We start from the raw sequence: 52,971 nt of genomic DNA, 5'->3' as shown, positions 1-52,971 counted from the left end.
CACAACGGTATGCTAAGAACAAAAATGCCGTTCACTCTTAAGTGAACGGCATTACAGCACTTGGCTGGGTTTTAAATTTGGACAGCAATATTGCACCTTAAAGTGGTGACACTAATTACTTTAATTTGTAGATGATGCCTGGATTACAGCGAACCATTTCAAAACGATCCGTTAAGCCGGTTAACGATTCAGACGCACCCAATAACAAGTAACCACCAGGATTCAGGCTATTTGCCATCTGGTTAAGTACTTTTGACTTCATATCTGGAGAGAAATAAATCAACACGTTACGACAAAAGATAATGTCGAATTTGCCTAACAGTGCATAGCTCTCCATCAAGTTCTGAGGACGGAAGTTTACCATTCGCTTAACGTTGTCTTTCACTTTCATACGACCATCGCCAGCATCTTCAAAGAAAGTGCGACGGCGCTCAGGAGAAAGTCCTCGGCCCAAGGCAAGGTTGTCATAAGCGCCGGTGCGGCACATATCCAACATACTTGCTGAAATATCAGTAGCGGTAATCGATACATTTGGCAACATACCCGGCTTACGTGCTTGGGTCTCAAGTATCGTCATAGCCATTGAGTATGGTTCTTGGCCTGAAGAGCTTGCCGCAGACCAAATCTTGATAGGACGTTTATTTGCCGCTATTTCCGGTAGAAGTTTATCCGCTAGTACAGCAAACGGATAAGTATCTCGGAACCAAAGTGTCTCGTTAGTCGTCATAGCATCCACTGCCGCCACTCTCAACTCACGGTTTCGACCTGTCACTACATCTCTTAGCAAATCAGACAATGAAGCAACATTAAACTTCGTTACTAATGGGCTTAGACGACTGCGCACTAAATACTGCTTACTGTCACCTAATACAATGCCACATTGAGATTCTAAGAAACGGCTGAAATCGCGATACTCTTGATCACTTATTGTTATAGCAGTCATTAATGTCTCTTTTAGTTAGTTAACGCAGCTTTAACCGCGCCACCAAGCTCATCAGGATTGAATTTCGCGATGAAGGAGTTAGCCCCTACACGCTCAACCATGGCTTGGTTAAATACACCACTCAATGATGAGTGCAAAATTACGTATAAATCTTTTAGTTCTGCGTGACGACGAATCTCAGCAGTCAGCGTGTATCCATCCATTTCAGGCATTTCGATATCTGAAATCACCAATGAAATTTGATCGTAAATACTGCCTTCCGATGCCATTTTCATCAGAGTCTCATAGGCTTCTTTACCATCTTTAACAGCAATGACCTCAAAACCAATAGATTCTATAGCACGTTGAACCTGCTTACGAGCAACCGTCGAGTCATCAGCAATCAAGATTCGGCGAACCAATTCTTTCTCTTGTTCAACTTCTGCAATTTCCTCTGCGATTCTGCTATCCATGGTTTCATCAACAGGCGAGATCTCAGCAAGAATCTTTTCAACATCCAGAATTTCAACCAATTCATTATCGATGTTGGTTACCGCTGTTAGGTAATTATCTTTACCTGAACCATCTGGTGGTGGAAGAATAGCTTCCCAGTGCATATTAACAATTCTATCTACAGAGCTTACGAGGAATGCTTGGATAGTACGGTTAAATTCAGCAATCACCACAAAGCACTTATCGATATCAGATGTAGGACGTCCGCCTACCGCTAGGCTCAAATCAATGACAGAAACTGTCTGACCACGAATATGAGCCACACCTTTTACGAGATGATGTAAATTTGGCATTAAAGTCAGACGAGGGCATTGTAAAACCTCTTTCACTTTAAATACATTAATACCGTAACGCTGACGCCCCATTAGGCGAAAGGTTAGTAATTCTAATCGGTTTTGACCGACGAGTTGCGTACGCTGATTCACTGAATCAAGAATACCCGTCATGAGCTCATCTCCATATCAAACTTTTTGGATAGAAAGTGTTAGTCTACTGCAGGCTACGAACCACTAGAGAAATAAAATGACATATCATAAAGCAAACATATATCTTTTTCCCATAGCTATGTGTAGAACTATTTTTAAAACTGTCGCTAAGTTTATCGGCATTCTAACAATATTGTTTAGTTTTTTTACACACGCGGCAACGCCGGAACAAATTGACATGATCCAATCAGCGGCTGAGCAACACATCCTTGACTCGGTGGAGCAACCGCGAGGCGGTGAACTTTTTGTTAATTCCGCTAATGTAGACTCTAGAATCAAAGCTACAAATTGTCCTATCCCCCTCGAGACAAGTGCCTCGACAACAACCAACACTCGCAGCAGCATTACTGTTTTAGTTCGTTGTGTTCCTGATGAATGGCGTGTTTACGTGCCAGTGCGCCTTTCAATGTCAGTACCACTTGTCACAACGACTCGCTCACTGGCGAGAGGCGAAATTGTCGGTCAATACGACGTCACGACTGCGATGATTTCTCTCAACAAATTTCGTCGCCAAGGCTTTACCACTCCACAACAAGTCATCGGTGCTAAGGTAAAAAAGAACCTAAGACCCGGTGATGTTGTCGAAAGAGGCGATATTTGTGTCGTATGCCGAAATGAGAAGGTTATCATACAGGCAGTAAAAGGTGGCATGACCATTACCACCAGAGGTACTGCACTTACCGATGGCTCAATGGGTGATCAAGTTAGGGTGAAAAATGACAAATCACAGCGTATAATCGAAGGTATTGTTACCAGCATGTCTGAAGTCACGGTTTACTTTTAACACTTCACTTTAAAGTGTCGGTATCGTTAGCGCTTTTATTCTCAACTCTAACATCCAATTATAACGGTTGAGGTGTTTGGTTCGTTTTCGACTATTGAGCTTAAAATTGCTAAAGTATTCTCACCCATGGTCGATATTGACTGTACAGGTTCCCATTTTGAAGAAAAAGGCTTAACTATGGCAGGTATTGATAATATTCGTTCAGGGCAAACCCTAGCGAGCACTAACCGCTCAGCAGTACGCTCTGATTCTAAGTCTGAGGCATCAAGATCTGATGCATCATCTAAATCACCAGCAAGCAAAGATGCGGTTTCACTAAGCCAACAAGGCAAGGCGATTGGTCAACTCCATCAAGAGATGGCAGCACAACCAAGTTTCGATTCAGTGAAAGTCGCGGCAATAAAAGAAGCGATCGCAAATGGTTCATACACTGTTGATCCAGAAAAGTTGGCCGACAACATGATGAAATTTGAAAACGAATTAAAAGGTCTTTAAGCAAACATTAGCTTTAAAATAAAGTTATTATCTTAAAGTACACGAGGTTATTAGTAGGTTACATTATGGCGGCACTAGCAGATTTAGTTAATTTCCAACTTCAAAATGCCAAAGCCTTATCTGAATTATTGAGTTCAGAGAAAATCGCTATTACAAGCCGACAATCAAGCGATATTGAGCGAATAGCCAAAGAGAAAGTGGTTCTTGTTGAACAACTAAGATCAACCGATCAACGAATCGCTGCCCATACTAATATATCTGAACTGACCGAGAACCCTGAACTTGCTCAGTTAGTCACAACCATCAAATCCATAGTGCACGACTGCCATCAAGCGAACTTGGTAAATGGCGAAGCCTTGAATCGAGCACACCTTAGCTTCAAAAAACTCAGCAATATGATGCAGCAAAGTCACGGCAAAATTGGCATGACCTACAATGCCGGAGGCCAAACGCATACAATTTCTACGCTAGGAACCAACGTTAAAGCCTAGTTAGGTAAACCACCTCCTTCTCATATCTGTATCTGTATCTGTATCTGTATCTGTATCTGTATCTGTATCTCAGCCTACCCTTCTCGTTACACCAGTCAAATCTCCCACTAAACCTGTGAATGTACTCCCCAAGCCGATAAACAAAAAAGCGGCAAGTACTTTAATACTTACCGCTTTCTTATTCATAACCGTTACTGGTTGCCGTTACGCCATCTGGAAAGCGAATAGCAGCCAATATAAAAGGAGAAACCTATAACTAGACGATCCTTAAACTAGAACAACGTTTGTTGTCTCTTCTCAGGCACTGGCTGAACTTCGCCATAATTACGCAGTTGTTCCATTTTTTGGATATCTAACCGCAGTTCAGTCACATAGCTGTCGCCAACAGGGTAACTGCGCACCACTTCGGCACCACGGATAACACCATCAACCGCGCCTGAAGTTCTCTCAGTACCAAGACGCTGATCTTCAAGCTCAGCTCGACCACTCACGCGCATACCATACACTTGCTCGGCAAGTTCACGATAAGCATCAATTTTAGAGGCTCTCATTGCTCGAATACGTTTCTCTTCGTCATTACGACCTTTCTGCTCGCTGACACTCGCGTAGCCAACCGCAACCAAAAAGTCATTAGGTCTCATGCTTTGTAATGGTTGACAGCCGACAAGCAATAAAGCGGCAACAACAAATATTAACTTCTTCATCACGAACTCCTAAGGGCGAAGAATAACAGTATGAGGCTGACTGATCGTTGGATCAGAACGAATAATAACCCCATCTTGAGTTCGAATACTGTTCAGAGTATCTAAGTCACGACCAATACGGTCTGCAGGTAAAAAGCCTTGTGCGGAAGCAACAACGATGCGAGTTTGCATTCCGACCACACGAGCATTTACTAGAACACCGCCTTCTTGACGAAGCATAGTTCCAGTCAAAACATACTGGACGTCTTGCTCTTGGGCTAAGTCTTTCCAATCGCGGCTAATAGCAAAATCCCCCTGGTGGGTCACTTGGATAGAGCCTGTGGTTTTAAAATCAACCACTTTAAAACCTCGACGCTGAAACTGATGAATGAAACCTTCTGATACCGAGTTTCCTAACCAACTGGTTGTGTCCATGTGTTGCAGATCGACAAACGAGGTAATGGCAATGGGTGTTCTGGCTGAAATACTCGTATTCGACAAGATCAAATCTTCGGTCATGCTTTCCACGAAAAAATCCATGGTATGACGCGGGCTATCCATCAACATAAACGGACTGCCTGAATACTCAGATTTACCGTTATAGATTGGCGAATAAGCGCATGATGTCATTAACATGACACTCATTACTACGAGCCATTTTTTCATTCTCTTATCTCCAGATATATTTAGTGCTTGCTGTTCCAATATGTTCTCGCCATGACTCTTTTCAATGGATTACAATGTTGGAACAATCTTTGCTTTTCATTAATGGTTCAGATTATGAAAAACGCACTTGAGTCAGCTTTAAGCTTATAGATATTTGTTAAGCAATATTTATACCCAACTGGTAACGAATAGATGAAAAAAATAATTTATTACTTATTTTCAATAAGTTTACTGACAACCATCAGCTTCAGTACTCATGCCTCTTGGTATGAAGTTACCGGTACTGCAACCATCGTATCGTCAGAGGATGCGGCAAGGGTTCATGCCCTAGAGGATGCCGTTTACAAAGCCATACAGTTCTCTGGCGCTGACATCGGCAGTATTGCAAACCTCACCCCCTACTTAGATGCAAAAAAGAAAGAATTTCAATTTACCAATCATGAAGTGCGCTACATCTTAGTAGAAAAAGAGAAGAAACGCGGTGGCAATATAATGGTCACTGCAAGGATAGACATCTACCCTTCGGCAAGTGCTTGCCATGAAAGCCAATATAAGAAGACGTTTTTGGTCGGTAATATTGATGTAAGCTCTCCACAACAAGCTGTGATGGGCCGAATCTATAACATTGGTGATGATTTTGGCCATGTCGTTAACCGACAACTGGCGCAAGAATCTCGCAGTTTTGTCTCTGTTGGTACAACAAATTACGACATAGACAAGCGTCGACCGGAAGTGATCAAAATGATCGCACAAGATACGGGGGCACAGTACATCATAGGTGGTGACATCACCGACTTAACCGCAACCATTGAATCGAAGCTTTTGAAAGACGACATTATCAATCGCCAATTTGCGTTAGAAATGCAGGTATTCGATGGTAAAACAGGTCATCAGGTTTACAACCGAAGCTATCGTGAAGTAGCAAAATGGCCATTTGCGAAGACCAGTGAAATCGACACCCGCAGTGCTCGTTTCTGGGCATCAACCTATGGCAGCATGATGCTTCGTGTCAGTCGTAATATTATGTTGGATTTAGAATCGGAAGTATCTTGTAAAATCACGCTTCCTGAAGTTGCTGCTGTGTTTGGGAATATGGTGACCATTGATTTAGGCCGAATACACGGTGTAGAACAAGGCGACAAACTTCAGCTTTGGCACACAGGTTCATTTATCGACCAAAGAGGCTTGCCACGCAATAAGGTCTCTCAAAGCGATATCACCCTGACGGTTTCTCGCGTTTATGAAAACGAAGCTGAACTCACCATTGATCAACCAAGCCTTGCGGGAAGCATTCAAATTGGTGATGTAATGCAGAAAATCATGTAGTTAGCAGCACCATCAACTCATGTTTTCTAATAAAGCCTTAGCAAAAGTACTAAGGCTTTATTTTTTTCATGAGGATTAGTTTCGGTTTCGCGGTATTTGTCGTAATCTTATTAATAATATAATCATCATTTAGCGAACTATGAGCCAGAATAATCTAATTGGTGCTACCGGTTACCGCTTTATCTCGAAAGGTAAGACCGCTTTTAAGATCCACATTCATACACCCGACGATACGGTATTACATCGTTCAGTTGGCTTTGTTCGTATGGGGGAAGACAAAGCACTCAAGAAAACCATCAAATTAAGAGATGAGCTAGGTAGACAGCTTTGGGGCAAGTTTTGGCCAAAGGTCCTCAAAGAACCCTATCTCATGACACGTCTGCCTCATAGTTTAGAGCCTAAAATTGTATTTAAGCCTAATCCAACGCAGAGTGACCCTGAACATCGCGACGAGTGCTACATAGCGAAATGGCGTGTTTTCTCTGAGAATGGTGATTACAAATATAGAACAAAAGTATGCTCTATACGAAAACACGGTCGACTCGCAGCCTACAGCCAAACCAAACGAGCACTGCTTGAAGCTCACAAAGATGTGATTGAGCTGCTTATCTTTATGGGACGATTGAACAGCATTGATCTGAAGTAGTATCAACCTCGATAACTTCGTTAGAAACTTTGGATTCTGACGTACTGGAGTTGGTACTCGAGCTGAGAGGCTGATTATCAGATACAAAAACAGCCGCGCATTGCGGCTGTTTTGATTTATGGCTAACCATAGTGACCATTTAGCATTCTATTTTATACTAAATAGACCATCTAGCTTCGGCATATCTCTGCCAGCGTCTTCAATCGACGTTTTGACTCGTTTACATAGGGGTTGCTTTGATCCCATGCGTAGCCCGCCAAAATCGAACATACCATTTGCTTTATCTTCGGGTTTGGTTCTTGATAGAAAATCACATCCTGAAGAGCCCCCGAGTACCACCCTTCAACATACGTTCTAAAAGTATTTACCCCAATCATCAATGGTTCAGCGTATTCACGATCCCAGTCGACTTTCTCGCCATTGAGTTGTTTTTCCACACACTCAACGACAAACTGAGCCGACTTCATCGCAATAGTCACTCCCGATGAAAATACAGGGTCAAGAAATTCCCCCGCATTACCCAGTAATGCATACTTATCGGTTGCAAGATGTTTAACGTTGACAGAATAGCCACCAATTTCGCCTGCGGGATTTGGATACTCCGCATTTGCCAAAATCTCGGCCAAGCCCGACTCTTCTGTTGCCAGCTGCTTAATCGCCGAAATCTTGTCTTCTGGGTATGATTCAAAGAATTTAGGTTCCCCTACCACACCGAATGAAGAGACTCCGTTACTGAAGGGAATCAACCAATACCAAACATCAGGATTGGTTGGATGTACCGAGACCAAAATTTTACTGCGATCGTATTCAAGATCACTATCCGTTGCTGAGATATGATCATTAATATGTGTGAAGATAGCTTTGCGCGGAGGAAGTCGTGATGGCTCTTCTAAATCGAGCATCTTGGGTAACACTCGACCAAAACCACTACCATCAAGGACGTATTGAGCCTCTAGCTGATAACGCTCTCCACCCTGTATTTGTACATCTAATATAGTACGGTCTTCAGCGAAGTTGATGCCTATCAGTTCATGTTGGTAATCAATGGTAACACCCTGCGCTTCAGCACAGTCTGCCATTACCTTATCAAAAGTACCTCGTTGAACCTGAAACGTCGTTCCCGGCCCAGAAGAGAACTTATCTTCAAAATTAAACGCCGTATAAACACCATTTTTACGAAAAGCCGCGCCATCTTTAAATTGGAAGTTAGCATTAGCCACAGCTTCGCTCATGCCCGCTTGTTCGATCACTTCCATGCACGCTGGTAACAGGCTTTCACCAATAGAAAAACGGGGGAAAAGGCTTTTTTCAATCACTCGAACATCGATGCCTTTTTTATGAAGCAAAGACGCCGCAATAGACCCTGATGGGCCAGCTCCGATGATCACTACTTGAGTTGACAGTTTTTTCATTAATTTAAGCCATGTTTACCATGATTATTTCGCGCTAGCTTTCAGCTCCAGAAGCGTATGCCCAAGACCGATATCGTCGGTACGAGTCACCACATCAAAGCCAGCCTCTTCCACTATCTCTAGGAAATCTTCACTGCGGTAAAAGCGGCTGTTGCCGTTGGCCAAGCAAGTGAAGTAGAGAGACGTCGCATTTAAGCTATAAGAAGCCGCATCGTATTTCTGTGCATCCCAAAACAGTTCAAGAATATAAACAGTCGCGTCTTCTGACATATGAGAGCGAACACGCTTTAATATGCTAAGAATTTCCATTGGCGAGAAGCAATCAAGGAACTGACTCATCCACCACACATCCGTACCTGTCGGCAGCGCTTGCTGTTTATCAAGCATGTTAGCGGGGAATGGAGTCACTCGGTCTTGATGACCGTGCTGTGTTGCGTTTGCCATTGCCATTTCTAATTGCTGCGGCAAATCGACAATCGTCACCTCGACATCAGAGTCGTAGTTACAACATTGCATTGCCCACTTACCTGTATTACCGCCAATATCCACCAGCGATTTAGGCTTCTTACTGAAAACTTTCTCAAGTAACACAGGGAACGAACGATCTGAATAGAAATGATCAAACTTAAACCAACTCTCTTTTGCTTTTTCTGGCAATTGAGACAAACCTTGGTAAATCGTTTCCCAGTCACCCAGCTCTTTCAAGCCCGCGGGTGTACCTTCTTCAATCGCTTCAGTTAAATGCATCATCGCGGCGTAACAGACATCAGCCGTGAAATCCATATTTGCGTTGGTCATGCCATCGTGCAATAGATAAAAACCTAGGTTAGCCATTTTATAATAAGGCTTATCCCAAGTAACGATGTGAGCACTCAACGCCATATCAAGCAGAACTTTGACACCGTATTCGGATACACCCGTTGCTTGAGAAATAGTTTCAGCGGGTAAACCATCATTGCCCGCGTCATCTAACGCTTTCAAAATACCTAAATCACGAAGTGTACGAGCTGTATGAAAAACAATAGGAGCAAAAGACAATTTTTGCGCTTCTGTTTTTGCTTCTAATGCGTTAAATGGATCTAATTTATATTCCGACACGAAAAACCTAACTTTAAAATAATAGAGAGCTACATAGCAGCCATTTGTGCAAGCTTGCGTTTAATATCAACGTTCAAGTTATTAACCCAACGGTTGTAATTACGGTGAATTTCACCATCGTCGTACTTCAAATTCTCGGATTCGACGTAAAGAATAGAGTAAAACTTATCATTATATGGAATATCAACCACAGCATGATGTGAACGGACATACAGTTCAGCACGGATTAGGCCTGGCTTAATTTCTGAAACCAACCAACCTCGGTTCTCAGCAGACTCATAAATCGCTGATTTCACCTGTTTACTTTGAAGATTCAAAGCAACTGGAGTATCCTCAACATTCATTACAGGTTGGACACGTCCACAGCCTGCAAGAACGAGTATAAATAACATTGAAACGGCTATTTTTAGTAATTTCATTTAAACTCCTTACCCGTGTTTATTTATAAGCATGCATAGTATTAGTTAGACCCAAAGTAAATCAATACTCTATGTCAAATCAATCCCAATTAATGTCGTTTAATATTGAAAAATGGTCAGCAAATTCGCCAGGCCTCTATTCCGTTGCCGAGTGGCAAACGTGGAGCACTCATTTAGATTGGCCACAAAATGGCTCAACCGAATTTAAAGCCATCCCTCCTATGATGCGCCGCCGAATGAGCCTGCAAAGCAAACTGGCCGTCCAAACCGCATTAACCCTATTAAAAGATACCTCGATTGATTATCTGGTTTTTGCCAGTCGGCATGGTGAGCTCCACCGAACAGCCACTTTAATTCAATCAATATTAGAAGGTGACGACGCCTCTCCAATGGCGTTTTCCCAATCGGTACACAACACCGCTGCAGGTCTAACAACGATTGCTGCAAAAGCACCGATTCCACTGACCTCTATCGCTGCTGGGCAAGATACCTTTCACAACGCCCTGATTGAAGCTTATCTTTACCTACATCAGTATCCGTCACATCGTGTACTCGTCATTGACTTCGACCAACCTCTGCCTGATGTATATCGAGAATACGAAAATCAGCACTATGCTGACTACGCTCTAGGTTTAGTACTCACGGCAGGCAGTGACTACTCGGTTTCGAGAGCAGTAACAAGTAAACCAATCGCTAGCCCCCCCAAAGTTAGAGACAGCTCAGCCGCTGATTTACCGCAAGGCCTACAAACGCTACAACATATCCTATTGGGAACACAGCATTGGACTATTGCTGGTAAGCACCAAAACTGGTTCTGGGTCAATAACGCCCAAGCAGGTGCACAGAAATGAGCAAAGTAGGCCAATGTTGGCGAGTATTCGCGACGGGGCTCTGCTTTACCATCTTTGGTTTGGGAGGCTTAGTCTTAAGCTTCTTAATCTTACCTTCGATCGCCCTAACGACTCGCAACGTCATAGAAAGAGAGCTCAAAGCACAACGATTAATCCGTTTCTCATTCAATGCATTCTGCCAAATAATGAAGTTCACAGGCGCGATTGATTACCGAATTGATGGCGCCGAACTGCTCCGCGAAGATCGCAACTGCATCATTGTCGCCAATCACCCTAGCTTGATTGACTATGTACTGATCGCCTCTCAACTTCCTCAATGTGATTGTCTTGTTAAAGCGGCAATATGGGAAAACCCGTTTATGAAGAGGATTGTCAAAGCAGCGGGATACATACCCAACCAAACCCCTGACGATCTTTTAGAACGCTGTGAAGAACGCTTTTCGCGTGGAAATGTATTGTTAGTTTTCCCTGAAGGAACTCGCACAACGCCAGGAATTGAACCATCCTTACAACGTGGTGCGGCACAAATTGCCACTCGAACACAAACCGACTTACGCGTGATTCATATTACAGTTTCTCCGACATTCTTAACAAAAGAGAAAAAATGGTATCAAGTTCCTGCCACTAAACCCTTTTTTCATATCGCAGTGAAAGGTAAAATAGACGTCGCACCCTTTATTGAGAATTCAAATAACTTAACTTCGGCAGCAAGGCGCCTCAATCAACACCTTGCACAGACTATTTTTCCTTCCGAAGAAAATATTTAGCTCATCAATAAAATAACTGGTGATATCAGCGTTTCGAAAATACATCACATAATGTAGAATCGCCCCCCTTGAAGTAGCATTTAGATAAAGTACTAAGTAGGCCTAAGTGGAAACATTACACAACGAACTAAAACAACTGATTATCGACGCACTGAATCTTGAAGATATGAGCATTGATGAAATTGAAACGGAAGCACCACTGTTTGGTGATGGACTTGGATTAGATTCTATCGATGCCCTTGAGCTCGGCCTTGCTATCAAGAAAAAGTACAACATTGTTATCGATGCCGACGATTCAAACACTCGCCAGCATTTTGCATCGGTTGAAAACCTAGCTAACTACATTTCATCTAAAACGAACAACTAGACAGATCTTTATGACACAAGCTAACCAACAAGAAGTATTCAACCAGGTTAAAGATGCGCTTATCGAGCTGTTTGAGCTTGATGCTGAAGATATCACTCCAGAAGCACACCTTTATCTCGACCTAGACCTCGACAGCATTGATGCCGTTGATTTGGTCGTTCATTTACAGAACGTTACAGGTAAGAAGATCAAGCCTGAAGAGTTCAAAGCAGTACGCACCGTTAATGACGTTGTCGAGTCTGTGGTTGAACTATTGAAGGACGCATAATGCGTCCTCTGCTGACTTTACTGTCGGCAATCATACTTTTCACTTATCCAATAGCGGTTTACTTTGGACTCAACAAGTTTGGCCTACAAACCGTTGGTATCGTCTTAGCCGCTATTTTTGCTGTCCGCATTTTCACCGGTGGTCAGGCTAAAATCAAAGAGCTAAAACACCTAGCTTGGATCAGCGGAAGTGCCGGAATTGTTCTGCTGGCATTAGGGTTAACCTTCAAAGAGCACGGCTGGCTAACTTATTACCCCGTCATCGTTAATGTTTGTATGCTGGTTGTGTTCGCCTCGAGCCTATGGCAACCGCAAACGATTATCGAGCGGCTTGCTCGCCTCCAAGAGCCAGAACTTCCACAAAGTGGCGTTGATTACACACGAACAGTCACCAAAGTTTGGTGTCTGTTTTTTGTTATCAATGGCTCTATCGCCCTTTACACCTGCTTCCAACCTCTTGAAATATGGACCCTATACAATGGCTTACTCAGCTATGTATTTGCAGGGTTGCTCTTTGCAGGAGAGTGGGTAGTAAGACAGCGCATTCGTCAGAGTTAAATTGTTATGACCCAAACCGTCTCTTACACTTCCTTGTCTGAACTTCTCAGTCAGAACAGATCGCCTGATTCTATTGTCTGCTTTGACGACAATAGCGAGATTTCGTGGCAAACATTTAACGACGACTTATCTCAACTCGTACAGCTTTTATCTTCATCCCCTTTTCAACGAGTTGCGATTTGCACCCAAGACAGCTACCTATTTTCAGTGGCCTTTTTAGCGTGCGCAGCCAGCAACAAACACATCATCTTGCCAGGTAACTATCAACCGTGTGCGCTTGCCGAGCTGAGTGAGCATTTTGACTGTCTGTTGGTCGATGATGCGATTGGTGCAGTGGAAATAAATGAAGTTCGCAATATCCAAACCTTATTAGACACCGAAATACGAGAACCTCTAACCGATAATCTTCCCGCCATTGAGTTAGCAGCAATCCAATTGACCTTGTTTACTTCAGGCTCAAGCGGTACACCAAAAGCAATCCATAAGACCTTAGAACACCTAGATATTGAAATCGCTCAGCTAGATAAAAACTGGGGCGCCTTGCTTAAAGACAACCAAGTCCACAGCACCGTCTCACACCAACATATCTATGGTCTGTTGTTTCGAATCTTATGGCCGCTTTGTTCTAGCGTTCCATTTTCTCGAAACAATCTCGAATACCCGGAACAGATCCTGTCTCACGCTAACAAGCAGAGCGTGCTGATCAGCAGCCCTGCGCTACTCAAACGATTAAAACACGAGACAAAGTCTACGCATCTAGCGGGGGTGTTCTCTTCTGGTGGCCCTTTACCTACCGAGTCGGCTCATCAATCACGAGATCTGCTTGGGCATTTACCTATCGAGGTGTTTGGCAGCACAGAAACCGGCGGCATCGCGTTTCGTCAGCAACAGAGCGTTCAAACACCTTGGCAGCTTTTTGACTGTATTAAGGCTAGTCTTAATAGTGAGAATTGCATTAAGTTATTGTCGCCGTACATCGACAAAAACAACTGGTATCAAACCGCAGATGAGTGCGAAATGGTCTCAGAGAATCAATTTATATTGAAAGGCCGAACCGACCGAGTGATCAAGATAGAAGAAAAACGAGTATCACTGGTTGAAGTTGAAAAGCGACTGGAGCAACTACCTTGGATAAGCGAGTGTGTGGTCATTCCCTTTGAAGAGCCTGAACGCTTAATTTTAGCATCGGTTTTGGTATTATCAGAGGAAGGCCAAGTGACTCTCGCAACCATGAGTAAAGGTAAATTCTGGTTAATGTTACGTTCAGAACTCAGAAAATGGTTAGAGCCAATCGCTATTCCAAGAAAGTATCGCATTGTTGCTGAGATTCCCCTCAACAGCCAAGGCAAGCGACTAACCTCTCACATAGAGCAGCTCGTAAAATCATAGAAACCGCTGATCGTATTTTACACTGAGATTATCTTTTTATATTTTTGTCAGAAGACCCATTTTAGCCCAAGGATTCTAAGCACACGCTATGGATAAGAGAAAACCAAACGTCATTGCTGTTGACACTGTAGAGAAAGAATCGACCCTGACACTCCATGTTACCGGAGACATCACCGATTTTAAGGGGCACTTTAAGAGCTTCCCTATTCTTCCCGGTGTGACACAAATTGACTGGGCACTTCACTATGCTGTCCAAGAGTTAAATGTCCCTGGTTACTTTAAAGGTATGGAGGTCATCAAATTCCAAGAGCCTATCCTTCCTGACGCCACAATCCAGTTATCACTCAAATGGGATGCTGACAAAGACAAGCTGAGCTTCAGCTACACCTCAAACAACGGTGAACAGACCCACTCTTCAGGAAAAATGAAGCTGGGAGAGAAAAGTGAATAGCGCTCCTGCTGAGGCTGCTTCTCAACACGTAACAAAAGAAAGCAACTACAAAGCTTGCTTCCTAATCCCGTGCTTTAACCACGGTGAAACCATGCCTGCAGTGGTGTCGTCACTCCATCATTTTGAGTTGCCGATCATCATCGTTGACGATGGCAGTGAACTCACCACGAAACAGTTTCTGGCTCCCCTAGTAGAGAATTCAAACGTAACCTTGGTGACGCTAGAGCAGAACCAAGGTAAAGGCGGTGCCGTAAAGGCTGGCATCAAACGAGCACAGGATCTCGGCTTTAGTCATGCCATTCAGATTGACGCTGACGGTCAACATGACCTAGACGCCCTACCCGCATTAATCGAAGCGTCACAAGCTAAGCCCCAGCGCCTGATCTCAGGTCAGCCTGTCTATGACGATAGCGTACCGAAGGCAAGGCTCTACGGGCGCTACGCGACACATATTTGGGTGTGGATAGAAACTCTATCTCTCTCGATTAAAGACAGCATGTGTGGCTTTAGAGCGTATCCAATCGATAAGACACAAACAGTACTGAATAAATACGATGTCGGTTCGAGAATGGACTTCGATATCGAGATTCTGGTTCGCTTATACTGGGAAGGTTGCGACATTGACTTCATTGAGACGCGAGTCATCTACCCTGAAAATGGTGTCTCTCATTTCGATGCGCTGTGGGACAACGTAAAAATCAGTTGGATGCATACTCGACTGTTCTTCGGCATGCTGCCAAGAGCCCCTAAGCTGATTGCTCGTCACTTCAAATCAAATTCTGAAGATCACCTAACAAGTTCGACACAATTTTCAGAAAGCAATCAGGCGCAGCAGACACCAAATAGCACTGAACAGCCTCATTGGTCCAGAACTCAAGAGCGCGGCACAGTTCTCGGTATCAAACTGTTGTTAGCTGTGTACTCACTATTAGGCCGAGGTGTATTCAACCTAATTTTGCGCGGTGTGATGCGTTACTACCATTTGACAGGCAAGCGCGCGCGAAACGCTTCTGAGCAATACCTATTCCAGCTTAAGACATACGCAGAGCAACAGAATATTGAGTTACCCGCTGAATTAACCAGTTATAACCACCTGCTTTCGTTTGGTCACACCATGCTAGACAAATTAGCCGCATGGAAAGGCGATTTTTCAGTCGATAACCTGACTATTCATGGTCAAGAGCAATTCGAAAGTATGGTGGAAAACCAGCAAGGTGTGCTAATCCTAGGTTCTCACCTTGGTAATATCGAGTTGTGCCGCGCTTTGGGACGTCGACACTCACACATCAAAATCAATGCGCTGGTCTTCACGGAACACGCCGAACGCTTTAATTCGGTGATGAAAGCGGTAAACCCACAGTCTGATTTAAACCTGATTCAGGTGACATCGATGGGCCCTGATACCGCCATCTTGTTGCAACAAAAATTGGAGCAAGGTGAATGGATTGTGATCGTTGGCGATAGAACCTCCACCAGCAAAGAGAGTCGCTCAGTATGGGCAGAGTTCTTGGGTAAAGAAGCTCCCTTCCCTCAAGGGCCATTTATGTTAGCCTCTGTTCTCAAAGCGCCAGTATTCTTACTGTTTGGCCTACGAGATGACCCACAAACCAAACCGCATTTTAATGTCTATTTTGAGCATTTCAGCGACAAAATAGAGCTACCAAGGAAGACTCGCGAACAATCTTTACAGCAAGTCGTGCAGAAATACGCAGACCGACTTCAGCACTACACACTGAAAGCACCGCTTCAGTGGTACAACTTTTTTAACTTTTGGACATTGAGCAAGCACCATGACGAAAAAAAATCCAAATAGCATCACCTTTGGTGCCGAACGCCTCACGATTGAGGATGTTGTCGCTATTTCACAAGGCGCAAAAGCCTCGATGAACTCAAGTAATGAGTTCACATCAAAGATCGACCGCGGTGTCGCTTTTTTAGAACGCCTATTGAAAGAAGAAGGCGTGATCTATGGTGTGACAACGGGCTACGGTGACTCATGTACCGTTGCAATTCCACCAAACCTTGTTGATGAATTACCACTGCATCTAACGCGCTTTCATGGCTGTGGTTTAGGCGAAATACTGTCTCATGAGCAAGCTCGTGCCGTATTAGCAACGCGCCTTTGTTCATTGTCACAAGGTGTCTCTGGTGTGACTCACGATTTGCTCAACCAGATCGTCACTCTGATCAATCAAGATATCTCACCGCGTATTCCTCAAGAAGGATCGGTTGGTGCCAGTGGTGATTTAACGCCGCTGTCTTATCTGGCAGCAGCACTGATTGGTGAGCGCGATGTCATCTACAAAGGTGAAGTTCGCCCTACTAGTGACGTTTACAAAGAGCTAGGGATTAACCCTATCAAGCTTAAGCCAAAAGAAGGCTTAGCATTGATGAATGGCACGTCGGTAATGACGGCTCTGGCTTGTATCGCCTACAAACGTGCAGAATACCTAGCTCAGCTGTCGACTAAGATCACCGCAATGGTGTCTGTAGGTATGCAAGGCAACGATTTCCATTTCGATGAAGTGCTGTTTGCAGTGAAGCCTCATCCGGGTCAACAGCAAGTTGCTGCATGGCTACGTGATGACTTACAAGCGGATCGTCCGCCACGTAACAGTGCTCGCCTACAGGATCGTTACTCACTGCGTTGTGCCCCACATGTGATTGGTGTGGTTCAAGACTCTCTGCCTTGGCTACGCCAAATGATTGAGAACGAGCTTAACAGCGCTAACGATAACCCAATTATCGATGGCGACAATGAGCGCGTACTGCACGGTGGACATTTCTACGGTGGTCATATCGCAATGGCAATGGATACACTAAAAACAGCGGTAGCCAACCTTGCAGACCTACTTGATCGACAAATGGCGCAGTTGATGGATTACAAGTTCAACAACGGCTTGCCATTTAACCTAACCGGTGCTGAAGGCGAACGTAAACCAATCAACCACGGTTTCAAAGCGGTACAGATTGGCGTTTCAGCTTGGACAGCAGAAGCATTAAAACACACCATGCCAGCAAGCGTGTTCTCTCGTTCAACCGAGTGTCACAACCAAGACAAAGTCAGCATGGGCACCATTGCGGCTCGTGACTGCTTACGCGTTCTTGAACTGACTGAACAAGTAGCGGCAGCATCACTTCTGGCGGGGACACAAGCGCTTGAGCTTCGTAAACGCCATAATGAGCTTGATGAGCACCACATGAGTGAAAACCTAAAGCACATTCGCGACGAAGTGCTTAAAGAGTTTGAATTTATCGTAGAAGATCGACCACTTGAAGGCGATCTACGCCACTTCATTGCTCGTATTCAAAGTCAACACTGGTCACTTTACTCCTAGAGTAGCTAACCCTTTACGCAATATTGTTGAGAGCGATTTATGTCTGAAATCCTTCATCCATTAAAATCAGAGGTTACTTTAGTAACCTCATTCCAAGATGCCGACCCAATGGGCGTGATCTACCATGGCAACTACTTCCGATTTTTTGAAGAAGTTAGGCGCATCATGATGGATAAGATTGAGTACAACTACCATGAGATGAAGGATTCTGGCTACATGTGGCCGCTCATCGACACGCGCGTAAAGTACATCAAAGCAATACCGTTTAATCATCAGATCACGGTATCCGCTAAGTTAACTGAGTGGGAAAACCGCTTGCGTGTTGACTACGAAATTCACGATGCCAACACCGGTGCTCGTATGACACGCGCTCACACCATGCAGGTTGCAGTAACCATTGAAGAGCAAGAGATGTGTTTTGCTTCGCCGAAAGTGTTTACCGATAAAATCGAACACTGGCATCAATTTGGCTGCTTACCCCAATCAACTGAGCAGCAATCAAACGATCACCAATCAGAGCAACCGCAAGTACCTAACACACAGCAGCAGGTGAAACATGAGTCTGTTTAAACACGGGCGTAAGCAAATCAGTATCGTACTGCTCGGGCTTGCTTCAATGATGGCGAGTCACTTTACTGGCGCTAGCGAGAACACGAATGCTGTCGGCTCTATTACAGAACTACAAACCGTGTTAAGCGAAAATAGTATCGTTCGTGGTGAGTTTACTCAAACACGTAACATGGAAATGTTCGCCCAACCTCTAACATCACAAGGTACTTTCCTGTTAGACAAGTCGAATGGGTTGCTTTGGACACAAGCGACCCCCTTTCCTGTGAGCTTGGTGCTAACCGATAACAAACTGAGCCAAAGGTTTGCCGATCAACCCGCTAAGATCATTACCGATAAAGAAAACCCAATGGCGTTTTATTTCAGCCATATCTTCTTATCAGTGTTTCACGGCGACACGCAAAAACTTCAAGAGCAATTCTCACTGTCATTTGAACCAGCGACTGCGAAAAATTCTGATGAAAGTGCAAACTCAAATTCACAAGACACACGATGGACACTCACTCTAAAGCCGAAAAGTGCTCCGATGAACGCGGTGTTTGAAGCTATCACGCTGCAAGGACGAGGTGACATTGAACGCATCAAACTTAGAGAAGTTCGTGGGGACAGCACAGTGATCGAATTTAGCCAGTTAAGACATCTACCGGAAGTATTATCAGATGCTGAAGCGCAACAATTCCAATTCTAGCCTAGCCCTTGCTTGGCTTGTTGTCGTAATGCTATTTAGCGGATTGTTGATCAAACAATTCGCTTTTTCTTCGTCAGTACCGATTGAAAGCAACATCATGAAATTGCTACCAGAAAACCAGCAAGACCCCATGGTAGAGCAAGCCTTTCAGCAGATATCCAGCTCGATGAGCGAGCAAGTGGTGTTTATCATAAGCGCCTCCGACGTCGAACAAGCCATGACAGCGACTGATGCTTTTGAAAAAGCCCTCAACCAAAGATCTTTCTCAAATCAGCCAACTCTGTTTAAGCAAGTTCAAGGCAAGATCAACGCCAGCACGCAAAGCCAATGGAGCGATTTCTATTTTCGTCACCGAGCTCAACTTCTAACTCAACAACAAAAAGAGACGCTGACACACTCGCCGGATTCGCGAGCTCAATATGTCATTCAGTCTTTGTACAATCCGTTCTCAGGCGTCACCGCAGCAGAGCTATCTCTCGACCCATTCTTGTTATTTCGCGACTACATCAGTGCTGTGGGCGTTCAATCAAGTAACTTTGTTCTGAAAGAGGGATACCTCACAGCTCAATCTAATGAGCAAACTCACATTTTGGTGACGGCGACTCTGGCGGGTTCGCCTTATAGTTTAGCGATTCAAGAGCAACTTCCTGCTCTTGATTCAATTGAGCGCGAGATCGAAAAGCAGTTTGGTGTCAAAGTGCAGCATACCGGTGTGGTGTTCTACGCCAATTACGGTACCGAAAGCGCGAAATCAGAAATCAGTACCATTGGTTTGGGCTCATTGGCCGGTGTAATTTTATTGGTGTGGCTAACATTTCGTAGCGCCCTCCCACTTGCCTTGTCTTTGCTTTCAATCAGTACCGGATTATTGGTCGCTCTGGCAAGCACCGTCGCTATCTTCGGTAAAGTTCACCTGTTTAGCTTGGTGTTTGGCGCTAGCTTGATTGGCGTATCCATCGACTACTCCTTTCACTACCTGACTGATCGCTTGGCGGCTGGTAATCAATGGCAAAGCGACAAAGGGTTGAAACATATTATCGTTGCGATCACCTTGGGTCTGATCACCAGCTTGATTGGCTACCTAGGTCTGTTGGTGGCACCTTTCCCGGGATTGCAGCAACTTGCTCTGTTTTCGTCGATTGGACTGATCGCAGCTTACGCCAGTGTGGTGTGTTGGTATCCGGTTTTAGCGGCAAAACCAAGCCAAGAACGCCCTCTTCCCTTGTCGAAGCTTTGGCATACTTGGTTAAGCCTCTGGAGCAACCAAAAATTTAGAATTGGCTTACCATTAATAGTGACTGTCGTTAGTTTGATATCACTCAGTCAAATTCGTTACGACGACGATATTCGCCAACTTCAGGCGATGCCAGAGCAACTCAAACAGCAAGAGCAAGCCATTACTGAAATCTCAGGATTAGGTAGTGGTCAAAATATGCTGCTGGTGACCGCCAACAGCGATCAAAAACTGCTAAAAAAACTGGCAGATATCACCACGAGCTTAGATTCTTTGGTCGATAGCCAAGGTATCTCCGGATATCGCAGCATCAATCAACAGTTGCTAAGCGAACAAGACCAGCATGATAACTATCAGTTAGTTGAACAGCTCTATGGCCAGCAAAGCCATATCTTACAGAACACTCTTGGTTGGCCTAGCTTTCCAGAGCAACCTAAGTTCGAGGCAATCACGGTATCTGGATTTTTAGAATCACCGGTGTCAGAACCTGTTCGACCACTTTGGTTAAAACCGATCGATGGGCAAGCCGCGTCAGTCATTTTGATAAAAGACGTCACGAATTCAGAATTGTTCTCTCAATGGCTCGATTCAAGCTTTGCTCAGCAACAAGGCGTTAAATACCTTAATAAAGCCGATGAAATCTCCGCTCTCTTTTCGGAATATAGAGTCAAGATCACCGAGCTATTATTGATAGCTTTGGCCGCTATTGGAATGGTGTTAGGTTGGCGCTACGGTGTGAAGCAAAGCCTATTAATGCTGTTGCCTTCATTAATTGCCGGAGTCGCTGGTTTAGCGATAGCGGGCATTTTAGGCTCAACGTTAAACCTGTTTAATCTGCTTGGTCTAATTCTGATTTTAGGAATTGGTATCGACTACACCCTATTTTTTGCGGAACAGAAGAAATCACTAAGCACCTTATTAGCGATTACTTTGTCAGGCCTCACAACGCTACTCTCATTTGGCTTATTGTCACTGAGTCAGACTCATGCCATTCATAGCTTCGGTGTTACCGTCCTAACTGGTATTTTCGTCGCGTGGTTGCTTTCGCCACTTGCAATCAACAACCAACAAGCAGCGGAAAAATCAAACTCTCGAGAGGCTTTTAGATGAACAAAACAATCAAGATAGCGCTCGCCGTTGGATTGGGCTTACTACTCAGCGCTTGTTCGATGGTGTCTCAACAGCCTACAGGCGCAAGTGTCGCAATCGACAAAGACACAGAGCTCGCCTTGCCGCTGCCTGCTGAACTGGGATACTCATTTACGGCAAGTCAGCTGATCAGCGCAACATGGCAAGACGATACACAGCAACTGCCTGTTCAAGTCGAAGTCACATCAGATAAAGTCGTGTTAGCGGGTTTTTCCTCTTGGGGAACACGCATCTTATCGCTGCAATACCAGAACCAAGCCATTGAGACTCAAGTTCTGTCCGGTCTTGGAGCAACCCTGCCGCAACCTGAGCAGGTGTTATTTAATTTAATGCTCACCTTATGGCCAGCAGAAGCATGGGCCCAACCTTTGCAAAGCATTGGTTGGCATTTGGTCGATACAGAAAACAGCCGCACCGTATTTGATGAAAACCAACAGGCAATCATTGAAATTGATTACCATGCAGAGCCCGGAACACACAAAACCACGGGCAATATTGTTTTCAAGCATTTGATTCAAGGCTACACCATCACTATTCAAACGTTGAACTCAACGATTGTCGATAACCCAAGTAAGAGCTGAACATTATGCCTATTTATATCCAAGACTGTGGTTTCCACTCCGCATTAGGCTCAAGCGTTGCTGACATTCATGGCTGCCTCAAAGGCGAGCATGAATCAAACATGGTTGAAGTAAGCGATATGTTGAATGACGGTAAGCACACTATCGTCGGTAAGGTGGCTGGCGAACTGCCAGCGATCCCATCTGATCTAACGCAATACGCCACTCGCAACAATCAGCTGGCGTTATCCGCTCTTAATCAAATCAAAGACTCTATTAAGCAAGCAAAATCACAATTTGGCGCAGACAGAATTGCCGTAGTTATTGGCACCAGTACCTCAGGTATCTCAGACGGCGAAGCGGCATTCAAACATAAACTGGCACATGGTGAGTTTCCTGAGCATTACCATTACTCAAAACAAGAATTGGGCAATACCTCTGAATTTGTTAGCCAACATTGTGCATTAACAGGACCAAGCTATGCGATATCGACCGCTTGCTCGTCCAGTGGCCGTGCATTTCTGACCGCACAACGTTTGTTAGATTCTGGAATGGCTGATGCTGTGTTGGTTGGAGGTGTCGACACCTTATGTAAGCTAACGCTCAATGGTTTTCATGGTCTTGAAGCACTTTCAACCACACATTGTAAGCCGTTTAGTGCAACACGAGATGGTATCAACATCGGAGAAGCAGCAGCATTTATGTTGCTTAGCAAGGCAAAGCTGGTCGGTGTTAATACAACGCAAGACACGTCGAACATTGCCTTGTTAGGCTGTGGCGATAGCTCTGACGCACACCATATTTCAGCGCCTCACCCTGAAGGGAACGGCGCTGAGCAAGCGATGATAAAGGCGTTAGATTCTGCTCAGTTACAAGCTGAAGACATCGGTTATATCAATGCTCATGGCACCGCAACGCCACTCAATGATTCAATGGAAAGCAAAGCCATTCATCGTATTTTTGCAAACAAGGTTCCCGTCAGTTCCACCAAGCCTCTTACCGGGCATACTCTTGGAGCCGCAAGTGCGATAGAGGCTGCAATAGCATGGCATATTTTAAAATATGACTTACCGCTTCCCTTACAAAAATGTCAGGATAAAGCTGAAGATATTGAGATTGATTTGGTAAACTGTTCCCAGAAACTTAAAGTAAAGAACATCTTAAGCAACTCGTTCGCTTTTGGTGGCAACAACATTAGCCTGATTTTTGGTGTAGTAAATGACTGATATCCCTTCTGTAGACCAACTTCTCCCACACGATGATCCGATGATATTAATCGATCGTGCTATCAACGTAGAGGCGTTGTCGATTCACTGTCAGGTCGATATTGGTGCTCATAACCTGTTCTTTAATGCCGAATCTCAAACCGTACCCGCTTATGTGGGTATCGAGTTTATGGCGCAGTCTGTGGCGGCATGGTCTGGATACCATGCGCTGAAAAACGGCACGACTCCTCCAATCGGCTTCTTACTCGGTTCTCGTCGCTACAAGTCACTGTGTGATGAGTTCACTCAAGGTCAGACCCTTGATATCTACGCCGAGCAACTGATGGAAGACAGTGGCATGGCCGTGTTTACCGCCCGAGTCGAAGACCAAGGTGAGTTAGTAGCTCAATGCCAACTCAACGTCTACGTGCCGACCGAACAAAAATTACAAGAAATGAAAACTAGGAGCCCATCATGACCCGTCAGGTTTTAGTCACAGGTGCCAGCAAAGGCATTGGTAAAGCGATCGCAATTCAACTCGCGAAAGACGGATTTGAAATCGCCGTTCACTACATGGGTGACAAGCAAGGTGCTGAAAACACATTAAAATCGATAACCGAACTGGGTGGCGCGGGGCGTCTGATCCAATTTGATATCAGCAATCGCAGCGAGTGTCGCGAAACGCTTGAGTCAGATATTACCGAGCACGGCGCTTACTATGGTGTGGTGAACAATGCGGGTATTACTCGTGACACAGCATTCCCAGCCATGACGGAAGAAGAGTGGGATGGCGTGATCCATACCAATCTCGATAGCTTCTACAACGTGCTTCACCCTTGTGTGATGCCAATGGTTCAGAAACGCAAAGGCGGTCGCATCATTACTCTGGCGTCTGTATCGGGCATCATGGGTAATCGTGGTCAAACCAACTATGCTGCAGCAAAAGCGGGCGTAATTGGCGCAACTAAGTCTCTAGCTTTAGAGTTAGCGAAACGCAAGATCACGGTAAACTGTGTCGCTCCAGGCTTAATTGATACCGGCATGGTTGATGAGCACGTGAAAGATCATGCCCTTCCTCAAGTTCCACTGCGCCGCATGGGCGAGCCAGAAGAAGTCGCCGGCCTAGTGAGCTATCTCATGTCTGATATTGCAGGCTACGTTACTCGCCAAGTAATTTCAGTTAATGGAGGCTTAGTATGACCCGCCGCGTTGTTGTAACTGGCATGTCTGGTGTTACTGCCTTTGGTAATGATTGGCAGCACATCGAGCCAAAACTGAAAGCGTGTGAAAATGCCACTCAATATATGCCAAGCTTTGAGCAGTATGATGGCCTCAACACTAAGCTAGCTGCGCCTATTGATGACTTCCAGTTGCCAAAACACTACAAACGCAAACAGGTTCGAGGCATGGGTCGGGTTTCTCGCTTAGCCACTGTCGCGACTGAAGATGCTTTAACACAAGCCGGGTTGATTGGACATGATGTTCTGACTAACGGAGAAACTGGCATTGCCTACGGGTCTTCAACCGGCAGTACCGATGCGGTTGGTGCGTTTGGCGTGATGCTTAACGAGAAATCGACACGAGCAATTACAGCAACCACCTATGTTCAAATGATGCCACACACCGCTGCGGTCAACGTTGGACTGTTCTTTGGCCTGCGCGGTCGCGTGATTCCCACCAGCAGTGCCTGCACTTCAGGAAGCCAAGCGATTGGTTACGCCTATGAAGCAATTAAACACGGCTACCAAACCGTAATGGTTGCCGGTGGCGGTGAAGAGCTCTGCCCAACTGAGTCTGCCGTTTTCGATACCCTTTTTGCTACCAGTTTGAAAAACGACACACCAGAAAAATCCCCTAGCCCTTACGACAGCGAGCGCGATGGCCTAGTCATCGGTGAAGGCGCAGGTACGCTTGTTCTTGAAGAGTATGAACATGCTGTTGCTCGTGGCGCAAAAATCTACGCTGAGATCATCGGCTTTGCCAGCAACTGCGATGCCGCTCATGTGACCCAACCTCAGATGGAAACCATGCAAATTTGTATGGAGAAAGCACTGAAAGACGCACAACTTCCTGCTGAGAAAATTGGCTATGTTTCTGCGCACGGAACGGCGACTGAAAAAGGCGATATTGCAGAAAGTAATGCGACCGCGAACATCTTTGGTGAAGTGCCAATCAGTTCGTTGAAAAGCTACTTTGGCCATACGCTTGGTGCGTGTGGTGCGATTGAAGCTTGGTTGAGCCTAGAGATGATGCATTCAGGCTGGTTCAGCCCAACATTGAACCTTGAGAACATCGACGAACGCTGCGGCAAGCTTGATTACATCACGGGCTCAGGTCGCGAATTGGATGTTGAATATCTGATGAGCAACAACTTTGCCTTTGGCGGAATTAACACCTCAATCATCTTCAAAAAGATTTAAGCTTATTTATTAGCTAAAACTCGAGACAAATAAAAAGGGTCAGTAACCAAGTTACTGACCCTTTTTTGAATCTAGCAAAAGCTCAATTAAGCGTTAGCTTCACGCTCTGCGATGAACTCAAGAGCCATCTTGATACGAGCGATTACGCGCTCTTTACCAACAAGATCCATCACTGCATCCACAGAAGGAGACTGACCGCCACCCGTTACTGCTACGCGAAGTGGCATGCCGATTTTACCCATACCGATCTCTAGCTCTTCACATACTGCTGCAATCACACCATCTTTGATGTTTGCTGTAGTGAACTCTTCAAGTGCTTCAACCTTAGCAAGAGCAAGCTCTAGCGGGCCTTTAGCAACACCACGTAGGTGCTTCTTAGCTGCGCCAGCTTCAAACTCAGAAAAATCTTCGTAGAAGTAACGAGATTGCTCAGCAAGTTCGATAAGCGTATTACAACGCTCGCCAACTAGCTTGATCACTTCAGTGATAGCTGGGCCGTTTGTTGTATCGATCTTTTGTGCATCTAGGTGCCATTGCAGGTATTTTGCAACGTACTCAGGCTCAGAAGTCTTGATGTAGTGGTTGTTCAACCAAAGTAGTTTTTCAGTGTTGAATGCAGATGCAGACTTGCTGATTGCGTTCAGGCTGAAGAATTCAATCATCTCTTCTTGAGAGAAGATCTCTTGGTCACCGTGAGACCAACCTAAACGAACTAGGTAGTTGTTTAGTGCATTTGGTAGGTAACCTTCATCGCGGTATTGCATTACTGATACAGCACCGTGACGCTTAGAAAGTTTCGCACCGTCATCACCAAGAATCATTGCACAGTGAGCGAAAGTTGGAACTGGCGCGCCTAGTGCTTCATAGATGTTGATTTGACGAGGTGTGTTGTTGATGTGGTCTTCACCGCGAACAACGTGTGTAATACCCATATCCCAGTCATCCACTACAACTACGAAGTTGTAAGTTGGAGCACCGTCTGTACGACGAATGATTAGGTCATCAAGTTGGCTGTTTGCGATTTCAATGCGACCACGGATTTGGTCATCAAATACTACGCTACCTTCTTTAGGGTTACGGAAACGGATAACGCATGCATCACCTTCTTTTGCTGCTTCGTTTGCTGCAACAATTTTAGGGTGGTTCGCATCGTAACGAGCCATTTCCTTGTTTTCTTCTTGCTCTGTACGAATTTCGTCAAGCAGCTCTTTAGACGCGTAGCATTTGAATGCTTTGTCTTCAGCAAGTAGCTTATCAACCATTTCGTTGTAACGGTCAAAACGCTTAGATTGGTAGTAAGGACCTTCATCCCATTCCATACCCATCCATTGCATGCCTTCTAGAATTGCATCAACCGCTTCTTGAGAGTTACGCTCAAGGTCCGTGTCTTCGATACGTAGAACGAATTCACCACCTTGGTTCTTAGCGAATAGCCAAGAGTAAAGTGCAGTACGTGCACCACCAACGTGAAGATAGCCAGTTGGGCTAGGAGCAAAACGAGTTTTAACCGTCATTTAAATACCTTGATTATGTAGGTGATTCTTTTAGTGGGGTCTAATACAAAGTCTGTAATAGCCAAATATCACTAAATTTTGGGCGCTATTTTATCACCACCGCTTAAATCTACAATCAGTAGTGAATGATTAATGCGCGGATCTTGTGCGAAAGCCACTGTAGAAAGGCCAAATTCAGCTTCGATGTAGCAAATCTATAGCCTGAGCCCATAAATTATAGCCACGCTTTTCTTTAACTCCCGCTTATTTCATCAACGTACCCCACCCATTCATATGCCACTAAGATCAAATTCTTGAATTTATGTTTGACCTTACCCTTACGGGAAGGTTTATGTTAGGCGTAGATGAGAATTGGAGTATCGATATGAACCATTACACAACCGCGCTCAACGGCCTAAATTGCATGGGTTGTGCGAAGAAAGTTCGCACACTGTTTGGCGAACTCGACAATACGACGATCAATGATATATCGCCGACATACATCGATATTTCGACTCCAATTAATTACGTTCAACTCAACGAACAGTTGGCGACGCTTGGTTATAGCATGGGCAATAAACTGCACCTTTCGTTATCCGGTCTTAGCTGCAGTAAGTGCGTGAACAAGCTGACTCAAGCGCTTGAGCAGACCGAGCAAATCTCAGACCTAGAAGTCAGCAAACATGAATTGTCCTTGGTTACTCTGCTTTCAGAATCCGAGCTTATTGAGCTAATCGAAAGTGTGGGTTATCACGCGGCTTCCTACTCTGAAGTTAATGAGCCTTTATCTAATTCAGATTCAGATTCAGAAGACGATAAAAAAACAGTGCCCGTGGAACCGACACAAGATAAACCTGCTGCTAGCCAATATACCTATCACCTTGTTCTTGAGGGAATGACGTGTGCGAGTTGTGTTTCTTCGGTAGAGAAAGCGCTGAAAAAGAATGAGTTCGTCGACCAAGCTCAGATCAACCTCGCTGAACAGACAGCCTTGGTCTTCACATCTGAAACACGTGACGTCATCGAGAGCGCGCTAATAGAATCGGTGAAAAACGCAGGTTACGGTGCCGAGTTCGTTGATGACGCGGCAACTCAACAACAAAAACAGCAAGAGCAACAACTTCGTACCCAAAAAGCTTTCCTAAAGAATTCAGTAAGCGCGCTACTTATCGGTGCTCCGCTGATGGCGTGGGGTCTGTTTGGTGGCAGCATGACTATTGCTACATTTAACGACCAATTGGCTTGGGGCTTAATAGGTGTCGTCTGTTTGGTACTGCTTGCGACCTCAGGACGCAGCTTCTTTACTAACGCTTGGCAATCACTGATGCACAAGCGTGCAACCATGGATACCTTGGTCGCTCTAGGTACAGGCGCGGCATGGTTCTATTCAATGCTGGTTGTGCTGATTCCATCATGGTTCCCAGAACCATCACGCCATGTCTATTTTGAAGCGAGTGCAATGATTGTTGGCCTTATTTCTTTGGGTCACTACATTGAAGCTAAAGCCAAGGCACGCACCACCAAATCTTTGCAGGCACTGATTAATTTACAACCTCAAAAGGCTGTGGTTATCGTCGATGGTAAAGAGCAAACCATCGCTGTAGAAGCCATTCAAGTCGATATGCAAGTTCGAGTGAAACCGGGAGAAAAAGTCCCTGTCGATGGTGTCGTGATATCTGGCGAATCTTATATCGATGAATCGATGCTGACTGGCGAACCACTTCCCAACGTTAAATCAATTAATGATGGCGTTTCTGCTGGTACCATCAATGGTGATGGTAGCTTAGTTATTGAAGCGACAGGAATTGGTTCAAGCACCATGTTGGCTCGAATCATTCAGATGGTTCGCCAAGCACAAAGCAGCAAGCCTGCGATTGCGAAGCTTGCCGACTCTATCTCTGCCGTTTTCGTACCAGTTGTGGTCGCAATCGCAGCCATTGCCGCCCTAGTTTGGTTTTTTGTTGGACCACAACCGAGTGCAAGTTACATGCTCGTGGTATCAACCACTGTACTGATCATCGCCTGTCCATGTGCCTTGGGCTTAGCGACACCGCTCTCTATTACTGTCGGCGTGGGCAAAGCCGCTGAGTTTGGTGTTCTGATCAAGGATGCCGATGTGTTGCAATCTGCAAGCAAAATCGATGCTGTCGTATTTGATAAAACAGGCACCCTAACCCAAGGTAAGCCAACCGTTCAGCAGGCCTTTTATGGCGACTTATCAGAACAAGAACTGCTGGCTTACGCCTATTCGGTAGAGGTAGGCTCAGAACACCCATTAGCGAAAGCCGTTTGCCAATATGCTGAGAGCTTACAAGTTTCAGCGCTACCCCAAAGCGAATTCGAAAACCAAAGAGGGCTTGGAGTACAGGCAATAATTAGCGGCAAAAACGTTCAAGTAGGCTCACTTAAGTACCTCACCCAACTCGGCATCAATACAGACATTGGCGCAGACTTTATCGAGCTTTGCCGTTCACAAGCATGGACACCCATCTTCGTTGTAATCGACCAAAAACTGGAAGGAATATTTGGCATTTCAGATGCATTAAAAATAGATAGCAAACAAGCCATTGCTCAACTAAAATCCGCTGGAATTCACACCGTACTATTAACAGGCGACAATGACTCTGTGGCTCAAGCAATAGGTAAAAACGTCGGTATCGACGAGGTTATCTCGGAAGTACTACCAGAGCAGAAAGCTCAACATATTGTTCAGCTGCAACAGCAATATAAGAGTGTTGCCATGGTCGGAGACGGTATTAACGATGCACCCGCTCTTGCTCAAGCGGATATAGGAATCGCAATGGGCAGTGGCAGTGATGTCGCGATTGAAAGTGCGCAAATGACGCTACTCAACTCATCGCCATTATCAGTAAGCAACGCGATCGAGTTATCTCAAGCGACCGTGAGAAATATGAAGCAAAACCTATTTGGTGCCTTCATCTACAACTCGCTTGGTATTCCTATCGCAGCCGGTGTGCTCTACCCATTTTTCGGATTTCTGCTTAGTCCTGTCGTTGCAGGCGCTGCGATGGCGATGTCGTCAATTACTGTAGTCAGCAATGCCAACAGATTAAGACTGTTTAAACCCACACATTCTAATATCAACAAAAACCATATTCATGAGGTTCACCATGATTCGTAAAATTATGACTCTTACTGCACTCGCTGCAATTTCAGGACAAGCTCTCGCTACTAATGTACTAAACCATAAGTCTCCATACTGTGGCTGCTGCACAGAGTGGACAGAACACATGCAAGACGCAGGTTTCGATGTCACAGAGAAACTCCATGATGACATGAACCCAATCAAGCAGAAGTTAGGAGTAACGCCAGAGCTGGCTTCTTGCCATACGGCAGAGATCGACGGTTACGTATTTGAAGGACACATTCCAGCAGAGGATGTGAAAGCCTTTTTAGAAAACCCACCACGCAATGCGATTGGCTTGGCGGTTCCAGGCATGCCAATGGGCTCTCCGGGCATGGAGTATGGCGATAAGAAAGACGAGTATTCTGTGTATGCGTTTAACGAGAAAGGTCAGGTGTTTGAATACCGTCATTACAACGGAAAATAGAGCGTAAATAGACCTACGAACAGCAATAAAAATAGAGCCTAGCATTAAGTAAACCCAAGACTGTGGTTTACTTACTAGGCTCTTTGCTTTTGGACAGTAAAGCAAATCTTGTCGCGGCACCAACCGGGCTGTTAGTACCGCTATGTTTTCGTCGCTAGTTAGCAAAAACTCTATTTAACAAAAAAGCTAATTAGCGAAGAAACTCACTTGGCTAATAATCTAATCGATTAAGCAGCCAAGTGAGTCAGCTTAGAAGCCGTAAGATGCACCGAATACGAATGCGTTGTTTGTTTTAGACGCGCCGTTCGCGAAATCAACTCCGTTAGCTTGGCTACGGAATTCGAAGTAAGGTTGAACACCTTGACGAGTCCATGTTGCACGAAGCTCGTGATCCATAGCTTCAGCATCAATCATGTATACGTTGTTGTAGCTAAGCGCTAGGTCTTCGTTTACAGAGTAAGCAATGCGGTTATCCATGCGGTAATCAGTGTCAGCATCTGCAGAAGTGTCATCGATGTGTGCACGAGTACGGTTACTAATAGAGATACCGTTGTCGAAGTTGTAACCAATTTTAACCAGTGGACGGAACTGAATGCTCTCGCCAGCAGAGAAGACATGTTGGTAACCCGCTGCAACCCATAGGTTGTCAGTGATATTGAAAGCTTGCTCACCACCAACAGTGATGAATGCATTTGCTTGACCAGTTGTTGCGTCGCCACCAGTTTCAGCAGCAGTTAGACCTTCAAGGTCGCCAAGTTGGATGCCATCAAACTCAGTGTAAACAGTTAAACCGCCTAGAGAGTTGTCAAACGTGTGGCCAGCTTCTAGAGTCGAAGTCATATCAGAACCGTGGATACGGCCATCGTCGTGAAATTGGATATTACCTGTAACGTAAGAAGAACCAGCGAAAGCACTAGAAGCGAAAGCAAGAGAAAGTGCACTTAGAGCGATAATTTTTTTCATAGTAAACTGCCTTAGTTTAAATTTTTCAGCGACATATCTTCGGTATATCATTCACCTTCGCCGCTTGAGTAATTGGTAGCCTCCCTGGCATGAAATCTATCTTGCTCGATTTAATTTACGTTTCAAAATAAAAGGGCAAGCAGAGTGATCTCTCTCACCATCAAAAAAGGGAAAGTTATTTAACTTAAATAAATCAATAACTTAAAAACATAAAAATAGATAAAAAAAGAAACCCAATAATCAAAACGGATCAAGATCACGTTATTTCACGGCATAAAATTAGATTCAGTTGTTTCAATCACACCTGATTTATAGTTTTTTATGGCGGACTTATTTTTTGAAGAGAAGAATGAGAAGTGCGTCACTTTTGCGATGAAGCTCACCTTATGTACATTGTTGACGTTATAAACAAAGGTTATTTCTATATGTTTCAGTTTAAGGAATGTACCGAACTTAGTTTGGACGAAAAAAAAGCTCCCACTTTTATCTGAGTAAGATAATAGTTAGGGAGCTCATCTATTAATGTTGCTTATCGATTATTTCACCGAAGTCACTCGACTTACTTTCTCGCCACTTTCAGAGATAGAGCGGATGTAAGTTTCGCCTGAAACCGAAGGACGTTGTTGCTCATCATACGTTAGCCAGTTTTCACCATCCGCTGAGTATTGAAGCTCTACGCCAGGGAATTGAACGTTCATCGCTAGCTTGCCATCAACAACTTTTGCCCCCGGAACTGGTAGTCGGTAATCAATACCCGCTTTCTCAAGTTTAGCCAGTTCACGTTGACCAACAATATTCGCGAAGCGATTAAAGTCGTTGTTTAAAGACTGCTTATTTACTAAGTCAGTATCTTGAGAGTACTCAACGCCCACTTTGTAGTCGTTTTCCCAATCCGCTCTGTGCCATGCGCGCTCTGCTGCTGCAAGAACTCGTGGGAATACCATGTATTCATACTGCTCGTCAGTACGTACGGTTTCAGACCAAAGTTGCGCCGACAAACCGTAGAAAGGTTTTGCTTCAATCTCGCCTTTACCAGTGAAGCCATTGCCGTCACGGTCTAATGAGGTTTCCGCATTTTGTGGCATGTTTTCTGGTGCGAAACCGAACATCTTACGAGTATCCGTTGCACGCGTTGCCCAGTAGTAACCGCGCTCTGCTGCGTCTACTTCGTATGGCATATCCATGTATACGTAATCTGGGTTAGAGACAATCACGTCATAACCTTTCGCTGACCAATCGTACACTGATGAAGTTCCGCCCCAGTAAAGAACGTCCCAGAAGTTAACGCGAGTCGTTTCAGTCGCAAAACCAGCTTCACCCTCTTCCACATACTTCAAGCCATCTTGCCAAGCTTGGAAGTGAGGAATGCCTTTGTCTGCAACAATTTTTGATACTTCTTTTGCAAAGTAGCCAGGCAGGTGACCAAAATCACTCACTGAACCATCAGCAATCAAAGACTGACATTGTGGAGACTGTTGGAATGGCTTGTCTTGCTTGTCTAGCTCAATGTTACCTTTCCATACCACTTTGTCTTGAGCATCAACATCTTGAAAGCCTGCGCCTAGCTTGATGTTTTTCGCTTCATCACCACCAAAGTGCCAAGTCGTTAGCGGCATACCCGCTTCATTGTGCATTGCTGCAATTTCAGTAATCACTTTATCAACAAAGCGAGTCGATGATTCCATACATGGGTTGATGAAGCTGTGCTTATCGTAGAACTGAATAGTCGTCACGTTTGAAGTATCTTGTGGATCCATCAAGCGATATTCACTTGCTTCAGCTTCTTTGCCTTCCGCCATTAGGCGAGTGTAACGCGCTTCCATTGATACCACAGCAGAACGAGCGTGTGCTGGCATATCAATTTCTGGAATTACTTCGATGCTGCGCGCTTTTGCGTAGCTTAAGATCTCGACGTAATCCGCTTTACTAAAGAAACCAGAGCCAAAGTTGTCTGTTGTTGGACCTGAACCTAGCTGAGGCAGTAAACAGCTTTGCTCTTCCAAATCAAAACAACGATTAGACCCTACATCCGTTAGCTCTGGTAAACCTGGGATTTCTAAACGCCAACCTTCATCATCAGTTAAGTGAAGGTGAAGTTTATTCATCTTGTATGCAGCCATTTGATCTAGCGTCGCTAGGATGGCATCTTTTGAGTGAAAGTTTCGAGCAACATCCACCATCACACCACGGTAATCAAAGCGTGGTGCATCTTTGATCGACAGTTGTGGTAGTGATTCAGCGTTCTGACTGTCTATTAGGCCAAAAATAGACTGAACTGCGTAGAAAGCACCTGTTTTATCAAACGCTTTAATCGCAATCCCCTCTTCCGAGATGCTTAGTTCATAAGCGCCAGATTTTGCTAAATCACCCGTAAACTGAGTAGGAACAACGGCAACACTAACAGGTAGGTCGCCACTCACATCTACGTTTACCACATCTGCACGTTCTTCAATTGCAGCGAACTGCTCAGCATCGAATGCCTCTTTAGGTAGGGCGATACCACCAGCAATACTCACTGAACCTTCCCCCGCTTCTACCGACATTGGGGTTGGTAAAAGCGTTGTTGAAACGTCTTGCGTTGCTAGATCCGCATTCTTTTCGAAACGCGTAACCGCAGTCGCCATGACATTGTTGTCATCAGGTGTACGCTTAAGGTGGTTTCCTTCCAAACCTGTTACGAACGACGCGACATCTTCAGTATTCAATGAAGCAATCATCTTAGGTTCTGCGTTTGGCGCAGTTACGAATGCACCCGGCATAAAGTCAGTTTCAAACAGTTGCCAGTACTCAGTCGTTAACGGAAGAATCACTTCTTCACCAGCGGCAAAACCATCGAACTTATCTGTTGGTTCTAGTTTGTGTAGGTCACCTGTTACACGAGTGATTTTAAATTGTTCGTTATCAACATCTAAAATAAGGCGAATACTATGGAAGTAGATAGTCCAATCTTTCGAATCAATCGCTTCACCGTCATTGGTCAGAGTCATGTTCACTTTATTACATGACGCCCACTCAGCACCTAGGTCCTGACAAGCCATGCCTTCATTCGCACCGTGATTGGTTAGAATTTCATATTGCACATCAAGGTTATCAGCCAGTGCATTAACCACCTGTTGCTCAGGTGCTTGCGTTACAGCACAACCCGTCAAACCAGCCAGTACCGCTACAGATAGTAAGTTTCTCTTCAACATCGTATTCACCCATAAATTTAAAATTGAGTCAGAAGCAAAGTGGAGCGCTTCGAAAGTTAGATAAACTATATGGGCTTATTTTTTGCCGTGAATTAAATCAGGTTAATAAAGTGATCAGCTTCAAATCTCAAAAACACTGATAAAATTAATTATATTAAAATCATAAAGTTACAACCTACGGCACTTCCGTCATTTTTATTTTGACGTAAAAACTGAGAATTGAATCACAATCTTTTTAAAGGATTTCATAAAATCGTGTTGTTGGTAGGGAGAAAGGTTTAAGAGTTTATTCGTGTTGTTATACTTTTCGTACAAACAACGTGACATCGTTCTCAAAAAAAACCGTTAAAAAACGCCGTCAAAATCAATTTTAACGAGTTCATATCTTTTAATAGGAGCTTTCCTTGCGCACATTTTTGTACGTAACTTTATTCGTTCTCGCATTTTCAGCCAAACAAGCTGCGGCCGAGCCTCTTTATTGGCAAGCCAAAAAGGATGATCTGACGCTTACTATCTTAGGTTCTGTGCACGTTGGGGATAAAAGTATGTACCCACTTCCTTCGGCAATCACCGACGCGCTAAAAAACAGTGATGGCTTAGTTATCGAAACGGATATAAGAAAGACAGAGGGTGTCGTTTATCCGACGACCAAAGTGACCACCGCTGATGTATTAAACAAACAACAAAAACAATTATTAACCGACATATCAAAATCATTGGGTATGCCAACGCAACAACTGCTTAACTCACCGCCTTGGGCAACCTCTCTATCGATACAGATGCAGCAGTTAAAAAAACTTGGTTATGGCTCCGCCGGCGGCGTTGATGCGACGCTAGCTTACAAAGCGACTATCCAAGATGTTCCAGTTGTCAGCTTAGAACCGCTTCAATTCCAAATAGACCTGATGACAAAACAAAAGGACGACGGTAAGGAGTGGTTAGTCAGTAGCCTTGAAGAGTTTGACCAAACTGATCGTGTGGTTAATTGCTTAATCGAAAGCTGGAAAGCGGGTGATTTAGCGAAGCTGGAAGCTTTCGCAGAGCTGTCTGAGATGTCACCTGAACTAGAGAAAGCATTTTTAACCGATCGCAATATAGACTGGGCAAACAAACTATCCGCCAATGATTGGAAACTTGACTCGAAAGAGAGCTACTTAATTGTGGTTGGCGCCTTGCACCTAATAGGAGAAGGTAACTTATTGCAGTTGTTAGAAGAGAAAGGTTTCAATGTCACTCAACAATCACAAAGCCAACAGGCCCGGTGTCAATTTGAGACTAGTGACGACAACTAACTAAATTCGATACCATGACCTTCTCATAATATAACCATTACTTAATAACTGAATCATTACACTTAATCGCACCATAACGGTGTTATTATCTTTCGCTCTTTTTATATACGGTGTTGTTCTCATGAAACCAGTACTCTTTGCTTTACCTTTAGCCCTAGCGATCCTCACGCCTACGGTAGTGACGGCTAAAGAAACTTGTACCATCGAACAGTTTCAGGCGATAGACATTCAACCGGATACAAAAGGCGGTGTGTTAGATAAAGAAAGCGGCCAGTTTCTGATCACTGAGAAGCCACCGATGCGCTGTGCCAATATTACGTTCATTACATCGACGACACGCAACCGTATCGCGAGCCAAATGAATAGAAAATTTGAAGCGAGCTTTTACGATGGCCAAACGAGTAACTCTCACTCGGTGACGTTTAACGAAGATGAAATACAGGCGGGTTACATTCGAATTGGTCGAAATAACCCTGTTGAAGCGTATGTTTGCTTTGTTACTTCAGAGACGCCAATCAAGAACATCACGTGTGATGTGAAGTAAACAGATTTTCGGCTGGCTTATTGAGTCAATCCTTTCTCTATGCGGGATGTTTAGAACAACAAGAGATTTCCGACTCGCTCCTTCGTCGCTCTAGGGAATGACACATATACCAAAATGCAAAAAAGCCGTAGCATTTCTGCTACGGCCTTCTTTAATGTGGTCGGTGAAGAGGGATTCGAACCCCCGACCCTCTGGTCCCAAACCAGATGCGCTACCAAGCTGCGCTATTCACCGAGATATCTAACTGGCTGATTGCCTGTCGATGAAGCGTATAATACGGATTCTGAGTTTATCCGCAAGGGCTTTTTTCACTCTTTTTTACAATATCGAATCGTTCGAACAAAAGACGTACAAGTGAAATGCCAATGTGACGAAAAACACACAGTTACCAACAAGTATTTAACTTATGAAACAGGATTGATCCAGATCAGTGAATTGATAACACCAGTTAATACACTAACTCGTGTCATATAACTTTGAGGTATACACATGGACTTTTGGCTAGAACTCCTATTTGGTAATGCGGTGGGGCTATCTTCAATGATAGTAATATTCGGGGCTCTGGGTCTCATGATGTTCTATGGAGGCTTCTTCATCTACAAAGTTATGACTGAAAAATCTCCTCACTAGAATCGCTCAGCCTAAATCATCTACTTTTAAGTATCATTTTCTTTAGGTAGATGTAAAAACGCTTTGCACCGGAGCCGACTTATTGTCTTCTCCGGTTTTTTCATTTTTAAACCCGGCCTCAACTTAGGTATACTTACCTTATCCTTATCCAACTTGAGATACACACTATGTCTCATGATGACGACTTAGATCTATTCCAAGAAATGATGGGCGATGTTAAACGTATCGACCATGACACCGCCGAACACCAGAAAGTACACCGAGTCACAGAATCTCACCTTGCTAAGCGTGAAGCCGCTATGTGGCTGTCTGACGACGAGAAAGACTACTTATCATTAGACTACTCTCCAATGATCAAACCTGACGATGTCATTGCTTATAAAAAAGATGGCGTACAAGAAGGCGTATACAAAAAGCTGCGCTTGGGCAAGTATCCAATTCAAGCCAAACTCGACCTTCACAGGAAAACACTGAAAGACGCTCGTAACGAAGTACTCTCATTTTTACGCCAGTGTTTAAGAATGGATGTTCGCACCGTTATCATTGTCCACGGTAAAGGTGAGCGTTCGAATCCACCAGCAATGATGAAAAGCTACGTGGCAAATTGGCTAACACAAATTAACGATGTTCAATGTGTTCATTCAGCTCAGCAATTTCACGGTGGTACAGGTGCGGTCTATGTCATGCTCAGAAAGAGTAATGACAAAAAGCTAGAAAACAGAGAGCGCCATCAAAAGCGCAGCAGTTGATAAGTTGAGATAGATAAGTAAGCTAATAGCGGTCTTGCATCAAGAGCGATATTTCGTGCCTAGACTCACACCAAGTGCTAAAATTGCCTCAGTTAACGAATCCCAACTCAAAGCAACTATTCAGAGGTTGCTTTTTGTTTATCTATATTTCCGTTGTGAAACGCTAAGAGAATATCATGTCACAAGAATCCCAAGCTAAACGCCTTAATAAATACATCAGTGAAACTGGTTTTTGCTCACGCCGCGAAGCCGACAAACTCATTGATGCTGGCCGAGTTACTATTAACGGTAAGATCCCTGAAATGGGCACTAAAGTCTTGCCTGGTGATGATGTTGAGATCGACAATAAACCTGTTCGTTCAAGAGAAAAGCCGATCTACATTGCTCTTAATAAACCAACAGGTATCACCTGTACTACTGAGCGTGATATTCCAGGCAACATCGTCGACTTTATAGGTCACCACAAGCGTATATTCCCTATTGGTCGTCTAGATAAGCCTTCTGATGGTCTTATCTTCTTGACCAACGACGGCGATATCGTAAACAAAATCCTACGTGCAGGTAACAACCACGAAAAAGAATACGTGGTTCGTGTAGATAAACCTATTACGACTGAGTTCTTGAAGCAAATGGGCGCTGGCGTTCATATTCTCGACACTGTTACCTTGCCATGTAAGGTAGAGAAAGAGACCAAGTTCTCGTTTCGCATCACATTAACGCAAGGCCTTAACCGTCAGATTCGCCGTATGTGTGAAGCTCTCGGATATGAAGTATTTAAGCTTCGCCGTGTTCGTATTATGAACATCTCATTAGACGGCATTCCTAACGGAAAATGGCGCTACCTGAGCGACGAAGAGATTACTGAAATCTTGGCAATGTGTGAAGGCTCAGTAAGTACTGAAGATGCGTCAAAAATGAACGCGAAAGGTCAACGCATTCGTAAAGCGACTGACGCGAAACTTTTTGATAGCCGTGAAGAGAACCAAACTTCAACTGCGCGCCGTAATCAAAACGAGAACCGTGCTCGCACTTACCGCGGTAACAATGCGGATGAATTCCGTCATGCGCCTAACTCAAAGCGTGGCCGTAACTCATCGAACGGTGAAAGCAGTGGCGGTGGCAATACCGAGAACTGGAAATCAAACTCTCGTTCAGAGCGTTCTAATTCAGATAAAAACCGTTCGGATCGCAATCGCACAGATCGCGACAATAACGAACGTAGAAGCGGTAAACCGACAAACCGCAGTCAAGATTCAAACAGACCGAACAAGCCTGCACCGAAACGTGTTGGTGGTACTTTAGGTTTGAAAAAGTAGTCAGAACCCTTTCAAACGGGACTGTCGATAAAGAAACGCCCGCTAGATTAGTCTAGCGGGCGTTTTATTTATGATCATGTACGTTTATCGTTATGGAGAGCACAAGCTACAGGCATAGTTCAGCAAACTGACCACGCGTAAGTAGTACTAAGTCTTTCGGGTCTAGCTCGATCTCTAACCCTCTCTTCCCTGCACTCACACATATCGTTTCAAAATCGGTAGCGCTGGAATGAACAAAGGTAGGCAATGCTTTTTTCTGACCAAGAGGACTGATTCCTCCCACCACATAACCTGTCGTTTTCTGAGCAATATCTGGATCAGCCATCTCTGCTTTTTTACCTTTCGCTGCTTTAGCTGCAAGCTTAAGGTTTAACTTCTGGTCAACAGGAATAACAGCTACCGCCAAATCTTTCGCCACACCATTCAAGCTGAACAACAGCGTTTTGAATACACGTTTGGGATCTTGACCAAGCGCTTCGACAGCCTCTAATCCATAATTCGTGTTATTTGTATCATGATGATACTGATGCACACTGTGAGCGATTTTCTTTTTCTTGGCGAGATTGATTGCAGGGGTCATAACAAATCCAAACGATAGATAAACAAAAAGCGACGCCGAGGCGTCGCTTTAGTTAAATTTATCATGGTGCTAGAGTCAATCTAATTTAGCACCTAATGATTCAATTAACTGGGTTCAATTACTTGTAAACCATTTGACCTGAAGGCGCATACTTGTTCACATCAACAGGGCTGTTTGCTTCTAGGTACTCTTTTAGTACTTCAGCGTCAACAAAACCTGTGTTCACAAAGCCAGGGTGATCAGACAGTTTAGGGTAACCGTCACCGCCAGCAGCGTTAAAGCTTGGTACCGTAAAGCGGTATGTTTCATCTAAACGAAGCTGCTTGCCACCGATGAAGACATTCGATACTTCACCGTCAGCGACAGTCATAGAAATACCTGCAAACTGTGCATAAGCACCTGAATCAACAGGTTTAGTCGCCACTACGTTTAGGTAATCTAGAACTTCTTTACCAGTCATATCAGTGTAAGTCAGGATGTTTGCAAAAGGCTGTACTGTCAGTACATCTTTGTACGTCACATCGCCGGCTTCAATTGAGTCACGAACGCCGCCGGAGTTCATCACAGCGAAGTCTGCTTTTGCACGCTCCATGTGAGAAGTCGCAATCAAACGACCCAGGTTAGTTTGTTGGAAGCGAACTACGTTGCGGTCACCTTCAAGCTTGCCATTTGTCTCAGCGATTTGAACTTCTAACTGAGCTTGGCCCTGTTCTTGGAAAGGACGTAGGAATTCAAGCAGCTCTGGATCTTGTGCGATTTCATCTTGAATAAGAACGCGTTGCTTCTTGCCGTCAATCTTAACTTTCTTCTTAAGGTTAACGGGAACCAAGTCGTAGCTCACCATCTCTAGTTCGCCGTTACGGAATTCGTAATCAGCACGGCCTACGTACTTGCCCCACTCGTGAGCTTGAACGATGTAAGTACCGTTTTGAACGTCTGGTTTACACTCATCACCCGGCTTGAAGTTTTGCTTCGCAACGTTAGGGCCTTCCATACATACAGGCTCTTGAGAGTGACCACCAACGATCATATCTAGATCGCCTTCATTTAGGTAACGAGCTAGTGCTACATCACCCGGAGCATTAACACCACGCTGACCATTTTCGTAGTGACCCATGTGAGTCACAGCGAAGATTAGGTCTGGTTTTTCTGTTTCTTTAAGTTCAGCGATCAGTTTCTTCGCTTCTTCTTTAGGATCACGAAAATCGATACCAGCAATAAATTCTGGGTTACCAATTTTCGCAGTATCTTCAGTCGTTAGACCGATAACAGCAATCTTGATACCTTGCTTTTCAAACATCTCGTAAGCTTGGAATTTACGCTCGCCTGTCGCTTTGTCGTAGATGTTTGCAGATAGCATTGGGAAGTTTGCCCAGTCGATCTGTTTTTGCAGTACGTCTAGTGAGTTATCGAACTCGTGGTTACCTAATGCCATTGCATCGTAACCAATTTTATTCATACCTTTAAAATCAGGTTCTGCATCCTGAAGGTCTGACTCTGGTACACCAGTGTTGATGTCACCGCCAGATAGAAGCAACACGCTACCGCCTTCTGCTTCAACTTCTGCACGAAGTTGGTCAACAAGCGTTTTACGTGCAGACATGCCGTATTCGCCGTATTTGTTCTGCCAAAAACGACCATGGTTGTCGTTCGTATGCAGGATAGTTAGCTTATAAGTTTCGTCTTGGTTCCAATCATGAGCTGATTGAGACGCACATCCAGCCAAAGTAGCTAGGATTGCAGCACTTAGTGCTGTCTTTAGAATAAGGCGTTGCTTCATTGTCATACCTTTGAACTTTTTAGGGGAATCCACTGCTTTCTATAATCCATTGCGACTCCTTGTCTGGAGTTCGAACAATAAGACTTCAACATGACTAATCTTAAATTAACATTCTAAATGTAACACGACGATTTCATATTTATGTCGAATTGGTCACGCATAGATCAACAGTTAAGTGTAACAAAATTATGAGATTACACTCAAACTTCCCCTGCATCACAGGCAATCGTTTACTTATAAAGTGTGATGAACGTCAGCAATTCACTACAAACAGGACAGACCTCACACACCTATACCGCTTTCTTAGGGAATCAGAGGCTCTGTTAACAAGGATTTAATCGCCTATCGTAGATTGACGCACTGCAAAACAAGTTCGTGAACAACCAGACAGCTTAGTCATAGCCCAAATAGGCCGAGGCTTCGGTGAACTAAACGGATGTTCCATTAAAAAACGCCCAACTCTAAGAGTTGGGCGTTTGTCTATTACAATCAAATAACGAGTTAATACTAGTGACTTAACATCAGATAAAACTATTTGATTTCGATGTGCTCGAAGCCTTTGATAAGGTCATCAAGTGCTTTCATCTGCTTCAAGAACGGCTCTAGCTTATCTAGTGGTAACGCTGATGGGCCATCACAACGCGCTTGATCTGGGTTCGGGTGTGCCTCAAGGAATAGACCAGCAATTCCAGTAGCAATACCCGCTTTAGCAAGCTCAACAGTTTGCTCACGACGACCGCCAGATGCAGCACCTGAAGGGTCACGCATTTGAAGCGCGTGAGTCACATCAAAGATGATTGGGCTGCCGTTTGATGATTTTTTCATTACACCAAAACCAAGCATATCAACAACTAAGTTGTCATACCCCATGCAAGAACCACGTTCACAAAGAATGATGTTGTCGTTGCCGCACTCAGCAAACTTATCAACGATATTACCCACTTGATCTGGGCTCATGAACTGAGGCTTCTTCACATTGATTACCGCGCCAGTCTTAGCCATCGCTTCAACAAGGTCGGTTTGACGAGCTAGGAACGCTGGAAGTTGGATTACATCAACCACATCAGCAACAGGCTGAGCTTGTGCTTCTGTGTGGATATCCGTAATGATCTTCACGCCAAAAGTATCTTTCAGCTCTTGGAAAATTTTAAGACCTTCTTCCATGCCAGGACCACGGTATGAGTGAACTGAGCTGCGGTTTGCTTTATCGAAAGACGCCTTAAATACGTAAGGGATGCCCAACTTCTCTGTGACTTTCACGTAGTGCTCACAGATCTGCATAGCTAGATCGCGAGATTCAAGAACGTTCATGCCTGCAAATAGCGTAAATGGCTTGTCGTTAGCAATTGGCATGTCACCAATGTGAACTGTTTTCTGTTCCATCATATTCTCTCTAAATAATTATTAATTAGTGAACAACCACTGTCTTTTCGTTCATGACGTTCACTTGAGATTTCAGTAACTCAGATGCAGGGTCATCTGGGCATTGGTCGATAAAATATTGATAATCCGTAGCAGCGACCTGATGACAGTCTAGCTGCTGATAAATAAAGCCGCGGTCGCGGATTTCATACGGATCATCCGGCACAAACGTTAACGCAAGGTCGGTACACTTCAATGCAAGCGTATAACGCTCTTCTCGCAGCAATGCACTCTTAAGTAACGCTAGCCACTTACCAATAATCGTTGGGTGGTCAGCAACTTCTAAGTGTTCAGCCTTCACCTTAGCTAGTGGGCCATCATGCCCAATAAGCCATGCTCGTAAAGTTTGCACGCCAACGTACTCGCCGTTGTACGGGTTAATGTATACAGCAGCTTGCCCGAACCAACTCACTTTAAGTAAGAATTGAGTTGGGAAAGATACGCCTTCAACAGGGAAGCCTAACTTGCGACCTAGATACAGAAAGATCGCACCAAGACTCACTGGAATGCCTTTTTTTCTCTCAAGTACTTTATCGATAAATGCGTTTTCCGAAGAAAAATACGCATCTTTATCCCCAGCAAAACCCCACTCATAAAAGAATAGTCGAATAAAGGATTCAAACTTCTGCTGTTCATCCGTTTCGTTAACCAAAGCAAACTCGGCGTCTTTTAACAATCTCGCCAACTCTTGTTCTGCCCAACTGTCTTGAGTTTCTGGGTTAATCGCTTTATTTAAGATCAATGCACCTTCAGCTAACTCTAGCTGGTCAAAGTCTTCATCAAAAAATTCGTACATAGGTAGTTAACCGAAATAAGGAGATAATTAACCGAAAAATGTTGGTGTCTTCGTCATTGCAATTTTACCTGCCATCGCTAACCAGCCAAGCGCACCAAAGAAAGAGAACACTCTCAGTAGCTTGTTTTTACCTAGCTTAAGCGCAAAGAAGCCCAATGCGATGTAAGCCATAACACAGGTTAGTTTTTCGGTTAACCAGGGTGCTGCTGGTGTAAATGGAATAAAGCCAGTGATAAAAATCAAACCAATACCCGAAAGCAACAGCAACGAGTCATTGATATGAGGGAAACGCTGTAAGAAAGGATGCTTAAGCTTCGGTGAGTTAGCCATCATAAGAGCGAAACGAATCGAAAGAAGCAGTGCGCTTATAGCAATCGTTAATAGGTGAAAATGTTTTAAACCTTCGTACATGGTATTCCTTTATATTTTTATATGTCTTTCGTTAACACGAGCCACACAATACCCGTTAATGCTCTGTAATTCTGCGTAAAATCTCTGTATTTCTGCGTTAAATGCATTATCAAGTTAAGTGTATTTTCGAGTTAAAGGTATCAATTTAGCAAGTTAATCATCTATTGCTCACAAGATGATTAACAGCAACCTATGAACAGTAACGACCCAATGTCACTCGGTCATTACCACCGTAATCTTTCTCTGTCACAACATCGAGATATCCGAGCGCCTGCATAATCTCACGTACAGCTAAACCTTGGTCGTAACCGTGTTCAAACGCTAACCAACCTTCGTTTTCTAAAAAGCCACGTGCGTTTTCAGAGATGTATCGAATATCCGCGAGCCCTTTCTCTTCAGCAACTAACGCTGTGATCGGTTCAAAACGCACATCACCTTGAGATAAATGAGGGTCATTCTTCTCAATGTAAGGTGGGTTAGAGACAATCAACGAGAACTTTACAGCTTCTTTTTCAGAGTTAGCTAGGTTCAAAGGCTCAAACCAACTGCCGTGTAAAAAGGTGGCGTTGGTGATATTCAAGCATCGTGCGTTTTCTGTCGCAAGTTGCTGCGCTTCCGGACGAAGATCAATACCCGTCACTGGTCGGTTCGGCATCTCAGAGGCCAATGCCAAAGCAATCGCACCTGTACCCGTTCCTAAATCGAGAATCCCACCTTGCTTGCCATACGTTTTGTCTAACGCCACTTCAACCAAACGTTCCGTATCTGGACGCGGGATTAAAGTAGAAGGAGAGACTTTTAACGGCAGCGACCAAAACTCACGTTCACCAACAATATAAGCCACAGGCTCACCGGTTAAGCGACGTTTTAGAAGGGTATGGAATTCGGATTCTTGTTCTGAAGTGAGATGCTTCTCAGGCCAAGTCAGTAGGTAAGATCTTGGTTTATCTAAGGCGTGGCAAAGCAGTACCGCAGCATCAATCGAGGGCGATGTGTTATCGCCCTCTTGAAGCTGTACGATTGCTGACTTTAAAGCACTTTCAACCGTATATGCTGACTGCATAGTAATTAGTTGTGCTCAGCAAGTGCTGCTAGTTGATCGGCTTGGTGCTCTTGTAGAACAGGATCAAGCAGGCTTTGCATATCACCTTCCAGAACTTCGTTCAGGCGGTAGATAGTTAAGTTGATGCGGTGATCAGAAACACGGCCTTGAGGGTAGTTGTACGTACGAATACGGTCACTACGGTCACCAGAACCTAATAGGTTACGACGTGTATCTGAAATCGCAGCAGCACGACGCTCTTCTTCAGCTTGAACGATACGAGCCGCAAGAACAGCCATCGCTTTCGCTTTGTTTTTATGCTGAGAACGCTCGTCTTGACACTCTACTACTGTACCTGTTGGTAAGTGAGTAATACGGATTGCTGAATCCGTGGTGTTAACGTGCTGACCACCCGCGCCAGATGCACGGAAAGTATCAATCTTAAGGTCGCCAGCTTTGATCTCTGGCAGATCTGCTTCTGGAATCTCAGGCATAACCGCAACGGTACATGCAGACGTATGAACACGACCTTGTGATTCAGTCTCAGGTACACGTTGTACACGGTGACCACCAGACTCGAACTTCATTGTGCCATAAACAGCATCGCCACTGATTTTAGCGATCATCTCTTTAAAGCCGCCCTGCTCTGAAACATTGCTGCTCATCACTTCGACGCGCCAGCCTTTTTTCTCGGCAAACTTAGAGTACATACGGAAAAGGTTACCCGCAAAGATACCCGCTTCATCACCACCTGCGCCGGCACGAATCTCTAAGAAACAGTTACGCTCATCGTTTGGATCTTTTGGAATCAGAAGAATTTGCAGCTCATCAGTCAGACGTTCAATGTTCGCTTTCGCATCTTTGATTTCTTCTTGAGCCATTTCACGCATTTCTGCGTCGTCTTCATTTGCCATCTCTTCAGCAGCTTCTAAATCTTCTTGAGCTTGCTGGTATGATTTAAAGCACCCCGTCACCTCTTCTAATTGAGAATACTCTTTTGACAAGGCACGGAATTTATCTTGATTCCCAAGTACATCGGGATCACCAAGTAGATGTTGAACTTCTTCATAGCGTTCAACAAGTGTTTCAAGCTTTATTAGAATCGAGGCTTTCATAATGTCTTATTCTGTTGGAGGTCGAATATTATTGAGGGTTTTCTAAGCCCAAACTCTGTCTAATGACCGTTAATTTTGCAGGTTCTCCTTGCTCTGCTGCACTTTGGAGCGCACGCGTTGGAGCATGGATCAATTTGTTTGTGAGCTTGTTACTTAGCTCAAGTAAAACTTTTTCAGGGTCACCGCCAGCGGCAAGTGATTGTAAACTCTTACTTAATAATTCTTCTCGGATTTCATTGGCCGATTTGCGATAGTCACGAATACTGTCTACCGCTTGCAGTGAGCGCATCCAACTCATGAATGCTGCACTTTCTTCACTAACGATCGCTTCCGCTTGGATAGCTTCCACTTTACGTTGTTCAATGTTGCCATCAACAATCGACTGCAGATCATCAACGGAATATAGGTAAGCATCATTCAGATCGCCTACCTGAGACTCAACATCGCGGGGCACTGCAATATCAACCAACAACATCGGTTGATGTTTTCTTGTCTTAAGTGCGGTCTCAACCATGCCCTTCCCAATAATAGGCAGTGGACTAGCGGTTGAGCTGATCACGATATCCGCTCGATGCAGGTGATCGGGGATTTCATTGAGGCTAATCACTTCAGCACCAAACTCTTCAGCTAGCCCTAAAGCACGCTCACGAGTTCGGTTGGCCACAATCATCTTGGTGCAACCATTCGCTGAAAGGTGTTTTGCCACCAATTCAATCGTCTCACCCGCACCTACCAATAACACCGTTGATTCAGCAATCGACTCAAAGATGTGTTTGGCTAATGTGCAAGCTGCGTAAGCAACTGAAACCGCGCTTCCGCCAATTTCAGTTTCAGTTCGAACACGCTTAGCGACAGAAAATGATTTCTGAAACAGTTTTTCCATTGAAGCATCAACAGATTTGTTATCTCGAGAGTCTGTATAAGCTTGCTTCACCTGACCTAAAATCTGTGGTTCACCCAACACCAGAGAGTCCAAACCACAGGCAACGCGCATTAAGTGCTTAATCGCGGCCTGCTCTTCATGGATGTAGATGCTCGGTTTTAATTCTTCAGGGCTAACTTGATGAAATACAGACAGCCAATCGATCAACTTGTTTTTTGCCACGCCTTTGACGTCACAATACACTTCAGTTCGATTACAGGTAGAAAGTATGACACTTCCATTTACGTGTGCATTTGCGTTAAGTTGCTTAAGTGCCTCAGATAATTTATCTGGACCAAAAGCGACTTTTTCTCGCAATTCAACCGACGCTGTATTGTGATTGATACCTACGGCAAGCAAAGACATGTATCAGAAGTTCTCGATCAGGGAATGGAAACAAGGGGCGAATTTTACTTGATGCATGGCTCTATTTAAAGAGCAAGCGGGATTTGTTTTCCTGAGTTCGTGAATTCAATGCTATAGTTGAGACGTTTTTTAGATAAATTTGAACAAGTTGTGAGCAAATATGAGCAAGCTTCGAAAAATCACGTCTCTTATTTTTTTGACCATCATTATGGTGGGTTGCTCGTCTATCCCAGAACAACCGACCAGCGTTGAGTGGCAAAGTCACCAAAACAGGCTTTTACAGATAGAAAACTATCAAGCTTCAGGCAAGCTCGCTTACATTTCTCCAGAGCAACGCCAAAGCCTAAACTTCATATGGAAGCACTCCCCAAATCAAAGCCAATTAAGACTGACCACTTTCCTTGGTCAAACCGCCTTGAACCTTACAATTGACAGTTTGGGTGCAAAAGTCGTGACTTACGATGATCAAGTATTCACCCATGCAAGTGCATCTGTATTGGTAGAGCAACTTACTGGATTGCAGATCCCCATTGATCACCTACCACAATGGTTTCTTGGCATTCCCGACCAAGCAGATAGCTACCAACTCAACAGCACTAACACGCTTGAATCTCTGTCTAAACAAGTCAGCAGCCAATTGTGGACTCTGAATTTTGCTAACTATCGCAATACAGAGATGCCGAGTACACTATTATCTGGTGAAGACAGCAAGAACTCTAGTGAAGACAGCACGAACGTAGAGACAATCCCACTCCCTACTCGATTGTCATTCAAGCAAGACGAGAACAAAATCAACATTGTAGTTTCGAAGTGGACACTGAAAAAATGATAACAACGCCAACGCACTGGCCTTCGCCAGCTAAGCTGAATTTATTTCTCTATATCACTGGCCAACGCGACAATGGCTATCACGAACTTCAGACCCTATTTCAGTTTGTCGACTTTGGCGATGAACTTACGGTTACCGCAAACCGAGAAACAAGCTCGATAACCATCACACCTGAAATTCCAGGCGTTGAGACAGAAGATAACCTGATTTGGAAAGCCGCAACTGCCCTTCAACAATATACATCGACAACTTTCGGTGCGGATATTCAGTTAAAGAAAGTGCTTCCTATGGGAGGTGGCATTGGCGGAGGCTCTTCAAATGCCGCAACCGTGTTGGTCGCGCTCAACCATTTATGGCAACTCAACCTGTCTGATGACCAGTTAGCTGAGATTGGCTTAAAGCTTGGTGCAGACGTTCCGGTCTTCGTTCGAGGCCACGCCGCCTTTGCTGAAGGTGTTGGTGAACAATTACAACCCGCTAATCCGGATGAGAAATGGTATCTCGTTGTTAAACCTCAAGTGAGCATAGCAACTGTAGACATATTCACACATTCAGAATTAACTCGAAATACGCCGAAGCGAGCACTATCAACGCTTCTAGAGCAAGAATACGTAAACGATTGCGAAAAAATTGTGCGAATGCTGTACCCAGAGGTTGATAAGCAACTTTCATGGCTGCTACAATACGCGCCGTCGAGATTGACTGGTACGGGTTCATGCGTTTTTGCTGAATTTAGCAGCAAAAAAGAAGCCGAATCAGTGCTAGAGCAACTGCCTGACACAGTTTCCGCGTTTGTCGCGAGAGGACGAAACATTTCGCCTTTAAAAGAAACTTTGGCTGAATACCAATCAGCCCACCCACAATCTATTTAAAACTGGACGCAACCCGAGGTTTCCACCGTGCCTGATATGAAGCTATTTGCTGGTAACGCAACACCTGAACTAGCCCAACGTATTGCTGATCGTCTATACATCTCTCTTGGAGATGCTACTGTAGACCGTTTTTCTGATGGCGAAGTCGCTGTACAAATCAATGAAAACGTTCGTGGTAGCGATGTATTCCTGATTCAATCAACTTGTGCACCAACCAATGACAACCTTATGGAATTGGTGGTAATGATTGACGCAATGCGCCGTGCTTCTGCTGGCCGTATTACTGCTGTAATCCCTTACTTCGGTTATGCCCGTCAAGATCGTCGTGTACGTTCTGCTCGTGTGCCTATTACTGCAAAAGTTGTTGCAGATTTCCTTTCTAACGTTGGTGTTGACCGCGTTTTGACTATCGACCTACACGCAGAGCAAATCCAAGGCTTCTTCGATGTACCTGTTGATAACATTTTCGGCACTCCAGTTCTTCTAGAAGACATGGCTAACCGTGGCCTAGAAAACCCAGTTGTGGTTTCTCCAGACCTTGGTGGTGTTGTACGTGCTCGTGCTACAGCTAAAGCGCTAGGTGATGTTGACATCGCTATCGTTGATAAGCGTCGTCCACGTGCTAACGTTTCTGAAGTAATGAACCTAATCGGTGATGTTGAAGGTCGTGACTGTGTTATCGTTGATGACATGATCGATACTGGTGGCACACTATGTAAAGCAGCTGAAGCGCTTAAAGAGCGCGGTGCTAAGCGTGTATTCGCTTACGCAACTCACGCTGTATTCTCTGGTACTGCTGCAGACAACATCCGCAATTCAGTTCTAGACCAAGTTATTGTTACTGATTCAATCAAGCTTTCTCCAGAAATGGCCGCGACAGGTAAAGTGACTGAGCTAAGCCTTTCTCGCATGCTTGCTGAAGCGATTCGTCGTATCAGCAACGAAGAGTCTATCTCTGCGATGTTCAACTAATCAAAGCTCTATAGCTTTGCTTTAGCAGAACAATCTGAAAAAGATATTAAGCACTTCATTCGATGAAGTGCTTTTTTTATATCTAACGACCACAGTTTGAATCATTGAGTTGCTATCAGCTAGCTCGCACCTTTTTCATAAACTGTGATATCATACGGCGCTTTTTGAAATCCCAAGAGAGATCCATACCTTGAGCCAACAAATAAAACTTCTCGTTGGACTGGCTAATCCAGGTCCAGAATACGCCAAAACTCGCCACAATGCGGGTGCTTGGGTAGTTGAAGAATTAGCACGTGTACACAACGTGACACTGAAGAACGAACCAAAGTTCTTTGGCCTAACGGGTCGTATCATGGTTCATGGTGAAGATCTTCGTTTGCTGATCCCAACGACTTTTATGAACTTGTCAGGCAAAGCTGTTGCTGCCTTAGCAAAGTTCTACCAAATTAAACCAGAAGAGATCATGGTCGCTCACGATGAGTTAGATCTTCCTCCAGGTATTGGAAAGTTTAAAAAAGGTGGTGGTCATGGTGGACATAATGGTCTGAAAGACATCATCAGCAAACAGGGTAACAATAAAGAATTCTATCGTCTTAGATTAGGCATTGGCCATCCAGGACACAAAGATAAAGTTGCAGGTTATGTATTAGGCAAAGCTCCTGCGAAAGAGCAAGAGTGTATCGAGGCTGTCGTTGACGAATCGGTTCGTAGCCTAGACATCTTATTGAAAGATGGCCTACCAAAAGCACAAAATCGCTTACATACGTTCAAAGCAGAATAAGGTTTATATCATGGGTTTTAAATGTGGCATCGTTGGTCTACCAAACGTTGGTAAGTCAACTCTGTTTAACGCGCTGACTAAAGCAGGCATCGAAGCAGCAAACTTTCCATTTTGTACGATCGAACCAAACACAGGTATCGTTCCGGTTCCAGATCTACGCTTAGATGCATTAGCAAAAATTGTTAATCCACAGAAGATCCTTCCAACGACAATGGAATTCGTAGATATCGCAGGCCTAGTTGCTGGCGCATCTAAAGGCGAAGGTCTAGGTAACAAGTTCCTAGCTAACATCCGCGAAACTGATGCTATCGGTCACGTTGTACGCTGCTTTGAAAACGAAAACATCGTTCACGTTTCAGGCAAAGTATCACCTATCGAAGATATCGAAGTGATCAACCTTGAGCTTGCTCTTGCCGATCTAGATAGCTGTGAACGTGCAATATTCCGCAATGCTAAAAAAGCAAAAGGCGGCGATAAAGACGCTAAATTCGAAACTACGGTTCTTGAAAAGCTACTACCTATCCTGACTGAAGGTGGTATGGCTCGTACTGTTGAACTTGCTAAAGAAGAAGTAGCGGCGATCGACTACCTTAACTTCCTAACGCTTAAGCCAACAATGTACATCGCAAACGTTGCTGAAGATGGTTTTGAAAACAACCCTTACCTAGACGCAGTTCGTGAGTACGCAGAAAAAGAGAACAACGTTGTTGTTGCTGTTTGTGCTGCAATCGAATCTGAGCTTTCTGAACTTGACGATGAAGATCGTGAAGAGTTCCTTGCAGACATGGGTATCGAAGAACCAGGCCTTAACCGAGTGATCCGCTCTGGTTACGAACTACTTACTCTTCAGACTTACTTCACTGCAGGTGTTAAAGAAGTTCGCGCTTGGACGATCCCTGTAGGTGCGACTGCGCCACAAGCTGCAGGCAAGATCCACACCGACTTCGAAAAAGGATTCATCCGTGCAGAAGTAGTTGGTTACGAACATTTCATCGAATTTGGCGGTGAAAGCGGAGCAAAAGATGCAGGTAAATGGCGTCTTGAAGGCAAAGAATACATCGTTAAAGACGGTGATGTTGTTCACTTCCGTTTCAACGTTTAATTACCGATAAACATCTAATAAAAGGCCAGCGAATTCACTGGCCTTTTTCGTTTTCGCTCTTTCTAAAGAGCTTCTTATCCAAAACTTAACTTCCTATATATATCGGCATTTGAACCTATTTCTTGCTGACAAATACGCCTCTTTGACTAAAAAGAAACCGAACAGATGTTTATTCGTGATTTATTCAAAAAAAAAGTTGACGGGTTTCACTCAACTCCGCATAATGCGCCCCGTTCACAACGAAGCGGCAACGTCTCGAAATGAGCAACAATTTGGAAATGGCTACTTAGCTCAGTTGGTTAGAGCACATCACTCATAATGATGGGGTCGCAGGTTCGAATCCCGCAGTAGCCACCATTTCCTAAGCACTCTGTTTGTTATTAAACATATGTTTCTTTACAGTAAAGAGTTTTTAGGAAAGTAAAGCGGTCGTGGCGGAATTGGTAGACGCACCAGATTTAGGTTCTGGCGCCGAGAGGT

The 52,971-nt window shown here is 44.4% G+C and carries 51 protein-coding genes, 2 tRNA genes and 2 pseudogenes; 36 read left to right on the top strand and 19 right to left on the bottom strand.

From position 1 onward, the window contains the following. Positions 1–115 precede the first annotated feature (115 nt). Together AB6D80_RS10170 and AB6D80_RS10165 are read right to left on the bottom strand one after the other, a co-directional pair. Entirely contained in the window at positions 116–943 is an 828-nt protein-coding gene (locus AB6D80_RS10170) for a protein-glutamate O-methyltransferase (RefSeq protein ID WP_009848576.1), read from the bottom strand. A gap of 11 nt (positions 944–954) precedes the next feature. Continuing rightward, positions 955–1,881 carry a chemotaxis protein CheV gene (locus AB6D80_RS10165; protein ID WP_009848577.1) on the bottom strand — a complete coding sequence of 309 codons (927 nt, stop codon included), beginning with the start codon at positions 1,879–1,881 and terminating at the stop codon, positions 955–957. A gap of 76 nt (positions 1,882–1,957) precedes the next feature. On the opposite strand from AB6D80_RS10165, the gene flgA reads away from it, so the two are divergent. The 3 genes from flgA to AB6D80_RS10150 all read left to right on the top strand — a co-directional run bounded on the left by flgA (position 1,958) and on the right by AB6D80_RS10150 (position 3,690). Beyond that, positions 1,958–2,704, top strand: coding sequence for a flagellar basal body P-ring formation chaperone FlgA (flgA, locus tag AB6D80_RS10160; protein ID WP_371707868.1), 747 nt, complete (start codon positions 1,958–1,960; stop codon positions 2,702–2,704). Positions 2,705–2,881: 177 nt separating this feature from the next. Further along, complete coding sequence (gene flgM, locus AB6D80_RS10155) at positions 2,882–3,199, top strand: flagellar biosynthesis anti-sigma factor FlgM (RefSeq protein ID WP_029223115.1); 318 nt, start codon at positions 2,882–2,884, stop codon at positions 3,197–3,199. Positions 3,200–3,264: 65 nt separating this feature from the next. After that, entirely contained in the window at positions 3,265–3,690 is a 426-nt protein-coding gene (locus tag AB6D80_RS10150; RefSeq protein WP_086048932.1) for a flagella synthesis protein FlgN, read from the top strand. Positions 3,691–3,962: 272 nt separating this feature from the next. Here AB6D80_RS10150 and flgP read toward each other — a convergent pair whose 3' ends face one another. Then, positions 3,963–4,394, bottom strand: coding sequence for a flagellar assembly lipoprotein FlgP (flgP, locus tag AB6D80_RS10145; RefSeq protein WP_012603423.1), 432 nt, complete (start codon positions 4,392–4,394; stop codon positions 3,963–3,965). A 9-nt stretch (positions 4,395–4,403) separates the two neighbouring features. Continuing rightward, on the bottom strand, positions 4,404–5,039 hold the full coding sequence (locus AB6D80_RS10140; RefSeq protein ID WP_012603422.1) for a FlgO family outer membrane protein: 636 nt from the start codon (positions 5,037–5,039) through the stop codon (positions 4,404–4,406). Between the two features lie 192 nt (positions 5,040–5,231). Here AB6D80_RS10140 and AB6D80_RS10135 point away from each other — a divergent pair, with 192 nt between their 5' ends. Beyond that, positions 5,232–6,365: a flagellar assembly protein FlgT gene (locus tag AB6D80_RS10135; RefSeq protein ID WP_017099160.1), complete on the top strand. Its 1,134-nt coding sequence runs from the start codon at positions 5,232–5,234 to the stop codon at positions 6,363–6,365. A 139-nt stretch (positions 6,366–6,504) separates the two neighbouring features. Then, a complete protein-coding gene (locus AB6D80_RS10130; protein ID WP_009848584.1) occupies positions 6,505–7,011 on the top strand; it encodes a hypothetical protein in 507 nt (168 codons plus the stop codon). A gap of 170 nt (positions 7,012–7,181) precedes the next feature. Here the strand turns inward: AB6D80_RS10130 and AB6D80_RS10125 are convergent, their stop codons facing one another. Genes AB6D80_RS10125 through AB6D80_RS10115 form a run of 3 tightly spaced genes read right to left on the bottom strand, consistent with a single transcriptional unit; the run spans position 7,182 to position 9,940 of the window. Then, the gene (locus AB6D80_RS10125; protein ID WP_102257953.1) at positions 7,182–8,423 is read right to left on the bottom strand and encodes an NAD(P)/FAD-dependent oxidoreductase; all 1,242 of its coding nucleotides are present in this window, start codon (positions 8,421–8,423) and stop codon (positions 7,182–7,184) included. A gap of 24 nt (positions 8,424–8,447) precedes the next feature. Further along, positions 8,448–9,521 (bottom strand): methyltransferase, encoded by a 1,074-nt coding sequence (locus AB6D80_RS10120; protein ID WP_371702692.1) that lies wholly within the window; start codon positions 9,519–9,521, stop codon positions 8,448–8,450. Positions 9,522–9,550: 29 nt separating this feature from the next. Then, a complete protein-coding gene (locus AB6D80_RS10115; RefSeq protein WP_017103990.1) occupies positions 9,551–9,940 on the bottom strand; it encodes a hypothetical protein in 390 nt (129 codons plus the stop codon). A 71-nt stretch (positions 9,941–10,011) separates the two neighbouring features. Here AB6D80_RS10115 and AB6D80_RS10110 point away from each other — a divergent pair, with 71 nt between their 5' ends. The 18 genes and pseudogenes from AB6D80_RS10110 to AB6D80_RS10025 all read left to right on the top strand — a co-directional run bounded on the left by AB6D80_RS10110 (position 10,012) and on the right by AB6D80_RS10025 (position 25,751). Next, complete coding sequence (locus AB6D80_RS10110) at positions 10,012–10,791, top strand: beta-ketoacyl synthase chain length factor (RefSeq protein ID WP_371702694.1); 780 nt, start codon at positions 10,012–10,014, stop codon at positions 10,789–10,791. Further along, the gene (locus AB6D80_RS10105; RefSeq protein ID WP_009848589.1) at positions 10,788–11,558 is read left to right on the top strand and encodes a 1-acyl-sn-glycerol-3-phosphate acyltransferase; all 771 of its coding nucleotides are present in this window, start codon (positions 10,788–10,790) and stop codon (positions 11,556–11,558) included. Before AB6D80_RS10110 ends, AB6D80_RS10105 begins: the two co-directional genes overlap by 4 nt. 106 nt (positions 11,559–11,664) lie before the next feature. Next, positions 11,665–11,925, top strand: coding sequence for a phosphopantetheine-binding protein (locus AB6D80_RS10100; protein WP_009848590.1), 261 nt, complete (start codon positions 11,665–11,667; stop codon positions 11,923–11,925). A 10-nt stretch (positions 11,926–11,935) separates the two neighbouring features. After that, complete coding sequence (locus tag AB6D80_RS10095) at positions 11,936–12,193, top strand: acyl carrier protein (protein ID WP_009848591.1); 258 nt, start codon at positions 11,936–11,938, stop codon at positions 12,191–12,193. Next, positions 12,193–12,750: a septation protein IspZ gene (locus tag AB6D80_RS10090; protein WP_372188428.1), complete on the top strand. Its 558-nt coding sequence runs from the start codon at positions 12,193–12,195 to the stop codon at positions 12,748–12,750. The genes AB6D80_RS10095 and AB6D80_RS10090 overlap by 1 nt, the downstream gene beginning before the upstream one ends. 6 nt (positions 12,751–12,756) lie before the next feature. Continuing rightward, positions 12,757–14,139, top strand: coding sequence for an AMP-binding protein (locus AB6D80_RS10085; protein WP_371702696.1), 1,383 nt, complete (start codon positions 12,757–12,759; stop codon positions 14,137–14,139). An 88-nt stretch (positions 14,140–14,227) separates the two neighbouring features. Then, the gene (locus tag AB6D80_RS10080; RefSeq protein WP_065678580.1) at positions 14,228–14,590 is read left to right on the top strand and encodes a 3-hydroxyacyl-ACP dehydratase; all 363 of its coding nucleotides are present in this window, start codon (positions 14,228–14,230) and stop codon (positions 14,588–14,590) included. Continuing rightward, a pseudogene (locus AB6D80_RS10075) lies at positions 14,583–15,375 on the top strand (glycosyltransferase family 2 protein); the annotation flags it as partial. The gene AB6D80_RS10080 and the pseudogene AB6D80_RS10075, both read left to right, overlap by 8 nt. Before the next feature lie 62 nt (positions 15,376–15,437). After that, positions 15,438–16,403, top strand: a pseudogene (locus AB6D80_RS10070) (glycosyltransferase family 2 protein); the annotation flags it as partial. Next, a complete protein-coding gene (gene hutH, locus AB6D80_RS10065) occupies positions 16,381–17,928 on the top strand; it encodes a histidine ammonia-lyase (protein ID WP_372188426.1) in 1,548 nt (515 codons plus the stop codon). The pseudogene AB6D80_RS10070 and the gene hutH, both read left to right, overlap by 23 nt. A gap of 39 nt (positions 17,929–17,967) precedes the next feature. Further along, a complete protein-coding gene (locus AB6D80_RS10060) occupies positions 17,968–18,498 on the top strand; it encodes an acyl-CoA thioesterase (RefSeq protein WP_371702700.1) in 531 nt (176 codons plus the stop codon). Further along, positions 18,485–19,183: an outer membrane lipoprotein carrier protein LolA gene (locus AB6D80_RS10055; RefSeq protein WP_372188424.1), complete on the top strand. Its 699-nt coding sequence runs from the start codon at positions 18,485–18,487 to the stop codon at positions 19,181–19,183. Before AB6D80_RS10060 ends, AB6D80_RS10055 begins: the two co-directional genes overlap by 14 nt. Next, a complete protein-coding gene (locus AB6D80_RS10050; RefSeq protein WP_371702704.1) occupies positions 19,155–21,527 on the top strand; it encodes an MMPL family transporter in 2,373 nt (790 codons plus the stop codon). Before AB6D80_RS10055 ends, AB6D80_RS10050 begins: the two co-directional genes overlap by 29 nt. Next, positions 21,524–22,147, top strand: coding sequence for a DUF3261 domain-containing protein (locus AB6D80_RS10045; protein WP_102384893.1), 624 nt, complete (start codon positions 21,524–21,526; stop codon positions 22,145–22,147). Before AB6D80_RS10050 ends, AB6D80_RS10045 begins: the two co-directional genes overlap by 4 nt. A 5-nt stretch (positions 22,148–22,152) precedes the next feature. Next, positions 22,153–23,352, top strand: coding sequence for a beta-ketoacyl-[acyl-carrier-protein] synthase family protein (locus AB6D80_RS10040; RefSeq protein ID WP_372188421.1), 1,200 nt, complete (start codon positions 22,153–22,155; stop codon positions 23,350–23,352). Continuing rightward, positions 23,345–23,809 carry a hotdog family protein gene (locus AB6D80_RS10035; protein WP_017106323.1) on the top strand — a complete coding sequence of 155 codons (465 nt, stop codon included), beginning with the start codon at positions 23,345–23,347 and terminating at the stop codon, positions 23,807–23,809. Before AB6D80_RS10040 ends, AB6D80_RS10035 begins: the two co-directional genes overlap by 8 nt. After that, on the top strand, positions 23,806–24,531 hold the full coding sequence (locus tag AB6D80_RS10030) for a 3-ketoacyl-ACP reductase FabG2 (protein ID WP_372188420.1): 726 nt from the start codon (positions 23,806–23,808) through the stop codon (positions 24,529–24,531). Before AB6D80_RS10035 ends, AB6D80_RS10030 begins: the two co-directional genes overlap by 4 nt. Beyond that, a complete protein-coding gene (locus AB6D80_RS10025; protein ID WP_017076850.1) occupies positions 24,528–25,751 on the top strand; it encodes a beta-ketoacyl-ACP synthase in 1,224 nt (407 codons plus the stop codon). Before AB6D80_RS10030 ends, AB6D80_RS10025 begins: the two co-directional genes overlap by 4 nt. Positions 25,752–25,837: 86 nt before the next feature. Here the strand turns inward: AB6D80_RS10025 and gltX are convergent, their stop codons facing one another. Then, positions 25,838–27,265, bottom strand: a complete 1,428-nt coding sequence (gene gltX / locus AB6D80_RS10020) for a glutamate--tRNA ligase (protein WP_372188419.1) — start codon at positions 27,263–27,265, stop codon at positions 25,838–25,840. Between the two features lie 331 nt (positions 27,266–27,596). Here gltX and AB6D80_RS10015 point away from each other — a divergent pair, with 331 nt between their 5' ends. Together AB6D80_RS10015 and AB6D80_RS10010 are read left to right on the top strand one after the other, a co-directional pair. Then, the gene (locus tag AB6D80_RS10015) at positions 27,597–30,386 is read left to right on the top strand and encodes a copper-translocating P-type ATPase (protein ID WP_372188418.1); all 2,790 of its coding nucleotides are present in this window, start codon (positions 27,597–27,599) and stop codon (positions 30,384–30,386) included. Beyond that, positions 30,376–30,816, top strand: coding sequence for a DUF411 domain-containing protein (locus tag AB6D80_RS10010; protein WP_372064333.1), 441 nt, complete (start codon positions 30,376–30,378; stop codon positions 30,814–30,816). The genes AB6D80_RS10015 and AB6D80_RS10010 overlap by 11 nt, the downstream gene beginning before the upstream one ends. 249 nt (positions 30,817–31,065) lie before the next feature. Here the strand turns inward: AB6D80_RS10010 and AB6D80_RS10005 are convergent, their stop codons facing one another. Together AB6D80_RS10005 and AB6D80_RS10000 are read right to left on the bottom strand one after the other, a co-directional pair. Next, positions 31,066–31,779: an oligogalacturonate-specific porin KdgM family protein gene (locus tag AB6D80_RS10005; protein WP_009848608.1), complete on the bottom strand. Its 714-nt coding sequence runs from the start codon at positions 31,777–31,779 to the stop codon at positions 31,066–31,068. A gap of 536 nt (positions 31,780–32,315) precedes the next feature. Then, positions 32,316–34,970, bottom strand: a complete 2,655-nt coding sequence (locus AB6D80_RS10000) for a beta-N-acetylhexosaminidase (RefSeq protein ID WP_372064335.1) — start codon at positions 34,968–34,970, stop codon at positions 32,316–32,318. Positions 34,971–35,374: 404 nt separating this feature from the next. Between AB6D80_RS10000 and AB6D80_RS09995 the strand changes: the two genes are divergently transcribed. Continuing rightward, on the top strand, positions 35,375–36,262 hold the full coding sequence (locus tag AB6D80_RS09995) for a TraB/GumN family protein (RefSeq protein ID WP_371996731.1): 888 nt from the start codon (positions 35,375–35,377) through the stop codon (positions 36,260–36,262). Positions 36,263–36,383: 121 nt separating this feature from the next. Next, on the top strand, positions 36,384–36,806 hold the full coding sequence (locus AB6D80_RS09990; protein ID WP_371707855.1) for a hypothetical protein: 423 nt from the start codon (positions 36,384–36,386) through the stop codon (positions 36,804–36,806). 157 nt (positions 36,807–36,963) lie between these two features. Here the strand turns inward: AB6D80_RS09990 and AB6D80_RS09985 are convergent. Beyond that, a tRNA-Pro gene (locus AB6D80_RS09985) sits at positions 36,964–37,040 on the bottom strand. A gap of 255 nt (positions 37,041–37,295) precedes the next feature. Here AB6D80_RS09985 and AB6D80_RS09980 point away from each other — a divergent pair. The 3 genes from AB6D80_RS09980 (at position 37,296) to rluF (ending at position 39,501) form a co-directional block, all read left to right on the top strand. Then, positions 37,296–37,436, top strand: coding sequence for a DUF3149 domain-containing protein (locus AB6D80_RS09980; protein WP_004736246.1), 141 nt, complete (start codon positions 37,296–37,298; stop codon positions 37,434–37,436). A 167-nt stretch (positions 37,437–37,603) separates the two neighbouring features. Further along, positions 37,604–38,185, top strand: coding sequence for a DNA endonuclease SmrA (gene smrA, locus AB6D80_RS09975; RefSeq protein ID WP_009848720.1), 582 nt, complete (start codon positions 37,604–37,606; stop codon positions 38,183–38,185). A 176-nt stretch (positions 38,186–38,361) separates the two neighbouring features. Next, on the top strand, positions 38,362–39,501 hold the full coding sequence (rluF, locus tag AB6D80_RS09970; protein ID WP_371708433.1) for a 23S rRNA pseudouridine(2604) synthase RluF: 1,140 nt from the start codon (positions 38,362–38,364) through the stop codon (positions 39,499–39,501). 106 nt (positions 39,502–39,607) lie between these two features. Here rluF and ybaK read toward each other — a convergent pair whose 3' ends face one another. The 8 genes from ybaK to hemA all read right to left on the bottom strand — a co-directional run bounded on the left by ybaK (position 39,608) and on the right by hemA (position 47,935). Continuing rightward, on the bottom strand, positions 39,608–40,081 hold the full coding sequence (gene ybaK, locus AB6D80_RS09965; RefSeq protein WP_017099628.1) for a Cys-tRNA(Pro) deacylase: 474 nt from the start codon (positions 40,079–40,081) through the stop codon (positions 39,608–39,610). Positions 40,082–40,199: 118 nt separating this feature from the next. Then, positions 40,200–41,861: a bifunctional UDP-sugar hydrolase/5'-nucleotidase UshA gene (gene ushA / locus AB6D80_RS09960; RefSeq protein WP_029223112.1), complete on the bottom strand. Its 1,662-nt coding sequence runs from the start codon at positions 41,859–41,861 to the stop codon at positions 40,200–40,202. Between the two features lie 531 nt (positions 41,862–42,392). Then, positions 42,393–43,247 carry a 3-deoxy-8-phosphooctulonate synthase gene (gene kdsA / locus AB6D80_RS09955; RefSeq protein ID WP_017103968.1) on the bottom strand — a complete coding sequence of 285 codons (855 nt, stop codon included), beginning with the start codon at positions 43,245–43,247 and terminating at the stop codon, positions 42,393–42,395. Positions 43,248–43,269: 22 nt separating this feature from the next. Continuing rightward, on the bottom strand, positions 43,270–44,079 hold the full coding sequence (locus AB6D80_RS09950; protein WP_009848725.1) for a SirB1 family protein: 810 nt from the start codon (positions 44,077–44,079) through the stop codon (positions 43,270–43,272). Between the two features lie 27 nt (positions 44,080–44,106). Continuing rightward, on the bottom strand, positions 44,107–44,490 hold the full coding sequence (locus tag AB6D80_RS09945; protein WP_009848726.1) for a SirB2 family protein: 384 nt from the start codon (positions 44,488–44,490) through the stop codon (positions 44,107–44,109). 190 nt (positions 44,491–44,680) lie between these two features. Next, complete coding sequence (gene prmC / locus AB6D80_RS09940) at positions 44,681–45,553, bottom strand: peptide chain release factor N(5)-glutamine methyltransferase (RefSeq protein WP_372188417.1); 873 nt, start codon at positions 45,551–45,553, stop codon at positions 44,681–44,683. A gap of 5 nt (positions 45,554–45,558) precedes the next feature. Then, positions 45,559–46,647, bottom strand: coding sequence for a peptide chain release factor 1 (gene prfA / locus AB6D80_RS09935; RefSeq protein WP_009848728.1), 1,089 nt, complete (start codon positions 46,645–46,647; stop codon positions 45,559–45,561). Positions 46,648–46,675: 28 nt separating this feature from the next. Continuing rightward, positions 46,676–47,935: a glutamyl-tRNA reductase gene (gene hemA, locus AB6D80_RS09930; RefSeq protein WP_009848729.1), complete on the bottom strand. Its 1,260-nt coding sequence runs from the start codon at positions 47,933–47,935 to the stop codon at positions 46,676–46,678. Positions 47,936–48,095: 160 nt separating this feature from the next. Between hemA and lolB the strand changes: the two genes are divergently transcribed. From lolB to AB6D80_RS09900, 6 genes are all read left to right on the top strand, one after another. Further along, the gene (gene lolB / locus AB6D80_RS09925) at positions 48,096–48,764 is read left to right on the top strand and encodes a lipoprotein insertase outer membrane protein LolB (RefSeq protein ID WP_017099626.1); all 669 of its coding nucleotides are present in this window, start codon (positions 48,096–48,098) and stop codon (positions 48,762–48,764) included. Beyond that, positions 48,761–49,636, top strand: a complete 876-nt coding sequence (gene ispE, locus AB6D80_RS09920) for a 4-(cytidine 5'-diphospho)-2-C-methyl-D-erythritol kinase (protein WP_371708435.1) — start codon at positions 48,761–48,763, stop codon at positions 49,634–49,636. Before lolB ends, ispE begins: the two co-directional genes overlap by 4 nt. Positions 49,637–49,663: 27 nt before the next feature. Further along, on the top strand, positions 49,664–50,608 hold the full coding sequence (locus AB6D80_RS09915) for a ribose-phosphate pyrophosphokinase (protein WP_017106306.1): 945 nt from the start codon (positions 49,664–49,666) through the stop codon (positions 50,606–50,608). 190 nt (positions 50,609–50,798) lie between these two features. Next, the gene (gene pth / locus AB6D80_RS09910; protein ID WP_010439162.1) at positions 50,799–51,389 is read left to right on the top strand and encodes an aminoacyl-tRNA hydrolase; all 591 of its coding nucleotides are present in this window, start codon (positions 50,799–50,801) and stop codon (positions 51,387–51,389) included. A gap of 10 nt (positions 51,390–51,399) precedes the next feature. Beyond that, positions 51,400–52,491 (top strand): redox-regulated ATPase YchF, encoded by a 1,092-nt coding sequence (gene ychF / locus AB6D80_RS09905; RefSeq protein WP_029223110.1) that lies wholly within the window; start codon positions 51,400–51,402, stop codon positions 52,489–52,491. Between the two features lie 280 nt (positions 52,492–52,771). Beyond that, positions 52,772–52,848, top strand: a tRNA-Met gene (locus tag AB6D80_RS09900). The last annotated feature ends 123 nt before the right edge of the window (positions 52,849–52,971 follow it).

This window comes from Vibrio sp. 10N.247.310.17, from assembly GCF_041466605.1.
GTDB lineage: Bacteria > Pseudomonadota > Gammaproteobacteria > Enterobacterales > Vibrionaceae > Vibrio > Vibrio tasmaniensis_A.
Note: the sequence above shows the minus strand (reverse complement) of the source record. Positions and strands in the feature narration are given on the sequence as shown.

Excerpts from the sequence above, each read along its gene's own strand:
- AB6D80_RS10130 (WP_009848584.1), top strand. The coding sequence starts at position 6,505 with ATGAGCCAGAATAATCTAATTGGTGCTACCGGTTACCGCTTTATCTCG.
- AB6D80_RS10000 (WP_372064335.1), bottom strand. The coding sequence starts at position 34,970 with ATGTTGAAGAGAAACTTACTATCTGTAGCGGTACTGGCTGGTTTGACG.
- prmC (WP_372188417.1), bottom strand. The coding sequence starts at position 45,553 with ATGCAGTCAGCATATACGGTTGAAAGTGCTTTAAAGTCAGCAATCGTA.
- ybaK (WP_017099628.1), bottom strand. The coding sequence starts at position 40,081 with ATGACCCCTGCAATCAATCTCGCCAAGAAAAAGAAAATCGCTCACAGT.
- AB6D80_RS10140 (WP_012603422.1), bottom strand. The coding sequence starts at position 5,039 with ATGAAAAAATGGCTCGTAGTAATGAGTGTCATGTTAATGACATCATGC.
- AB6D80_RS09990 (WP_371707855.1), top strand. The coding sequence starts at position 36,384 with ATGAAACCAGTACTCTTTGCTTTACCTTTAGCCCTAGCGATCCTCACG.
- AB6D80_RS10060 (WP_371702700.1), top strand. The coding sequence starts at position 17,968 with ATGTCTGAAATCCTTCATCCATTAAAATCAGAGGTTACTTTAGTAACC.
- hutH (WP_372188426.1), top strand. The coding sequence starts at position 16,381 with ATGACGAAAAAAAATCCAAATAGCATCACCTTTGGTGCCGAACGCCTC.
- AB6D80_RS10015 (WP_372188418.1), top strand. The coding sequence starts at position 27,597 with ATGTTAGGCGTAGATGAGAATTGGAGTATCGATATGAACCATTACACA.
- ispE (WP_371708435.1), top strand. The coding sequence starts at position 48,761 with ATGATAACAACGCCAACGCACTGGCCTTCGCCAGCTAAGCTGAATTTA.
- prfA (WP_009848728.1), bottom strand. The coding sequence starts at position 46,647 with ATGAAAGCCTCGATTCTAATAAAGCTTGAAACACTTGTTGAACGCTAT.
- AB6D80_RS10090 (WP_372188428.1), top strand. The coding sequence starts at position 12,193 with ATGCGTCCTCTGCTGACTTTACTGTCGGCAATCATACTTTTCACTTAT.
- AB6D80_RS10030 (WP_372188420.1), top strand. The coding sequence starts at position 23,806 with ATGACCCGTCAGGTTTTAGTCACAGGTGCCAGCAAAGGCATTGGTAAA.
- AB6D80_RS10165 (WP_009848577.1), bottom strand. The coding sequence starts at position 1,881 with ATGACGGGTATTCTTGATTCAGTGAATCAGCGTACGCAACTCGTCGGT.
- flgP (WP_012603423.1), bottom strand. The coding sequence starts at position 4,394 with ATGAAGAAGTTAATATTTGTTGTTGCCGCTTTATTGCTTGTCGGCTGT.
- AB6D80_RS10045 (WP_102384893.1), top strand. The coding sequence starts at position 21,524 with ATGAACAAAACAATCAAGATAGCGCTCGCCGTTGGATTGGGCTTACTA.
- AB6D80_RS10135 (WP_017099160.1), top strand. The coding sequence starts at position 5,232 with ATGAAAAAAATAATTTATTACTTATTTTCAATAAGTTTACTGACAACC.
- flgA (WP_371707868.1), top strand. The coding sequence starts at position 1,958 with ATGACATATCATAAAGCAAACATATATCTTTTTCCCATAGCTATGTGT.
- AB6D80_RS10105 (WP_009848589.1), top strand. The coding sequence starts at position 10,788 with ATGAGCAAAGTAGGCCAATGTTGGCGAGTATTCGCGACGGGGCTCTGC.
- AB6D80_RS10095 (WP_009848591.1), top strand. The coding sequence starts at position 11,936 with ATGACACAAGCTAACCAACAAGAAGTATTCAACCAGGTTAAAGATGCG.
- AB6D80_RS10040 (WP_372188421.1), top strand. The coding sequence starts at position 22,153 with ATGCCTATTTATATCCAAGACTGTGGTTTCCACTCCGCATTAGGCTCA.
- kdsA (WP_017103968.1), bottom strand. The coding sequence starts at position 43,247 with ATGATGGAACAGAAAACAGTTCACATTGGTGACATGCCAATTGCTAAC.
- ushA (WP_029223112.1), bottom strand. The coding sequence starts at position 41,861 with ATGAAGCAACGCCTTATTCTAAAGACAGCACTAAGTGCTGCAATCCTA.
- AB6D80_RS10035 (WP_017106323.1), top strand. The coding sequence starts at position 23,345 with ATGACTGATATCCCTTCTGTAGACCAACTTCTCCCACACGATGATCCG.
- flgM (WP_029223115.1), top strand. The coding sequence starts at position 2,882 with ATGGCAGGTATTGATAATATTCGTTCAGGGCAAACCCTAGCGAGCACT.
- AB6D80_RS10115 (WP_017103990.1), bottom strand. The coding sequence starts at position 9,940 with ATGAAATTACTAAAAATAGCCGTTTCAATGTTATTTATACTCGTTCTT.
- AB6D80_RS09980 (WP_004736246.1), top strand. The coding sequence starts at position 37,296 with ATGGACTTTTGGCTAGAACTCCTATTTGGTAATGCGGTGGGGCTATCT.
- AB6D80_RS10050 (WP_371702704.1), top strand. The coding sequence starts at position 19,155 with ATGCTGAAGCGCAACAATTCCAATTCTAGCCTAGCCCTTGCTTGGCTT.
- AB6D80_RS10110 (WP_371702694.1), top strand. The coding sequence starts at position 10,012 with ATGTCAAATCAATCCCAATTAATGTCGTTTAATATTGAAAAATGGTCA.
- AB6D80_RS09945 (WP_009848726.1), bottom strand. The coding sequence starts at position 44,490 with ATGTACGAAGGTTTAAAACATTTTCACCTATTAACGATTGCTATAAGC.
- AB6D80_RS10125 (WP_102257953.1), bottom strand. The coding sequence starts at position 8,423 with ATGAAAAAACTGTCAACTCAAGTAGTGATCATCGGAGCTGGCCCATCA.
- AB6D80_RS10025 (WP_017076850.1), top strand. The coding sequence starts at position 24,528 with ATGACCCGCCGCGTTGTTGTAACTGGCATGTCTGGTGTTACTGCCTTT.
- AB6D80_RS10005 (WP_009848608.1), bottom strand. The coding sequence starts at position 31,779 with ATGAAAAAAATTATCGCTCTAAGTGCACTTTCTCTTGCTTTCGCTTCT.
- AB6D80_RS10150 (WP_086048932.1), top strand. The coding sequence starts at position 3,265 with ATGGCGGCACTAGCAGATTTAGTTAATTTCCAACTTCAAAATGCCAAA.
- smrA (WP_009848720.1), top strand. The coding sequence starts at position 37,604 with ATGTCTCATGATGACGACTTAGATCTATTCCAAGAAATGATGGGCGAT.
- rluF (WP_371708433.1), top strand. The coding sequence starts at position 38,362 with ATGTCACAAGAATCCCAAGCTAAACGCCTTAATAAATACATCAGTGAA.
- gltX (WP_372188419.1), bottom strand. The coding sequence starts at position 27,265 with ATGACGGTTAAAACTCGTTTTGCTCCTAGCCCAACTGGCTATCTTCAC.
- ychF (WP_029223110.1), top strand. The coding sequence starts at position 51,400 with ATGGGTTTTAAATGTGGCATCGTTGGTCTACCAAACGTTGGTAAGTCA.
- AB6D80_RS10170 (WP_009848576.1), bottom strand. The coding sequence starts at position 943 with ATGACTGCTATAACAATAAGTGATCAAGAGTATCGCGATTTCAGCCGT.
- AB6D80_RS10055 (WP_372188424.1), top strand. The coding sequence starts at position 18,485 with ATGAGTCTGTTTAAACACGGGCGTAAGCAAATCAGTATCGTACTGCTC.
- AB6D80_RS10080 (WP_065678580.1), top strand. The coding sequence starts at position 14,228 with ATGGATAAGAGAAAACCAAACGTCATTGCTGTTGACACTGTAGAGAAA.
- AB6D80_RS10085 (WP_371702696.1), top strand. The coding sequence starts at position 12,757 with ATGACCCAAACCGTCTCTTACACTTCCTTGTCTGAACTTCTCAGTCAG.
- lolB (WP_017099626.1), top strand. The coding sequence starts at position 48,096 with ATGAGCAAGCTTCGAAAAATCACGTCTCTTATTTTTTTGACCATCATT.
- AB6D80_RS09950 (WP_009848725.1), bottom strand. The coding sequence starts at position 44,079 with ATGTACGAATTTTTTGATGAAGACTTTGACCAGCTAGAGTTAGCTGAA.
- AB6D80_RS10010 (WP_372064333.1), top strand. The coding sequence starts at position 30,376 with ATGATTCGTAAAATTATGACTCTTACTGCACTCGCTGCAATTTCAGGA.
- hemA (WP_009848729.1), bottom strand. The coding sequence starts at position 47,935 with ATGTCTTTGCTTGCCGTAGGTATCAATCACAATACAGCGTCGGTTGAA.